Source organism: Spongiibacter tropicus DSM 19543, assembly GCF_000420325.1.
Classification (GTDB): Bacteria; Pseudomonadota; Gammaproteobacteria; order Pseudomonadales; family Spongiibacteraceae; genus Spongiibacter; species Spongiibacter tropicus.
In genome coordinates, this window is record NZ_ATUS01000001.1 from 487,476 (window position 1) to 545,146 (window position 57,671).

Consider the following 57,671-nt stretch of genomic DNA (forward strand, 5'->3'; position numbering starts at 1 on the left):
CACAATTGATGGGTACAAACGGTCCCTGCGCGCGCTCAGACATACGATGAATTGCCCGAGCAACCAGCTCCTTGCCCGCTCCGGAAGGGCCGGTAATCATTACCGTAACGGGCTTGCCCGCGAGCTGCGCCACGGTATTTCTCAGTTGTCGCATGAGCGGACTGATGGCCACCAGTCCATCGCGGTGATCGCCCGTCTGAGGCCCGTTTTCGTTCAGCAGGCTCTGCAACCGAGATAAGCCCTCCAACAGTGAGGGGTACTCCGGTGCCACTACCGTGCCCACACAACGGGGCAACAGCGACGCCAACTCGGGCTCGGCAAGTCCTGGCAAGCTGGCATCCAGCAAAGACTCGCCGCCCTCCGCCAGCAACACCGCATCGGCGTCGCCCCGTTCAACCAGCATCAAGCCCGGCAGACCGATAGCCTCCAGCAACTGCCGGTAATACGCCTGTCGAGCTGGAGACGCTGCGATAAATAGCTGAACAGCACAATGGGCCATAGGAATGATCGGTGAGCACAATGAAGCCGTCATTTTATTGACTCACCAAGGGAAAAACAGCCCCAACCGGCAACAAACCGTCATTTTAACGACACTTCACACTCAGGGCGTCAGCGTCTCCAGCCAGCATTCAAGTTCCGTCGCGGGCATCGGCCGGGCAAAATAGAAGCCTTGCATCTGGTCACAGCCCAGCGACTGCAGGGCCTGCCAGTCCGCAATGTCTTCAACCCCTTCGGCCACAACGTCCATCTTCAACGTGTGAGCCAACTGCGTCACGGCGCCGACAACGGCCGCCTTCTCGGTCTCCTGACTGATCTGCCGAACAAAGCTGCGATCGAGTTTGACCGCAGTTATCGGGAAACGCAGCAGGTAACTGAGGGAACAGTAGCCTGTCCCGAAATCGTCCAGGGAAATCCCCAGACCCAGGGCCCGCAGTGCTCCCAGGGCATCCCCCGCCAGCTGGCTGTCGATCAATACGCCTTCGGTGATCTCAAGCTCAATGCGCGAGGGCTCCACCCCGCTGCGCCGCAGTTGGTCCGCGCAGTGGTCGACAAACCCCGGCGTTCGCAATTGCCTGGCCGATACATTCACTGACAGCTTGCATTGCGCAAGGGGCCCTTGCTTCCAGGCGACCAGTTGCTGACAGGCCTGCTCGAACACCCAGTCGCCAATTTCGACAATCTGACCGCTTTCCTCTGCCAGAGGGATAAAGGTTGCCGGCGGCACCATCCCCATCTCGGGACTGTTCCAGCGCAGCAGGGCCTCCAGCGCCAGAAGACGACGGCCGTCCGCCGACACGCGAGGCTGGTAGAACAGCGAAAACTCGCGCCGCATCAGTGCCTGTTTCATACCATCGAGATACTGCAGACTCTGACTCAAGCGCGGCATCATATCCGGCAGATAATAGCGGCTGCAGCATCGCCCGGCGGCTTTGGCCTCGTGCAATGCCAGATCCGCCTGTTGAATCAGCTCCCGAGCAGTGTCTCCCGACCGGGAAACACTGATACCGATACTGGCCGCGAGATATATGGCTTGTCCATTGTGCAGAAACGGCTCGTTAAACAGTGCCAGCAGTTCATCAGCCATCGCATCGACGGTTTCCCTGCAGACCGACTCCTCCTCTGCTACACGGAAAAACAGACCGAACGAGTCCGCGGCCAGGCGACCCAGGCCTTTTTTCCTGCACCCGGCCCCCTCAAAATAGCCCGCCGCGAGGCTATCGAGCATATCGTCGGTAGGCGTACCGCAGGCCTTAAAGTGCTCACACAATCTCGCCGCCAACAAACGCAGCAGTTCATCGCCAGCGTCATGGCCAAGGACATTATTTATGCGACTGAAGTGGTCAATATCGAAGTAGAAAAAGGCGACCTTGCTGCTGCCGCCTTCGGTTTCAGCAAGCAGCTCATCAACACAGCGTTCGAGCAGCACCCGATTCCGCAAGCCGGTCAGCGGATCGTAATAGGCCATCCGCGTGACCTCACGCTGGTTCTGGTAGCGTTCGGAAACATCGACGCAAAGCCCGTTGATCTGCAATAGCGGGCCATCACTGCGCGTCAGCTGCATTTCCACCCAGCGCCACTGACCATCGTCATGATGCCAGCGATAATGACAGAACGATTCCTGACCATCGCTTATCGCCTGACGAAAACTGTTGGTAATGCGTTTCAAATCCGCAGCAGGTACGCGCGCCGATAGCGATCGGGTCAGACTGATGGGGTCGAGCTGACTGTGTTCCAGCCCCTCCAGGCCAAACACTTCCCCGTTAAACATGCGAAAGCGCTTGTTCTCCAGGTCGTAATGCCAGTGAGCGATCTTGAGCATCCGGCGCGCCTGGTCCTGCACAACCTGCGCATCGCGCATCACTGCCAAATGCCGACGGTCCTCGACCAGGCGCCGCAAACCGTGCAGCAGCGAGGCGAGATGAAAACAGGGTAGCAGCAGATCAGCCCCGGCCTGACTCAGCGTTTCGAGCTCACTCCCGGCACCCTCGCCCTCCGCCAGAATAACCAGCAGCGGCAGGTCGCGCTCTTGAGCGCTGCGGCACAGTGACTGCTTCTCGGCAAGGGAAAATTCCGCAGCAATGACCACCGCATCGCAAGCCGGTGTGTCCTCGCTGCTATCGAGCGCCGTCGCCACGTGCACCGACATATCTGGCGGAAGATCTGTTGCGCACAGCGGTATGTCACTACCGGCTGGTGCAATCCACCACAGCACTATCGCGGATCGTTTATCAGGGTTCCAAAAATCAGGAGGCATTACCACTTGCTCCATGCACCCACTTACCCAGGCTACATCTTGTATGTGAGTTTTTTGTTATCACGCAAGTCACGTTACACAGGCGCGCCGCAAAATCATAGCGCGACGGCAAAAAGAAAAGAAGCCAAACTGCCGCTTCGCGATAAGGCATCAAGGGCTTGCCCACCCGAGAGCCATGCTGCAAAATCGCAGCGTTTCAGCTATTTCCCAACAGGATCAACCATGTCAGACAGCCAACCGGTGTACTACCTCACCTGGGATGAATTGCACCGGGACACCCGCAACCTCGCCCGAAACCTAACAGACAAATCATGGCGCGGCATTATCAGCATTGCCCGCGGCGGTCTGGTACCCGGCGCCATCCTGGCAAGAGAACTTAATCTGCGTGTGGTGGATACTCTCTGCATCGCCAGTTACGACCACGACCAGCAGGGTGATATCCAGATTCTCAAATCCGTGGACGGCGACGGCGACGGCTACCTGCTTGTCGATGATCTGGTCGATACTGGCGGCACCGCCAAAATCGCCCGACAGTTATTGCCCAAAGCCACGTTTGTCACCATCTACGCCAAACCGCAAGCCCGTGATCTGGCGGAGCATTACAGCCGGGAATTCGCCCAGGAAACCTGGATTCACTTTCCCTGGGATATCGAGCATTGCTACAGCGAGCCTCTGGTGCGCTGAGCCTTTGCCCTGTCAGGCCGTACAAAGTAAACTCTCGGCCTCGCAATTTCTGCCCCGGTGGCACAGCTGGATAGCGCGGCCCCCTCCTAAGGGGCAGGTCACAGGTTCGAATCCTGTCCGGGGCACCACTTCTCCTTCATTCACATCCGCAGTTCGTTGACGCCTGCAGCCAATCACGCATGCTCTCCGCCTCTTCCCGATAGGTTCTCCGCTCGGCCCTATCCAGGGCACAAAACCGCAAGGCATTCATCAGATAGCGATCCAGCCGCCCCGGCAACAGTGACGCGCCCGGCGTACAACAGATGTGATGCCAGTGCAGCAGTTGCCGGGCAGCATCCCAATGAAGCAGCTCTCCATTGGGATTGAGGGTATAGGCCAAAATGGCAGAATCAGGCAGTACCGGCCCACAGTCTACCGAGCGGGCAACAACAACAGCCGTCGCCGCATCCGGGTACCCGAGGGAGACTAACTGACGGTAATAACGCGGCTGCCCAAGACCGAGATCAAACGTTGCCCAGCAGAGCTGATGCTGCTCGACCCCATCACCGGGCACTATCGAAACGGCTTCGCTCTGCCCACCCAAGAACGCCGGATACCAGGGTAACGCTGGCTGCGACGCCGTGTGGTAAAACAGCTCGGCCAGCCGAGTGAGCGTCCCCTCATGCTGCCCGCTGATAGCGATATGCGTGTGATACACATGGCTCTTCAGGCCACTCAGCCACTGCCGCTCAGTCCTGCAGCGGTCAATTTCCCGATGTCGTTGTTGCATGGCTTGCGCCATCGTGTGCATGGCCCTGAACGACTGCGGCGCCTCGGCTACAGCCTCATCCAGAGAGCATTCCCAAGCGTCCATTCTTTCAGGGCCACTGATAGGCCACTTCCACTCCGTAGTGGCGCGGAGGCAGCGGCGCTTTCGTTGTTGTACCGAGATTGTCTCCCAGTGCAACACCGCCGCCAAAGTAGACGTCATCCTTGAGGTTGTTCACATACGCGCTGATTCGCCACTGCTCATCGGGCAACCAGTTCACACGAGCGTTGTAAAGCTCCTGCCCACCCAGTGTGGCGCCTTCATAAAGACTGGCCATGGCATCCAGCCCCACAAAGATCTCGGAGCGATAGGAATAGTGCAGACGCGGAATGATCAGCCCCACCGGTGTCATAAACTGGTATTGAATAGCGATTGAACGCGTGTGCTCTGGCACCACGGCAAAAGGCTCGTCGCTGCGATCGAATTGTGAGCCATCGGCAAGAAACACCGTGTAGTCACGATAATAGGCGTCGGTGTACCCCGCGTTGGCATCGATCCGCAGCGCATCCAGTACCAGCGTCGCCTCCAGCTCCGCCCCCTGAACGATCGCCGCACCGGCATTGTCGAGAAACAGGATCACATCCGTCGGTCCACCCGGCCCCGTTTCCGCCTGCTGAACCTGAATCTGGTCGTAGTCCATGCGGTATACCGCGCCATTCAGCCGCAGGCGCGAACCCAGTGCATCGATCTTGAAACCGAGTTCCGTGTTATTGACGATCTCAGGCTCAAAGGCATTCAAGCGCCGTCCGCGCAGGCCGATCCCCCCGGATTTATAGCCTTCGCTGACGGTTGCATAGGCCATAAAGCTGTCGATAGCCAGCGCGTCCATCCAGGCGCCCCGGCCAAAATACGTCAACGTCGCCGCCGGAGACAGTTGCTCAAAAGCCAACGACGTTTCATTAATCTCCGGGTCAAGAAACGGGATCGGCTGCGCAAAGTCGATGCCATCGAAGACCACTCGCGGCACCGGCGCGTAGATACCTCCCTGTGCGTGAATCAGCCCTTCGCGCATACCAAAAGCCGCAAAATCAGGGTTGTAGAGAACAATCTCCCGCTGCTTGTCATCTTCGGTGTAGCGCAGGCCCAGCGTCAGTTGCCATGACTCGGTAAAATCGTAACTCCCCTGTATAAACACCGCCCGAGTTTCATTTTCGATATTGCTCAGATTGACCGACGCCGACAGCAGCGGAAACACCAGATTGTCAGTCAAGTCGCCAATCGGCCCCAGGTCCGGAAATAAGCCGCCGGGCAACAGGCTGCCCGCCAGAAAAGTCGGCGGAATACCCAGGACGCCGTTGGCGCCGATAATCTGCGGATAGGGAAAGCCCTTGATGCTCTCCGTGGAGTAAAAGGCACCGAAGGTCAGATCGAGCTTATTGTCGAAAAACCGGCCATTGGCCTTCAACTCCTGACTGAGTTGATAGCGCGCCTCATCACCGGGATCAATGCCGGAAGCGCGCAGTGCCTTGGTCGCATATTTTTCACCGTTGTGTACCAGACTGAAGTCGCTGGCATCCACATCTTCCTGCTTACCCAGATCATATTGACGGCTGTAGGCCGTTATCGATTCAACATCCAGGCTCTCGCCGCGCCAGCGCCAGGTCATTGCGTGCAGTTCAGAGGTCTGCTTGTAAAAACTGGCCTCGGCATTAATGGCCACCTTACGCTGCTCGGCGAGATCTTCCTGCGCCGCGCAGCGCTGAGCGTAGTTATCACTGGCACCGGGAATGAAGAAGGTGGCAGCCGCCGCATCGGGGTTAATGACCTCGCAATTACTGCCCTGCCCCTTTTCATCCTGATGACTCCAAAACGAAAACCAGTCCAGCGTTAGGTGATCAGAAATATCCCACAGAAAGCGCCCCGCAATCGCCTGCCGATCCTCATCGGCAAACACGCTGTTGTCCGCGATATTTTCAAAATAGCCATCGAGTCGACGCACGGAGGCACTGAGGCGAAGCGCCATATTGCGTCCCTCAACAGGGATATTCACGCTGGCTTTGAGATCTTCCCGCCCGTAATTACCCACGGTAACGGTGGTCGCCCCTTCCCAGGCATCAAAGGACGGGGCCTTTGTGGTGACCAACATCGCGCCACCGGTATTGTTTTTGCCAAACAGCGTGCCCTGTGGGCCGCGCAATACCTGAATGCTGGCCACATCCACCGCGTCGAGGAGCTGGGAATCCTGTCGAGCAATAAAAATACCGTTCAGGTATTGCCCTACGCCGGGGTCCAGCTCCGGCGTCGAGGCACGCTGGCCAATGCCACGCACAAAGATCGCCTGACTTTTCGTGGCGGTAGGCGCCACCTGCAAGTTCGGCACAATATTCTTGATATCCGCCAGGGTACTGATCCCCGAGCGCTCCAAGTCACTGCTACCCAATGCCGATACCGACACCGGCGTATCCTGCAGGCTTTCCTCCCTGCGCCGCGCCGTGACCACCACTTCTTCAAGTTGTGCCATGACCGGCGAAGAATACAGGGGTGCAACGGATAGTGAGCACCACGCTGCCGTCGATAATAGCGACGACAAAAACACAGCTCTTTTTGTCACTGAGGCCTCTCTTATTATTATTTATCACACACTCTCAATGACACACATTTACACGAACGCGAATTAACATCCAGCTCCGTACGTAACGGACCGATGAAAACCGACGGGGGTCTACATTGACATACTGCCTCAGAATGCCGGAACGAGCAGAAATGACAGACGAAAAAAACCCCGGCAGGACAAACACTGCCGGGGCTAATACGGAGAGATAATCGCGACGGGGCCGTAACGTCAGAGAGAGGGGGTAGACATCGCCCCGCCGCGACATGACTTAACAATAATCATTCTCATTTTTATTTGCAAGCAATTTGCAAAAAATATTTTCAAACTCAGGGCTCAATCTCGATCAACACCTCACCTGGCGTCACGCGGTCCCCTTTGGCGACGTGAATATCCATAACAGTACCGGCGATAGGTGCCTGTACCTCCGCTTCCATTTTCATGGCTTCGGTTACCAGCACCGCCTGCCCCGCCTTGACGACATCGCCCTGTGCGACCAGTACATCGACAATATTGCCCGGCATATTGGTAGTCACGTGGCCCGGCTTGCTGGCCTGCTTGCGACCACTGCCACCTTCAGCCTGGTATTCATTCAGCGCCTCGAACACCACCTCCTCAGGCATTCCGTCGAGGGTCATATAAAGATGCCGCTTGCCTTTACCCTTGATACCGACGCCGGTAATCGCGACCTGATAGCTTTCGCCGTGAACATCGATGACAAACTCCGTAGGCACACCACCCTCGCTGACGGGACGCGGTGTCTCGGCAGCAGATTCCAGCACCTCGGGTTGCAGCGTGCCATCAGCGCGCTGCTGCAGGAAGCCCCACCCCAGATCCGGAAACATGGCATAGGTCAGCACGTCTTCTTCACTGTCGGCCAGCCCAGCAATTTCACCGCGCAGCTTATCCATTTCATTGGGCAACAGGTCTGCGGGACGCACATCAATCACGTCCTCGGTTCCAATCGCCTTGGCGCGCAGCTCTTCATTAACCTGCCCCAATGCCGCCCCGTAGTGCCCCTGCAAATAGCGCTTCACCTCATTGGTGATGGTGGTGTAGGGCTTGTCGGCCAGAATATTCATCACCGCCTGAGTACCGACAATCTGGGAGGTCGGGGTGACCAGAGGCGGATAGCCCAGGTCTTTGCGCACACGGGGAATCTCGGCAAACACATCGTCGATACGATTCAGCGCGCCCTGCTCTTTCAACTGGTTCGCCAGATTCGACATCATGCCGCCGGGCACCTGATTAATCTGCACGCCGACATCTTCACGGGTGAATTCACTTTCAAACTGGTGGTATTTCTTGCGCACCACCCACAGTTTTTTGGCAATGCCCTGCAAGGCGGTCAGGTCCAGCCCCGTGTCATAAGGCGTACCTTTCAGCGCGGCCACCATGGTTTCCGTGGCGGGATGGCTGGTGCCATTGGCAAACGCGGAAATCGCCGTGTCGATCACATCCACACCGGCTTCCACGGCTTTGAGCTGGCAGAGACCGGCGAGACCGGACGTCATATGCGAGTGCAGCGCCAATGGCAGGTCGAACTCGGCTTTCAGCGCCTGCACCAGCTCCTCAGTAGCCGTGGGTGTCAGCAAGCCGGCCATATCCTTAATCGCGATGGAATCGATGCCCATGTTCACCATATCCCGCGCCTGCTGGACAAAGGTCTCAGTGCTGTGCACCGGGCTGGTGGTGTAGCAAATGGTGCCCTGGGCGTGCTTACCGGCCTTTTTCACTGCCGCGATGGCAGTTTCCAGATTCCGCACATCGTTCATGGCATCGAATATCCGAAAGATATCCATACCGTTGTCGGCAGACTTCTGTACAAAGGCCGACACCACATCGTCGGCATAGTGGCGGTAACCCAGCAGGTTCTGACCGCGCAGCAGCATTTGCAGCGGCGTGTTGGGCAAGGCCTCACGCAATTTACGCAGCCGCTCCCAGGGATCTTCCTTCAAAAAGCGCACGCAGGCGTCGAAGGTGGCGCCACCCCAGACTTCCAGCGACCAGTAGCCGACGGCATCCAGCTCGGCGCAGACCGGCAGCATGTCTTCGGTGCGAAGGCGCGTCGCGATCAGTGACTGATGGCCATCGCGCAATGCCACATCGGTGATTTTCACAGGCTTGGCAGAAGATGGTGAAGAAGAAGTCATGGTGCGTTCCTTTACTGTTTGCACGGGTATTCGCTGACGGCAGAAAAATTTAGAGTCCGGCATGGGCGGCTATGGCTGCCGCCACCGCCAGTGCCAGTTCTTCGGGCCGGGTTTTATCGGAGTAATGGGTCAGCTCCGGGTGGTTCTCGACAAAGCTGGTATCGAAATGCCCTGCCCGAAAATCCGGATGTTTCAGAATTTGCTGGTAGTACGGCGCGGTCGTTCGCACCCCCTGAACCCGCATATCGTTCAGGGCCCGGGCGCCGCGATTCAGGGTCTCTTCCCAGGTCAGCCCCCACACCACCAGTTTCAGACACATGGAGTCAAAATACGGCGGAATACTGTAGCCGGTGTAAATCGCCGTGTCGGTGCGCACACCGGGGCCACCGGGTGCGTAATACCGGCTGATTTTGCCGAAGCTGGGGAGAAAATCGTTTTTCGGATCCTCGGCATTTACCCGAAATTGCAGGGCGTAGCCGCGATAGCTGATGTCTTCCTGCCGATAACCCAGCGTGAGCCCGGAGGCAATGCGGATTTGCTCGCGCACAATATCCACACCGGTAATCTGCTCGGTAATCGTGTGTTCAACCTGCACACGGGTATTCATTTCCATGAAGTAAATCTGGTTGTCAGCCAGCAAAAACTCCACGGTCCCGGCATTTTCATAGCCCACGGCCTCGGCGGCGCGCACGGCCAGCTCACCAATATAACTGCGCTGTTCCGGAGTGAGCTGCGGTGACGGCGCGATCTCAATCAACTTTTGATTGCGGCGCTGAATCGAGCAGTCGCGCTCATAGAGGTGAATCACATTGCCGTGACTGTCGGCGAGAATCTGCGCCTCGATGTGACGCGGATTAACGATGCACTTTTCCAGAAAAACATCGGCGCGACCGAAGGCTTTGGTCGCCTCCGAGACCACACGGCCAAACTGCCGACGCAAGTCGTCTTCGCTGTCGCAGCGGCGAATACCTCGCCCACCACCGCCGGAGGTTGCCTTCAGCATGACGGGATAGCCGATCTGCGCCGCGACGTCGACAGCTTCGTCAACACCGGCCAGATTGTCTTCCGTCCCCGGTGTGACCGGCACGCCCGCCTCTTTCATCGCCCGGCGCGCTTCGGTTTTGTCCCCCATGCGACGAATCACTTCAGCGCTGGGCCCGATAAAGGTAATCCCTCGCTCGGCGCAGATTTCCGCCAACTCCGGATTCTCCGACAAAAAACCGTAACCGGGATGGAGGCCGTCACAGCCGGTCTCCACCGCCAGTGCCACCAGTTTTCGGGGATTGAGATAGCCTTCCAGTGGATCGCTGCCCACATTGTAGGCCTCGTCAGCACGCTTGACGTGCAGAGAGAAACGATCGGGCTCGGTGTAAATCGCCGCCGAGCGAATACCCATTTCGGCGCAGGCCCGAACGATACGCACCGCAATCTCACCGCGATTGGCAATGAGGATTTTTTTCAACATTCGCGCACTCCCTTCAACGCTGGCGGGCCGACCGAGGGTCGTCCAGCCCTTCACTGCTTCCTACCCTAAACAAAAGCTGACACAATAAAAAATTAATAATAGTTTGAGTATTTATAAGCAATTACTTATGAGCAACCCTCTCACCAACGTGGCACAGGGCATCGACCAATGAAACTCAGCTACCTGCACCGACTGACACTGCGCCAGGTCGATGTGTTTCTGGCCGTTTGCCGCCACCGCAGCTATTCCAAAGCCGCCAGCCAGCTCGCCCTGACGCAGCCCGCTGTCAGCAGCCAGATCCGCAGCCTGGAAGACCTGATCGGGCACGCCTTGTTCGATTACATTGGCAAACAGCTCTACCTCACCCCTGCCGGAGAACTGCTGGAACAGGCGGCCAGAGACATCAAGCAAAGACTGGTCCACCTGGAAATTGAATTGGCAGAAATGCACGGCCAGCTATCGGGCACACTGAACATTGCGATTGAAAGCAGCGCCGAATACCTGCTGCCCCGCTATATTCTGCCGTTCTGCCAAAAATACCGGGAAGCCGACATCGTGCTTCATGTAGAAAATCACCAGCGTCTGATGACCCGGCTCAAGAAAAACCTCGATGATCTCGCCATCATGACCCAGGTACCCGGCGACCGCAGTCTGAACTACACACCGTTTGCCGAACACCAGCTACTGGCCGTTGCCCGACCCGACCACCCACTGGCCAACAGCCAGCAACTGAGCCTGCTGGACTTGATGGAATACCGGCTGCTGCAACGGGAACCCGGTTCCGGTACACGCCAGATCTTTGAGAGTTTCTGTCGGGAAAACAGCCTGCTGATCCGGCACAGCCGCCAACTGGGCAGCCACCAGGCTATCCTCGCCGCACTGGAAATGCCCGGCGAAAACAGTGGCGAGTACGCCGTGCTGCCGCGACCGCTGGTCGACGAAAAAGTCCATACCGGCGCCCTGGTCAGGCTCCCGGTCAGCAGCTTTCCCATCCGACGCTCATGGTGCAGCGCCTACCCCAGAGGCAAGCATCTCAACCCGCTCGCCAGTGCGTTTCTGGACGCCCTGCATCTGCCAACCGCTGGTTTAGAGGGCACCGGGCAATAAGCCGTTTCGGGAACCCGGTGTGACCTCCCCGGTCTCAGCCTGCGAGGCCGGCGCCGTCATTCACCGACCGATGCGGCCATAACAGTATCGCCAACAGGAGACACTATGGGTCGCATCCCCCGGATCACACTGACCACTCTGCTACTCATCAGCGCCGCAACAAGCCTGGCTGCTGACTACCGTTTCAGCGACAGTCACCTACATATCGTTGATTTTTTCCAACAGGGTGAACCCCTCGATGCTCTGCTGGAACAAATGGATGCACACCATATTGAGCACGCCATGATCAGCGGCATTCCACTGATGAAAAAATGGCATGAGGACGAGCCCAAGCGCCCGCGCTATTACAGCGGCGACAACGGCGGTCTTTACTGGTATAGCGCGACAGATAACTACCTCATTGAGGCGCTGAGCGAACTTGAGGAAACGGATCGTCAGCGCCTGCATCCTTTTCTGGTGGGCTTTAACCCCACCGACAAAAATGCCGCTGAACAGATAGAAAAGTTACTGCGACTGTACCCCGGCATTTGGCAGGGCATTGGCGAGATCCTCACCCGTCACGACGATTTGACCGCTCTCACGCAAGACGAACCTGCCCGCGCCAACAGCGAGGCGATGCACCGCATCTACCGGCTCGCGGCACGCCATAATCTGCCAGTGCTGCTGCACTCGAACATCACATCCAAGCGTGAACGCAACCCGCTGTATCTGGAAGAATTGCAGGAAGCGCTGAGTGAACACCCCAAGGTGAAGATCATCTGGGCGCATGCGGGCACCAGTAAAACCCTGCATCGCTATCAGGGAAAAATGGATTTCTTGCTGCCGACGGTAAAAGCCCTGCTGGCCGAACACGATAATCTCTATATCGACCTGTCGTGGACGGTATTGCAGCCCTATCTGCTCGACGACAAGAAGCAGCCCGACCCGCAGTGGCTGGCATTGGTCAACGCCTATCCGACGCGATTTTTAATCGGCTCGGATGCGCTGGGCAGCTACGACAGCATCGGCGAAAAGCTTGAGGGCTTCACCCCGTTTCTGGATGCCCTGCCCCGCGATATCGCCGACGGACTGGCAGGAGAGAACTTTCTGAGCCTTCTCCCGGACCCAGTTCGACTGACAGACGACTAGCGATGCGCCGCTTGATCGGCCTCACCGAGATACAGATTGATACGGGAAAACTCCTCCGACTCCGACAAGTCGGGAATGGTCGTCGCATGCTGAAACTGGATATGCCGATAGCCCGGCACCGAAAAGTTCTTCACCCGAGAATCGGCCACCAACACGGTGTCTGCCCGCTGACGGAAACAATCCAGCAGCGGGAGGTTGGCGCGGTCATACAGTACATCCGCGACCAGAATCACATCGTAATGCCGCTCATCGGCAAAAAAATCAGCGCTGTACTCCAGCTCGACGGCATTCAGTTCGGCATTGAGATAGCTGGACAATATGGCGTCGGGGTCCAGATCACAGGCCACGACCGAGGCCGCTCCGGCTTTGGCCGCCGCAATGGCCGCGACCGCAGAACCACAACCAAAATCCACCACCGACTTACCTCGGACTAACTCGGGATGATCCAACAGATAGCGCGCCATGACCTGCCCGCTGCCCCAGCAAAAACACCAGTAGGCGGGGTAATTCATAATGCGCTGAATCTGCTCACTGTCCAGCAGGTGCTGCGGATAGCATTCATCCAGCAGCCAAAGCTGCAATTCCGGCGCCAACGGCAAGGTTTGCGCACTCAGATCGGCGCCGGGAATAAAGTCGCGCAGGCGCGACTGCAATTGCTCGAAACTGTTCACAATAGCTGTTTACAATACCTCTATCCGGCAAGGTCGTTTTCAGGCAGGAATCCCTACTATGTCAGACACTCCCGTTGATCCCGCCCTGTCAAAATGGCTGGAAACCCTCGACGAGGGCGACGAGCATTACCTGTATTGCCAACAGTGCGCGGCCGCCATCACCCGAGAAAATGCCAGACAGGAGATCAACGGTCAGCACCGCCACCGCTTCATCAATCCGGCGGCGGTAGTATACGAGGTCTGCTGCTTCGCGTCGGCCCCAGGTGTGGATATCAGTGGCGAGGCCACCCGTGAACACAGTTGGTTTCCCACACACAGCTGGCAGTACGCCCACTGTATTGACTGCGCCAGCCACCTGGGCTGGTATTTTGAGCGCGATGGTCAGCAGGCATTTTTCGCGCTGATTGATGCCCGCATCACCAGCCACTGAACGATCACAGGTAACACGTGCCCGAGTCCTCCGAATTTATCGTCCCGCCCTGCCATGACGCCGTCCGCCTGCTCTATGAAGACGAGCAGTTACTCGCCGTCGACAAGCCCGCCGGACTGCTGTCGGTGCCGGGTCGCCACCCCGCCAACCGCGATTGTCTGATTACGCGCCTGCAGCAGGATTACCCCAGCGCGCGCATTGTCCATCGTCTCGATATGGCCACATCAGGGCTGATGCTGATCGCCCTCAACCCCGATAGCCACCGAGCCTTGAGCCGCCTCTTTGAGCAACGGCAAATTCACAAGGAATACCACGCCGTAGTCGCCGGACAGGTCGCAGCCCACGAGGGCGTCATCGACCTGCCGCTCGCCTGTAACTGGCCGCGCCGCCCCCGGCAACACATCAACTTCGGGCACGGCAAACCTGCCCACACCCACTATCGGCGACTGGACACCAGCACCACCCAAAGTCGTCTGTTGCTCACCCCCTATACCGGGCGCTCTCATCAATTGCGCGTGCACTGCGCCAGCCTCGGCCACCCGATTTTGGGCTGTGAATTCTATGCAGACGCCAGCACGCGAGATGCCTCTCCCCGCTTGCTGCTGCACGCCTCGGCACTACAGCTTCTGCACCCCGTGAGCGGAGAAGCGCTGTCGTTGCACTGCGAGCCACCGTTTTAACCACTCTCGCTCAGAACATCGCCCAAGGCCATCACCTGCGTATCACAACAGTCAGCCATTGCCTGCAAGGCAAGCGCTGAACTAGACTGATTTCAGCAAGAGAGAGTCTGCCCGTGGTCAGTACTGAAACGCTCAATCAGGTCTCGCGCATTATTCTGCGCCCCAATTGCTCTGCCAGCTGGGAGAGCAACCGGCGTATTATTTTAGGTATTGGACTGGCCAATCTCATCGCCGCGTCGGGCATGCTGTCCATCGGCGCCTGGCTGGTACTGCCCTTTATGGGGCTGGAGCTTTTTCTGCTGTGGTATTTGCTGCGGCGGGTATTCGGTAAATTACAAATCCAGCAAGTCGTCAGTATTGAAGGTAACGCGCTTACCGTCGAGATGGGTTACTTCTGCGCTGAACGCCGCTGGCTGTGGCCCCTTGCTGACAGCCGCGTGCTCGTCACCCAGCACGACCCCCCCTGGACGCCGCTGGAAATCAGCCTCTGCCACCACGGCGAAGCCGTTCGTCTGGGCGCCTTCCTCAATAAAGAAGACTGTGAAAAACTGCTGGGCATCCTCCGCCAGCAAGGGCTGATGGTTCGCCAGTTCAGCGGCGAGGCGCTGCTGGAGGCCTGATCGCTTTGTCTAGGGATGAACGGTCAGCGACAACGGCGGCAAGCATTGCGCGCGTAACTGACAATGCGCCCGCAGCCGATAATGCCCCCGCTCCAGCGGCTGCATTCCCCCCAACGCCCCCGTCAGCAGCCACTGATCCGGGCGAATTTCCCAGCCCAGCGCTATCCGCTGATTGATGAGTGCCAACAGCGTTTGCCATTGGCCCTCCGCCAATGCCTCGGCGGGCGCTTCAATCACTGGCGCGCCGTCCTTCGTCAATTCAAGCTCAAGCCTGCCTATGTCAGCGGACAGCGGCACGCCTGCGGCGACAGCGAAGTAATGCGCAGCGACATTGCCGCGCACAATATTCAGGGCACTCAGCGGCGCAGGAATCCGGCTCAAATCCGGCAGTTCCAAGGCCAGCGCCACCCTCGACAGCTTGGATTTCAGCTCTGCCACCGAGGCCATCGGCTGGCGCTGCACGTCCCGCAGCTGAAAGGCCAACTCCATCTCGAGCATGCCCTTGCCGAAATCAGCCAGCGAGACCGCCCCACCGTCCAGCACGCCGCCTGAGGGCAAATTGCCAAACACCGCACGGTCACTGTGAAAACGCTGACGGGATAACAGACTCGTCAGCCCCGCCTTAAACCCGGCGGGCGATGCGACACCGGGAAGCGTTTGGGACAGGTTCTGATCAATATAGGCGCTCTGCCATTCGCGGTCTGTCGCCGCTTGCGCGAGCGGAGCGCTGAAAACCACCACAGAGAGCAGACTGACAATCAGGGAACGACACACGGGCTCACTACCTTATTCGATAAAAAAACGGGGCGTTTACTGTCCGGCCAGCTCACCGGGCAGCGCGGCCAGCGTACTCACGGTCAGCGTCGGCGCCAGCTCCCAGGGATCCAGCAGCGCCGATGGCTCACGCTTCAGCCACACCGCCTGCAAACCCGCGCTACGGGCGCCGATCACATCAAAGCTGTTGGCGGAAATCAACCAGGCCTGCTCCTGCTCGGCATTCGCAGAACGCAAAAAATGGGCGTATACCGCCGGATTGGGTTTGTAACTGCGCAGTGGCTCAGCGCTGACAATGCCGTCGAACAGTGCTTCAAGCCCGGCATGTTCCAACAACGTCTGCACCGCCGATGCGGCGCCGTTGGAGAAAGCGTACAGGCGGCAACCCGCATCACGGAGTTCAGTCAGCGCCTGGGGTACATCATCGAAAGCGGGCAGTCGCCCATAGGCGGTCATCAGCAGTTTTCGCCGCCCCGCCGTAAGCGCCTGCCCCATGCTTTCACAGCAGTAATCCAGTGCCTGCTCAGTGCAGCGGCTGAAATCCACATAGTTCTGCATCAGTCCCCGGCGAAAGCTGTACTCCAACTGTTTTTCCCGCCAGCGCGCCGCAAACAGCGGCGCCAAGTCGCCCATCAGCTCATACAGAGGCTGCGCAATCGCTCCGGTATCGATCAGCGTGCCGTAAACATCAAAGCCCAAGACCTTGTTCATCTGCCGCCTCCTGTGCCGCTACCTAGCGAAGTCTGGCAGCAATTCGGGTAAAATGCGCGCCGTTAACGCATCGAGGTAATCATGACCACGTCAGACAAGGCCCCGCAAGCCCCTTCGCCCAAAGTTGGATTTGTCAGCCTGGGCTGCCCCAAAGCCCTGGTGGACTCCGAGCGCATCCTCACGCAACTGCGTATGGAGGGCTACGAGGTGGTGCCCAGCTACGACGACGCCGACGTGGTGGTGGTCAACACCTGCGGCTTTATCGACAGCGCCAAGCAGGAATCGCTGGACGCCATCGGCGAGGCGATCAGCGAAAACGGCAAGGTCATCGTGACCGGCTGTATGGGCAAGGGCAACGATGCTGAGGTGATCAGGTCGGCCTTTCCCGAGGTATTGGGCGTCAGCGGACCAGCGGCCTATGACGAGGTAGTCAGCTCGGTCCACGAGTGGGCACCCCCGGTAGGCAAGCACGATCCCTTTGTCGATCTGGTGCCGCCGCAGGGCATCAAACTCACCCCGCGCCACTACGGTTACCTGAAAATTTCTGAAGGCTGCAACCACCGCTGCAGTTTCTGCATCATTCCCGCCATGCGTGGCGATCTGGTCAGCCGCCCGATCAGCGATGTGGTGGACGAAGCCAAGCGCATGGTGGCGGCCGGTACGCGCGAGCTGCTGATTATCTCGCAAGACACCAGCGCCTACGGGGTCGACACCAAATACAAGCTGGACTTTGTTGACGGTCGCGCACTGGAAACCCGCATGCAGGATCTGGCGGTCGCACTGGGCGAACTCGGCGTGTGGGTGCGCCTGCACTACGTGTATCCCTATCCCCATGTCGACAAGGTCATTCCGCTGATGGCCGAGGGCAAAATTCTGCCCTACCTCGACATTCCGTTTCAGCACGCCAGCCCGCGTATCCTCAAATTGATGAAGCGCCCCGGCAATCAGGAAAAAACCCTGGAGCGCATCAAGGCCTGGCGGGAAATCTGTCCCGATCTGGTTATTCGCTCCACCTTTATCGTCGGCTTCCCCGGTGAAACCGAGGAAGACTTTCAAATGCTGCTGGACTGGCTGGAAGAAGCCCAGCTCGACCGCGTCGGCTGCTTCCAGTATTCGCCGGTGGAAGGCGCTACCGCCAATGAGCTGCCCGATCCCGTGCCCGAGGACATCAAGCAGCAGCGCTGGGAACGCTTTATGGAAGTGCAGCAGCGCATCTCGGCGGCAAAACTCCAGCAGCGCATTGGTCAGCAACTGGAAGTGTTGATCGACAGCGTCGACGAAGAAGGCGCCATTGGCCGCTGCTACGCCGATGCGCCCGAAATCGATGGCAAGGTGTATCTGGACGGCATTACCGATCTGCAACCGGGCGATGCCTTGATTGCCACCATTGTTGATGCCGACGACTACGACCTCTGGGCCGTGCCCGTCGAGGAATAGACACGCGCTGTGAACCTGATTCTGCTCCGCCCCGACGACTATCTCGATCCGCAGCGGGTAAGCTTGAGCGATGCCCGCGCCGAGCAGATTCGTCAGGTGCATCGTGCCCAAGCCGGCGATTCGGTGCGCGTCGGCGACCTCGGCGGCCTGATGGGCAGCGCAATCATCGAACAGCTCGACGAGCATGCCGTTACCCTACGTGTAGCGCTCGACCGCCAGCCACCGGCCAAACTGCCCGTCACGCTGGTGCTCGCCCTGCCCCGCCCCAAAATGGCCCGGCGCATTTGCCGTACAATTGCCGAGCTCGGCGTACGCGAACTGATTCTGATCAACAGCTACCGGGTGGAAAAAAGCTACTGGTCCAGCCCGTTGCTGAGCGAGGACCGCATTCAGGACTATTTCATCGAAGGCTTGCAGCAATCGATGGACACCGTGTTGCCGACGTTGTGCATTGAAAAATACTTCAAACCCTTTGTGGAAGACCGCCTGCCCGCGCTGGCCAGCAACACGCGCGCACTGGTCGCCCACCCGCGCAGCGACGCGCCCTGCCCTCGCGATATCCGCGACGACAGCCTGCTCGCCATCGGTCCCGAAGGCGGCTTCATTCCCTACGAACTGGAAAAACTCGAAGAAGCTGGCTTACAAGCCGTCACCCTCGGCGAGCGGATTCTGAAAGTGGAAACGGCCGTGCCGGTGTTGTTGAGTCGATTGTTTTCCTGAAGAGCGCTTATTCCTCGCTGAGGTTTCGCCAGCCTTCAGGGTTTCACCAGTAATCCGCCGCCTGCCGCCATCAGCCCCACACCAACCACCGCACGTCCCTTTGCAGAAACGGATGATGAAAGCCGCGACTGTAGCTGAGGCGCCAGCGCCGCATAGGCCAGTTTGACGCCGCCAACACTCAATACGGTAATCAACAGAACCAACCCTATATCGGCGGCAACCAGCGTCTGCATATCCATAAACAGCGGCAGCAGGCTGGCGTAAAACACGATGGCCTTGATATCCGCCAGGGTTAACAGCAATCCCGCAAGGACACTGCCCGGCAGCGATGTCGAGCGGCTAACACGGCTGTTAATGGGACGATGACGACCGCGCCAGAACTGCCAGCCCAAAAAAATCAGATACAGCCCTGCCGCCACTTTGATGACCGCAAAAACCGCCCCCAACTGCTGAGCAAGGGCGGCCATGCCCAGCACGGCCATCAGCACAAACAGGCAGTCGGCCAGCACAATCCCTAACGTGGCTGCGGCACCCTGCCGAAAGCCGCCGCGCAGGCTGCACACCGTCACCAGCAGCACACTGCTGCTGGGCAGCGCCGCCAGCGCCAGCATGGCGAGGCTCAACGCCACAATACTGGCCAGACTCATGGCTAAACTCCTGTTAGCGCGAGGTGAATATCGGCAAGCTTACCTCAGATATTCACCTAATCCCCAGCACAGGGGAATAGCAACGCGATCCCACCGGCCACGCCTTGATCAGGAATCCCAGCGATAAATCAGATCCGCACCGTAGCTGCGCGGCTCTCCAAACATGACTGAGCGCCCGGCCTGCGGCAGGTTGTGCACATTGCTGATGCTGTACTCCTCGTCCAGCAGGTTCTTGCTCCATAACGCCAGATCAAGCACCCCGCCCATCAGTGGAATGTCGTACCAACCCAGTCGCGCATTCAACACTGCAAAGTCATCCATGCGGTCGGCGTCAAAGGTCGCAAATTCCCGTACACCGCCGCCATTGCGCTCATCAGTGAAGGCGTAAGTGGCATTCGCGACCACCTCTCCCCATTGCAGACTGCGCCACAGCGTCCACTCGGCCGCAGCGGTATAGGCGTGACGCGGTGCAGAATCAAACACAAAGCCGTCATCAAGCTCCCCCGACAAGGGGTTGCGGCTGGGCTCAATGCTGGCTGACAGGTAGGCGTAATTCAGGATCAGCAACAGTTGCTCAGACGCCAACCAGGTGGCATCCATCTCGAAGCCTTTCAGGGTCGATTCCCCGGCATTGGCCACAGTGGTGTCACTGGTGGTATTGGGCACGCTGAAGTTGAGTTGCTGGTCGACAAAGTCCTGCTGGAAGACGTCGGCATTGATTTGCAGGCGGTTGTCGAAGAAGCGCGACTTGATACCCAGCTCGTAGGCCGTCACTTTCTCTTCGTCAAAGCCATTGGCAAAGCGCTGCGCGCCCTCGGGGGTTACCTGCTCGCGGGTATTAAAGCCGCCGCTTTTGTACGCCTCACTGACCTTGAAATACAGATTGATATCATCGGCGGCCTCGTACTCAGCGATAAAGGCGAAGGAATCGTCCTTAAAGTCTTTGTCGCCGGAGACATCGTAGAAGTCATCGGACAGCTGTGTGCCAATATCGCCATCGTCGCGATCGGTATTATCCAGGTCGCCCGGCACAACAAGGAAGGTAATCTGCCTGCGCAGCGCATCAGCCTTGCGGTTGTCCTCCGAGTGTCGCGCCCCCAGAGTCAGGCTCAGCCGCTCGTCCAGAATCGGTGGGCGCCAGGTCAACTGTGCAAACACTGCCGCCGCCGTATTTTCAATATCGAAACGAGCCTGCGTCAGCACTTCGATGCGATTGCCGGTGGAGTTCTGCTCGGCCATGCTGCCCAGCGGTGCGGATAACAAATGGCCGATCTGACCGCGCCCCTGCTGCGCCCGCTCTTCAAAGTAGTACAGACCGGTAATGTAGCTCAGCTGGCCGCCAAACAGGTCGCCCGACAATTGCAGCTCATGGGAGAACTGCTCCTGATCCACCACCGGATGAACTTCACCGTATTGCACACTACGACCGATACAGGGACTGCAGACAGCCGAATCACCAGCGACTGCCGCCACAGGAAAACTGAATACTGGACTATTATCCAGCCGATAACCGTCAGTGCTTGCGCCGGTGGCAAGAATCGTCGGGGTTTTATCGTATAGCTCGCGCTCGGCATAGAGATATTTCAGGGTTGTCGTGTCATCAAGCTGCCAGGACAGGCTCAACTGGTGACCGGAGATACGGTTCTTCGCCTCTTCAAAGGGGGTCGCCGAAAAAATACGGTCAGGGCGGTTGCCCGAGGTATTGAAATCGAAGAACTGCCTCGCCCCGGCATTGATAAGGTTGGTAAAGAGAATTCCCTGATCCAGCCCCGGATTCGGGATCGGATCCGACGGACGGGTGTGTGAATACACCAGATTCGTATTCGTCACCTCGGCCCGGTCATAAGCGTAGTCCAGGCGGACCGTATCCGAAATATCCCAACCGATATCCAGTCGATACCCTTCGGTATCGGTGTCGCCAAAATCACCACCCTGCCCGGTATTCTCGATATACCCATCGACGCGCTTATTGAGATACGCCAGCTTGGCAGCCAAGCCCTCGACCACGGGGACATTGATCATTGTTTTACTACTGAACAGATCGCGATCACCGACCGTAAAAGCCTGTTTCAACTGCACCCTATCAACATCCGGCTGCCGCGTAATGAGATTGACCGCCCCCGCCGTCGAGTTGCGTCCGTACAGGGTGCCCTGTGGCCCCCGCAAAACTTCAATACGCGTTAAATCCGCCAGCTCTGTCGTCAGCGCAGCAGAGCGCGCGATATAGGCGCCGTCGACATATACCCCCACCGGAGGGTCCTGCGTAATCTGCGCGTCAATCAGGCCAATGCCGCGAATATAAATACGCAGCGTCGTGGTATTAATGGGGAACGGCTGAATGGTCATCGCCGGCACATTGTTGGCGAGATCGCCCACGTTGCCGATGCCCTCGCGCTCCAGTGCCTGTTCACCGAACGCATCCAGGGCGATCGGCGTATCCTGAAGGCTCTCCGTTTTCTTCTGCGCCGTTACCAGAACCTCCTCCAGTTGGCGAGGCTCCGCATATGCAGCGTAGTTTGTGCCGGCGGCGCCCAGCCACAGCCCGATCAGTAGTCGTTTCATAATCTCTGTCCGCAGTTTTATTGTTATTCATGAACGCCGATTAAGGCACTCGTCTTAACGATAGACTAAAACTCGAAGCCGAAACACATCATTTCAGACCAGACTAATAAACAAAATCGGCCACAAGTGAATTAACAGTGGACGCTTTAATATTGTGACGCCCCACTCAAAGGGCCAGCGCAGGTACCGGGCGACACCGAGTATTGCGCGAATCGAATTGCATGCCGCCCCCGTTCCTCACGCGGTTAACGCTTTGAGACCGGGGGAGCCATCGCCATGGACAAGCCGCTAAGATGATGCCTTTGCATATCGGAAAGGCCTGCCGGCAACAAAGCAAAAAGTCACTTTTCGCGGCATTTTTGGGATACGCTTGATGGTGAAAAAAAATGAATTCCGCACTCTGTTAACCCGCCGCTTTCTCTATTTAGAGAAGCACCTTGAACAGCCCTATCCAATATCGCTGATGCGCGGTTTTTAAGCCTAAATAGCCAAGAAAGCCGCGCTTCACGCTATTCGGCATACGGGGTATGAGGTTTTTTCCTACGAAGAATAACGCGGAAGTTCGGCTTTAGATCTAGATAAATTAGGTGTGGATCTGAGGGCTATCAGACGCCCCAGATAGCCACCAAATAGCGCCGCTCACTCGCCCCGCTGTTGCTCCCACTTAGGCGGCAACAGCAACACTTTCAGCCCTTCCCAAGGATTTTTCGCCGCAAAGGCATCTCGCCACATGGCCAGAAACTCGTGAAAGTTCAAGGTAATGATATTGCGGGAGTGGATTTGATCGACAATGCCGTAATCCACCGGGTTGTCGTCCTGTTCTTCGGTGTAGGTGCCGAACAGGCGGTCAAAAATAATCAGCACGCCGCCGTAGTTGCGGTCGATGTATTCGGGGTTGCGACCGTGATGCACGCGGTGCGCACTGGGGGTGTTAAACCAGAATTCCACCCAGGGGTGCAGCTTGCCCACGGCTTCGGTGTGCACAAAATACTGGTAGCACAGATTAAAGGCATAAAGACTGAACACTACCGCCGGGTGCACGCCCAGCAATACCATCGGCATAAAGAACAGCCACCAGCCGGTAAGCGAATACAGCAAGCTTTGGCGCATGGCGGTGGTCATATTCATGGTTTCGCTGGAGTGATGCACCACATGGGCACTCCAGAACCAGCGCATACGGTGGCTGGCGCGATGAAACCAGTAGTAACAAAACTCCATGGCGATGAATAAGGGCACGATCGTCCAGCCGTTGACCGGAATATCGAAGAAGCGGAACTGGTAAATAGCGGTAATGAGTGCGCCGGTCACCAGCAGGTGGATCAGGGTTTCCAGTATCTGGTAGCTGCCGCCCAAGCCGAGGTTGACCAGAATCTCCGGCCACTCAAACTGCTTCCACATACGGTGCGACGGTCCACGGCGCTTGCGCAGCCAAAGCTCGGCGGCGAAGGCCAGCAGAAACATTGGCGTGGCGGCAAACAGAATGACCTGCTTCCAGTCGATGTGCGGGCCGAGTATGCCCTGCAAGGTGTTGTTCAATTCACTGATCACGTTCACTCTCCCGCCGTCATCGTTATTGTTTTGCGCACCGCGGTCGACGCGACGCGGCTTTAAACAGCCAGGCAATTATGCTGTAGTAAGCGCCAACGAGATTTGACATTTTCGGACATCACGCCATGCCCTCCCCCCTGCGCGACGCCGTCGTTCCCAATACTTACGTGCACCTGCTCTACGAGCACTTGCAGGCGCAGGGACGCGATGCTGAAGCCTTGCTGGGCGAGGCCCCACCACCGTCGCAGGGCCGTTTCCCGGTATTGCGATGGCGGCAGCAGTTGCGCCGGGCGGCCAGCGCGTTGAATGATCCCCTCCTGGGCTTACACCTCGGTCAACGCATTACGCCAAGGCATTTTGGCGTATTGGGTCACGTGCTGCTGAGTTGCGGGAATCTGGCAGGCGCACTGGCGCGGTTAGAGCGCTACCAGCGCCTGATTTACGATGTGAATCCGATGCGGGTCGAGCTGCGCGACGCAAAAGTGATATTGAGCTGGGGCGCCGAGCGCGGTCGCCCCGGCTCGTTGGTTGATGAAACCGCCATCGCGGCGCTGATGCAGTTCTGCCGGGACATTACCGGCTTGCCCGACGCCTGCGCTGACAGCATTGCCTTTATCAATCCCGCGCCCGCCGCGCTTGGGCCCTATGAGCAGTGGTTCGGCTGCCCAGTGCAGTTCCGGTGTGATCGCACTGAGGTCATTTTTCATCAGCAGCTTTTGGAGGCGCCGCTTCGACAAGCTGACGCCGCGCTGTCCGCCGATCTCGACAAACAGGCAGCCTCTCTGCTCGGTCAATTGGAGCGGGGGGAAGAAGCGCCGCTGTCCGCACATATTCGCCAGATGATTGCCGCCCGGCTGCGCTATCAAACCGCTTCTGCCGAGCATTGCGCCACCGCACTGCATACCTCGCCGCGACATTTACACCGGCGACTGGCCATTGAGGGCAGTCGCTTTCGCGAGTTGTTGGCGCAGACCCGTCAGCAGTTGGCCGAACATTATCTGCACGACCCCCGCCTGCAACTGGAAGAAATTGCCGCCCTGCTAGGTTACGCCGAGCACAGCGCGTTCAGCCGGGCGTTCAAACACTGGACGGGAGAGTCTCCCCGCCAGTTCCGCGAACGTCTGGAGAACGCGCCGTCATGACTTCATCGGTCGGCCCAGCAGCCAACGGGGCAATGCCAGACCGAAGAAGATGCCCAACAGGCGCAGGCCGATAATGACCGCCATCCCGGCCAGCATGGATAGGGTTTCCGGCTGCCCCAAATGAAGCAGCAGTGTGAACAGCAGTCCCCCGCTGATCGCGGCGGTGGCGTAGATTTCCCGGTGGAATATCAGCGGAATATCGTTACACAGCACATCGCGCATGATGCCGCCTGCAACGCCGGTCATCAGTCCCATCAACACCGCAATCTCCGGGTCCATCCCCAGCCCCAGTGCTTTCTGTACCCCTGCCAGTGTGAAGAACGCCAGCCCAATGCCATCGAACACATCGAGCAGCTTCAACGGCAGGCGCACAAAACGCTGAACGACAAACGTGCTTATCGCCGCCATCATCCCCAGCCACAGGTAGCGACTATCGGCAATCCAGATGGGATCGACACCCAGAATGACATCTCTGAGCGTACCGCCGCCCAGACAGGTGATCAGTGCAATCACCAGCACCCCGAAGATATCCAGTCGCTTCTGGCAGGCCGTCAGCGTGCCCGAGGCAGCAAAGACCGCTATACCGAAGAAGTCGAGAAAGGCCGACAGGGATGCAATCATGGCACCGCCTCCATCACGCGAAATAAGGGCCATCACGGCCCGGCTGTTGTAGGCCCGCTAGTGTACTGCGGCAGACGAAAGATAGCAGCGGCACCGTTGCGTCCCGGCTTTTTTTAACGGCTTGCCCTGCCAATAAAACCCTGCTGTGCTAGGGTAATTCTATTGCTACGCAATATCGCTGAGGAGTCGTTATGAAGTCTACAGAATCGCTATTGTCTGAACTGCAGTGCGAAGGCAAGCACTATCGCTATTACGACCTCACCAAGCTCAATGATCCGCGCGTGGATCAGCTGCCCAAGTCACTGAAGATTCTGCTTGAGAACCAGCTCCGCCACTTTGACGGCGAGAACGTGGGACAGGAAATTATCGATGCCCTGCTCAACTGGGTTGATACGGGCACAGGCGGTGACGACATCAATTTCTCCCCCGCGCGGGTGTTAATGCAGGACTTTACCGGCGTACCCGCCATTGTCGATCTGGCCGCCATGCGCGATGCCGTCGCCAAGCGCGGCGGCGATGTCTCGGTGATCAACCCTCAGATTCCCGTCGACCTGGTTATCGACCACTCGGTGACCGTTGACCAGTTCGGCTCTCCTCAGGCTTTTCAGGAGAACGTCGCCAAGGAAATGGAGCGCAATGTCGAGCGCTACCGCTTTCTCAAGTGGGGACAATCGGCCTTCGACAACTTCAATGTGGTGCCGCCGGGCACCGGCATCTGCCATCAGGTCAATCTGGAGTACCTGGCGCAGGTGGTCTTTCAAGGTGAAGACGCGCAAGGGCCGCTGGCCTACCCCGACACGGTACTGGGCACCGACAGCCATACGCCGATGGTGAATGGCCTCGGCGTGCTGGGCTGGGGCGTGGGCGGTATTGAGGCGGAGGCCGCACTGCTGGGCCAACCCTATTCCATGATGTTGCCCGACGTCGTCGGTTTTGAAATGCAGGGTGCCCTCAACGAGGGTGTGACCGCGACCGATTTGGTACTGACCGTGGTGGAAATCCTGCGACGCGAGGGAGTGGTCGGCAAGTTCGTCGAATTCTTCGGTGATGGCCTCGCCGAGCTGAGCGTGGCCGACCGCGCCACCATTGCCAATATGGCGCCGGAATACGGCGCCACCTGCGGTTATTTCCCCGTGGATGAAGCCACGCTTGCCTACCTGAAACTCAGTGGTCGCAGCACCGATACCGTGGCGCTCACCGAAGCCTACTGCAAGGCGCAAGGCCTGTGGCGGCATCCCGGCGACGCGCCGCGTTTCTCTCAGACCATTCAGCTCGACCTCGGCAGCGTGGAACCCAGCCTTGCCGGGCCAAGCCGCCCGCAGGACCGGGTAGTACTGGGCCAGCTCGGCAAAACCATGGCCGACTACCTTGCCGAGAAAGGCAAAGACCGCGAAGAATTTTCTGCCATTCCCGATATGGGGGAAAAGCTGCACCACGGCGACGTAGTGATCGCGGCAATTACCAGTTGTACCAACACCTCCAACCCCGACGTGATGATCGCCGCCGGGCTGGTGGCCCGCCGCGCCCGCGAACGTGGCCTGCGGGTCAAGCCTTGGGTGAAGACCTCGCTGGCACCAGGCTCAAAGGTCGTCAGCCAGTATCTGGCGGACAGCGGTCTGCAGGAGGACCTGGATTCGCTGGGCTTTGATATTGTCGGCTACGGCTGTACCACCTGCATCGGCAACTCCGGGCCGCTGCCGGAGCCCATTTCCAAGGCCATTGACGACAAGGACATGCTGGTATCGGCGCTGCTGTCGGGCAACCGCAACTTTGACGGCCGCATCCACCCCCAGGTCAAGGCCAGTTGGCTTGCGTCGCCCCCGTTGGTCGTGGCCTTTGCATTGGCGGGCACGACGCTGATTGACCTGCAGAATGACCCTATCGGCAAAGACAAGCAGGGCAACAAGGTGTATCTGAAAGACCTGTGGCCCAGCAGCGACGACATTCAGGAAATTCGCAAAATCGTCAGTGGCAGCATGTACCGCGAGGCCTACAGCGATGTCTTCACCGGCACCGAGGAATGGCGCGAACTCGAAGTGGAGAAAAGCGACACCTACCAATGGCAGGACGACTCCACCTATATTCGTCTGCCGACCTTCTTTGAGAACCTAAAGGCGCCGGAAGACACACTGGACAGCGTGCACAATGCCCGCGTGATCGGCCTGTTCGGTGACAGCATTACCACCGACCATATTTCTCCGGCGGGTAAAATTGCCGACGATAGTCCTGCCAGCCATTACCTGCAGAGTCTTGGTGTGGCGCCGACCGACTTCAATTCCTACGGTTCCCGCCGTGGTAACCACGAAGTGATGCTGCGTGGCACCTTCGCCAATGTGCGACTGAATAACCGCATGGTAGGAAAGGAAGGGGGCTACACCCTTGGCCCCAATGGCACCGATATTCTCAGCATTTACGACGCCGCGATGAAATACCAGCAGCAGAACACGCCACTGGTAGTACTTGCCGGCAAACAGTACGGCACCGGCTCCAGCCGTGACTGGGCAGCCAAGGGCACGCTATTACTCGGTATTCGCGCGGTAATCGCCGAAAGCTTTGAGCGCATTCACCGCTCTAACCTGATCGGCATGGGTGTGTTGCCCATCGAGTTGGACCCCGAAGTCCGTATGACAATGCTGGAGCTGGACGGCAGCGAGGAAGTCGATATTGTTCCCTGCGATGACATACTGACGCCGAAACAGACCTTGCGCATTATCTTGTCCCGCCACGATGGCAGCCGCCACGAGGTACTGGGACGAAGCCGTATCGATACCCGACAGGAAGCCGAGTACTACCGTCACGGAGGCATCCTGCAATATGTACTGGCTCAGCTGCAGAAATAGCCCGATTATAAAATAGCCCTAAAGCGCGGTCGGCGGATTGACCGCTGCGCCGCCGCTGGCATACTCAGGGGAACAGGAGAGGGAGCACCCCACGATGAAAGTCCATTTAGAACTGGAAATCGAACCGGAAGAACTGCGCCGTCTGGTTGGCTTACCCGACATGCAGCCGATCTGGGATTCGGTACAGAAACGCGTTGCCGAAGGCGACAGCGAGATGATTCAGCAGGTGGCCAAAACCGCGTTTACGGAAGGTATGAAAACCCTCGACATGACCACCCGCTTACTGAAAACCCTCAGTGGTCTAGCGAGCCGCCGCGACAGCGAGGCCAAAACCAAGGCCAGCACAACAAGCGCGGCCAAAAGCAGTACGCGCAAAACAGCAACGAGTAAAAGCCGCGCCCGCAGCAGCAGTAGCCGCAGCAAAAGCAGTGAGTAAGCGCCGGGCCAGAACGCAATCAGCGAGACCATTATTATGAGCAACAAAACGCAACGGGGCGGCGCCAAGCTGACCGCCTCGGGCAAGCGGCTGCGCATGCGCACCGCGGAACGCAGTGATATTCCCGGTATTGTCGCGCTGTCAAAGCGTGTGTACCAGGGCACCGGCATCGATCCCTACTCCACGGCAGAACTGCGCGGTCAACTCAACCACTTTCCCGAAGGTAAATTTGTTGTCACGCTCGACGAAGACATCGTCGGCTACTGCGCCACCTTTCGGGTGAGCGGCGCCGTTTGCCTCAAGCCTCACACTTGGGAATCCATCACCGCCAACGGCTATGGCACTCGCCACGACCCCAATGGCGACTGGCTCTATGGAATGGAAGTCTGCGTCGATAAAAGTGTTCGCGGCTACCGTATCGGTCAGCGCCTGTATAACGCACGTAAAAAGCTCTGCGAGTCTCTGCACCTGAAAGGCATTGTGTTTGTTGGTCGCATGCCCGGCCTCAGCAAGCGCCTGCGCCGTTTTGGCACAGCCGAACATTACCTCGAGGCGGTACTCAACAAGCAAGTGCGCGATCCGGTACTGTCCTTCCAGATTGGCAACGGCTTTGAGGCGATCGGGGTGGTTGAGCACTACCTCGATACCGACCGGGACTCACTGGGCTACGGTGCCCATATGGTGTGGCACAACCCCAAGATCGATCGCGATGCCAAACCCGGCCACGACAAGCACTATGGCGGTCGCCAGCCCGACACGATTCGCGTGGGCACGGTGCAATATATGCAGCGTCGCGTGCAGTCCTTCTCCGAGTTCATGTCGCTGGTGGAATACTTTGTCGATGTGGTTGCCGACTACAAGGGCGACTTCGTGGTGTTTCCGGAGCTGATTACCCTGCAGCTGCTGTCGATTGAAGATCAGGAGCTGAACCCGCAGGAATCCATTGAAGCACTGACCAAGTACACTCCCCGCTACCGCGAGGCCATGCAGGATCTGGCGGTGCGCTACAACATCAATATCATCGGCGGCTCGCACCCTACGCGGGTTGCCAATGGCCGGGTGGAAAACATCTCCTACGTGTTCCATCGCGATGGCCGTATTGATGAGCAGCCCAAAATTCACCCCACGCCCAACGAGGTGTACTGGTGGAATATTGAAGGCGGCAGCAGCCTGAATGCCATCGATACCGACTGTGGGCCGATTGGCGTGCTGGTTTGCTACGACGCCGAATTCCCGGAGCTGTCGCGGCATCTGGTGAATCAGGGCGCACAGATTCTGTTCGTACCGTTCTGTACCGACGAGCGTCAGGGCTATATGCGCGTGCGCTATTGCTGTCAGGCAAGAGCCGTAGAGAACCAGATCTACGTGGTCATGTCAGGCAACGTCGGCAATCTGCCCAATGTCGCCAACATGGACATTCAATATGCCCAAAGCTGTATTCTGACGCCCTGCGATTTCTCCTTTGCCCGTGACGGCATTGCAGCCGATACCACGCCCAATGTCGAAACGGTCGCGATTGCCGACCTGCGGCCGGAGAGCCTGCACATCGCCCGCAACAGCGGCACGGTACAAAACCTGCGGGACCGTCGTCACGACTTGTATCAAATGAAATGGCGGGGCCAATAGGCCCCGCGGGAAGAAGGTTTTATGTCTACGCTACTCAGCATTCTGGCGCTGCTGTTTCTGGCACTGTTTGTACTCATCCCGCTGATTGAGCGATTCGCGCCCCGTGCCAGCCCGGAACAGCAGCAGCGTATCAGTCGCTGGATTCTGCCGCTGGTCGCGATCGGACTGGTCGCCGCACTGATTAAGCACCTAATGTCGTGAAACGCATCTCGGCAGCATTATCCTGGACCTGAGCCTGTTTGGCCCGCGCACGCTCCCAGAAACGCTCGTGGAAGTAGAAGGCCACCGTGTTGACAGCAGGCTCCACCAGCGCCATCAAGCCGCCAATGACAAAACTGCCCGTCAACAGGTACGCCACTGTGAACGCAACGGAAAAGTGCATAATGGCAAAGCTGATGGTCTTCTTCATGGCCGGGACCTCAATCAATAATGATTCTCACTTGCAGCCTATCTTAACAGCTACCCCCCTCCCCGCAATAAGATTGTTTGTATGCTTTTGATTGGTTTCAGCTATCAATCAGGCCCTCTCTCGCTATTTTTTAGTGGCACAACAGTTGCTTCGCCCCAGACAGATACCGGACGCCCTCTGCGAATAAGGACTCTGTCATGCGTTTTCCTCTCCCCCCCCTGCTCGCCTTACTGAGCCTGATAAGCCCCGCCGCCCTGGCCGATGACGCTCTGTCGCAGGACGCGGGCAATATGGTCTGGCTGGTGTGTGCCAGCGCGCTGGTGTTCTTAATGCAGGCGGGGTTTGCGCTGCTTGAATCGGGCATGTCTCGCAGCAAAAATGCCCTAAATGTGGTCATGAAAAACTACATGGATGTCTGTTTTGGTACGGTCGTGTTCTGGCTCATCGGCTACGGCCTGATGTTTGGCAGCAATCCCACCGGATGGCTGGGCACCGACCTGTTTGCACCCTCAGAAATGGACCCCATGGGTTACGGGGTGCTGCTGTTCCAAACAATGTTTGCCGCCACCGCCGTCACGATCGCCAGCGGCGCCATGGCTGAGCGTACCTGCTTCGATGGTTATCTGCTGGGCGCGCTGGTGGTCACGGCACTGATCTACCCGATCTTTGGCAGTTGGGTCTGGAACAGCGGTGGCTGGCTGGCGGAACGCGGGTTTATCGATTTTGCGGGTTCAACAGTGGTGCACTCCGTCGGTGCCTGGGTGGCGTTGGCAGGGATCATCGTGATTGGGCCCCGACTGGGCCGCTTCGGACGCGATGGCCGCCCCCGCGAAATTCGCGGACACAACCTCACTCTGGTCGCACTGGGCGGCTTTATTCTCTGGTTCGGCTGGTTTGGCTTCAATGGTGGCTCGACACTGGAAGCCTCAACCGATATCGGCCTGATCAACCTGAATACCCAGTTGGCCGCAGCTGCTGGTGCCACGGGCAGTATGTTGCTGGCGAGTCTGTTTCGCCGCCCCATTCTGCTGACCGAGACCGTCAACGGCAGCCTTGCCGGGCTGGTCGCCATCACGGCGGGTTGCGCGTCGATGACACCCACATTTGCCCTGCTCACCGGCTTGATTGGCGGCATTATCTGCACACTGGGCGGCCAGCTGCTGCTGCGACTGCAGTTGGATGACGTTGTCGGCGCGGTCAGCGTTCACGGCTTTGCCGGTGCCTGGGGCACCCTCGCGGCAGGTCTGTTCCTGAAAGACAATATGTTCGACGGCCAACAGGTGATGACGCAACTGGTTGGCATTGGCGCCTGTTTTATCTGGAGCTTCGGCACGGCGCTGATGATGTATTTCGCCATCGACAAATTGCTGGGGTTACGCGCTAACTCGCAGCATGAGCAACGCGGCCTGGATTTAAGCGAGCACGCAGAAATTGGCTACCCCGAATTCCCTTCGGGTCAACATGCCTACACCGCTGATCGCGCCGCTGACCTGGAGTGGAAACCATGAGTCAGGCGGCCATTCCCCTGCACCGACAGGCGATCGAAGACGGCCTGCGCGAGTTTCTCGACGACGCCTCGCTGCAGCAGGCCATGGACCACTGGCAACGCCAGTATGCAGACCAGCCGAGTACGGCTCTGCAGCGTTTCGTCAGTGACATTTACAGTGCATACGACATTTCCGCCAGCCGCGCGACGGTGCTGAGAAGCCTGCTGAAAGCCATCAATCTGAATGGAGATGCACTGCCCGGCGCCCCCAAATCGCGACGAACCGGCGCGCCCCTCAATCAGCGCTCAGAAGCGTTTTCACTGCTGATTGACGCGATCATGGTGCAACTGGAGGCCGAGGAACAGCGACGTCTGTTACTGGAGTATTTCGCGGCACTGCGCAAAAAACACCTGCCGCCGGGCCTGCTGATTACGCTGCAAAGCTGGCTGGCCAAACGCGATGCCAGCGCGGCACCCAATGCCGACAATGCGCAGCTGCGCTTTTTGCTGAATCAGTTATACATACTGCTCTGTGATCACCTGGGCCCGGTCAAAGCCGACCGCTGTCTGGCTCGAGCCGTTAACAATGTGAATCAGCAGTATCCGTTGATGGAGGAGTTGGTCAGCCAGTTTCTATAGCGTTCAGCGGCCGAGGTCCGCCAACGGGTGGCGGTCCCAGGGCGGAACAAACAGCGCATTGGTCTCCTCGTCCGGCACCTCGTCGACACAGCGGTAGCACCAATTGGGGCATTCATCGCGGTCCTTGAAGCGCGCCCGCACGCCTTCAGCAAATTCCGGGTCGCGAAGACGATTTGCCGCCAGTACCATTTCCAAGCGGAAAACATCGGCGAGTCCAAGGCCACGACTGTCGGCAAACTGCCTGACAATCAACTTCAAGGCGCTGGCCGCGCCGCGATTTGCGCCATCCAACGCCAATGCCAGCCAGTCATTGCGACGGGCATCGCGTTCAAGCGCCGCCTTTAAGGCCCTCACACAACGACGCTCGCAGTGCTTATCTATCCACGGTCGATGCGCCTTCAACGGCGCGTCTTGCAAGCTGACCCCCTGCTCCACTTCCCAGTCAGTGAGGCAATCGGTGAGCAGTTCGCTGTTTGCTTCCGGGTCCTCTTCCCAGGACAGCTCAAGCAGGCTGTTGAGCAAGCTCTCCTTGCTCTGGGAATCCCAGCAGTAATCCGCCAAGCCGGAATACAAGGCATCAGCCGGACCCAGTTCAACGCCTGTCAGGGCGGCAAACAGGCCGGTGTGCCCCGGCATCTGCCCGAGATACCAACTGGCGCCCGCGGTAGGGATGAGTCCAATACTGGCTTCGGAGACCGACAACTGACTGCGCTCAGTGACAATGCGGTGACTGGCACCGGCCATCAGCCCCAATCCGGCGCCGCGCACCCGACCGTCGGCCCAGCAGATCACCGGCTTGGGAAAGGTGTGGATGAGATAGGCTGCCATGTACTCGCAACGCAGCAGAGCCTCAGCCTCAATGGCCGCACCGCCGGGATTTGCCAGAGCCGATTCCAGCATCCGCAATACATCGGCGCCGCCGCAAAACCCGCGGTCACCGGCGCCGTCGATAAACACCGCCACCGCCTCAGCATCGTCGCGCAACACTATCAGTGTGTGCAGCAGACGCTCAGCCATTTCCGGGCCAATGGCATTCAGTTTCGCCGGGGCGTTGAGGGTCAGCCTGGCAAGATACCCGCCAGCAGGTAGCGCAAGGCGCTGCAAACAAAGGGAGTAATCAACCTGCATACGCTGGTCCACCACTGAAAACGATGCTGCCAGTATCGCCACTGCGACGGCCAGACTCAAGCAGTCACAGTCCGATGCCCGCTCACCGTACCAATCGGCACCTGCGGCAACTGCCGGCCCAGATTGACCCAACTGTCATTTTTTATTTCGTCGCACGGCCAATTTGTCACCGCAGTGCATTCGTTATGCTCCGCTTCCAATGTGGATATCCGCATCCCACTACTGACTTTCACTGCACGAGGCCGCCATGACGACTTACAAAGCCCCGGTACGCGATATCAATTTCGTTATCAATGAACTGCTGGACTACCAGAAGCACTACACTCAGGTTCCCGGCGGCGAAGAAGCCACACCGGATATGGTTGACGCCATCATCGGCGAAGCGGCCAAGTTTGCCGAGGAAGTCTTAGCCCCGCTGAACCAGCCCGGCGATGAGCATGGCTGCAAATGGGAAGACGGCAACGTCACCACCCCGCCCGGCTTTAAAGAAGCTTACGATTTGTGGGTTGAAGGCGGATGGCAGGGCCTGTCTCACCCTGCCGAGTACGGCGGCCAGGGTCTGCCAATGTCTATGGGCCTGATTAAATCGGAGCTGGTGGGCACGGCAAACTGGAGCTGGGGCATGTACCCCGGCCTCAGCCTCGGTGCCATGAACACACTGCTGGTACACGGTGATGAGCAGCAGAAAAATCTGTATCTGAGCAAACTATGCGAGGCCACCTGGACCGGCACCATGTGTTTGACCGAGCCTCACTGCGGCTCTGACCTCGGGCAGATGAAATCGCGCGCCGAACCCCAGCAAGATGGCAGCTACAAACTGAACGGCACGAAAATTTTCATCTCTGCCGGCGAACACGATATGGCCGAAAACATCGTGCATATCGTCTTGGCTCGTACACCCGGCGCCCCCGAAGGCACCAAAGGTATTTCGCTGTTTATCGTGCCCAAGTTCCTCTCCGATAACGAGGGCAATATCACTGAGCGCAACGGCGTCAACTGCGGCAACATCGAGAAAAAGATGGGCATTCACGGCAATGCCACCTGTGTGATCAACTTTGATGACGCCACCGGCTATATGCTCGGCAAGGAAAACGAAGGCCTGGCCGCCATGTTCACGTTTATGAATACCGCACGCATTGGTACGGCCATCCAGGGGCTGGCAGCGTCCGAGCTGGCTTACCAGAACGCCTGGCCCTACGCCATGGAGCGCTATTCCATGCGCGCGCTGTCTGGCTCGAAAAACCCCGACAAAGCCGGTGACGCGATCATTCACCACGGCGATGTTCGCCGTATGCTGCTGACCGCAAGGGCTTTCGCCGAGGGCGGCCGCGCGATGATTTACGATGCCGCGAAATATGCAGACATGATGGTCAGTGCCCCAACCGAAGAAGAGCGCGATGCCTATGAGAACGAACTCGGCTTCCTGACGCCCATTCTGAAAGCCTTCCTGACAGAAACCGGCCTTGAATCAGCCAGCAACGCCATGCAGGTCTTCGGCGGTCACGGCTTCATCAAAGAGCACGGCATGGAGCAGATTTACCGCGACGCAAGGATTGCGACGATGTATGAAGGCACTACTGGCATTCAGGCCATGGACCTGATCGGTCGCAAGGTCGTGCTGGACGGTTTCAAACTCTATGCCGGTTTCAGCAAGAAACTCTACAAGTTTGGTTTCAGCTCACTGCTCAAAGGCAAGCGTCGCCGCTACAGCGCCAAGCTGATCGGCTATACGCTGAACCTGAACTGGAAGACCGTTAAGATGCTCGCCCGCGCCTCGCGCAATCGCGACGCGGTATCAGCGGCTTCTTACGACTTCCTGATGTACAGCGGCTACCTGTCGATGGCGTATTACTGGGCGATGATGGCCGAAGTCGCAGCAGAAAAGCTGGACAGCGCCGACAGTGGTGACCGTGAGTTCTACCAGGCCAAGCTGGAAACAGCGGAGTTTTACTTCAGCCGCCTGTTGCCTCGCGCCAAAGCTCACGCCGCTGCGATGGACAGCAGCACTGACAGCGTAATGGGCATGGCACCGGAGCGCTTTACCCTGCGTTGATCTCTGACAGCCAGGCACAAAAAAAGGCGTCTGGAGTTTCTCCACGACGCCTTTTTTATTGCTCCGGCTGAGTGTCTTAGTAACTCAGCTGCGACACTTCAACCTTCCACTTCCCTTCCTTGTCACAGGGGTTTGCCACTTCTTCGGTCTGCCCTGGCTCCACATCAAAGGCCTGCACGCTCAGCGGCCGTATCGCATCTTCCCGGGTATAACTGAAGACACCGCTAACCCTGGCTGCGCAGTGGTTGACCACCAGAAAGCGGGTCGAGACCTTATCGCGCATGTAGTAAGCACAGCTCGAACGATTGGATGCGGAATCCAGTGTTTCAACCTTCCAGTCCAGACAGTCTTCCGGCTGCGCGGCAAACACCGCAGTGCTCCCAAGCACGCCGAAAACAAGACCTGCAGCAATCACCATGGTCTTCATATATCACCCGTTCAGTGCGTCAACACTCATGTTATTTGCGGGTTTGCAATGCGGCTCTCAAACCCAACATACCGTGTTTGCACCTTAGCGGAAGCGATATCACCCGACAGCAGGTATTTTCCCCCATGCGTACTGCCTAAGGCCCGTACATGCTCAAAAAAATACAATTAAAACAGCTTGTTAGCGACGCGGACAGTTAGGCAGTTTTGTGACGAAGTCATCAGACTCAAGACGGCAGGCCGCAAATCAGTCGACGCAGTATCTTCTCGTGCAGATTTTCAGGCGAGTCCAGCGCCAGGCGCTGCAGTATCTCCTGCTGCCGCCCCGACGCAGATGAACCACGCCACAGCAGCTGCACTTTTTCACGCCACGTCATGCGGGACAGCCTTATCAGCAACGCTCCCGCCTCCAACTCGAGATCGCTAAAGTCGCAACCTAATGGGAAACGAGGGCACAGTCCGGAGCGCTCCCCTTCAGCAATGCGATGCTGAATTTTTTCAGGGGTATTCTGTCGCCGGGCTTCGGGCAGACTGAAATCCGCAGGCAGCTTACCCCGCTGCTGCGCTTCTCGGATTAACGCTGGCTGAAAGCGGCTGTCGGCGATGCCGATCAATGCCGCCGCCACCTCGGCATCGCGCTTTGAACGCAAATCAGCGATGCCGTATTCCGTAATCACCATATCCCGCAAATGCCGGGGAACCGTGCAACTGCCATACTGACTGAGAATATTGGAAACGGCTTCACCGCTCTGCTGCCGACTGGCGCGGATCATCAACATCGAGCGCCCGGTTTGCAACTGATGCGCCATCGCCACAAAGTTATATTGCCCACCCACACCTGAAATGACCTGCCCGCTTTCCAGTGTATCGGAGGCCACCGCGCCATTCAGACTGACATTCAGGCCGGTATTGATGAAGCGGGCATCTCGGCGCTGCAGTCGATAGAGCCTGGGATTCAGGTCAAGTTGATTAATCTTGTTCACGCCGCACATGGCCAATTGCCGACGGCGCTCTTCCGGCATTTCCCGTAGGCGCTGGTAGAAGTCATCGGAGCCGAGGAAGAAACCGCCGTGCAGCACTTTGCCGTGACGCAGAGTCTCACCCAGACAATGCGCCGCGAGAAACGCCTGACTATCCGGGTTAGCCAAGTTAGCGGGGCAGCACTCTCCGCTCGCCGCCTGAATCTGTCCCTCGTGATAGTGACAGTCGTCCCGGAACAGACCGTGGTATTGCAAGACAGCGAAGTCTTTGCCCCGCAGCTCGCGTACACCTTCATCAGCAAGCGCGGCAAACAGCCCGGCATCCAACTTGTCGGGATCGCAACGACCGCTGTTTACCAACGCTTGCAGCGCCCAGAAATCGTATACACGACGGCGCAAAATACCCGCTTCGTAGAGGTGCAGAAAGCCTTCCACGAACATTTCAGTGGCACCATACAAGCCTTGCTCGAAGGGACTCAGGCCGCCGATCGACGCGGCCTCGGCTATGTCCAGCGGCCAGTTTGCGAGCATCTGGCGGTATTCACTGTTTCGCTGATCCCGCATCAGCAGCGACTGCACAATCGCGTCGCCCATGCTGCCAATTCCCAACTGCAGGGTGCCACCATCCTTCACCAGACTGCTGGCCAGCAGGCCAATGCTGTAATCGGCAGCCGGTATCGGCTGCAATCGCGGCATGGCAAACAGGCCGTGCTGGCGAGAGTCGGTGTCGAGCAGGTAATCCAGCTCGCCAATATCCAGCTCGGCATCATCAAACATGAAAGGAAGATCCGGGTGCACCACCCCGATCGTGATGAAGTCGCGCCCCTCATCGCGCAACCTTGCCAGCAGTTCGGCAGACATATCCGGGTTACAGCTTGCACTCAGGCGACCATCCGGGTGCCGAGCCAGTAACTGCATCACTACATTTGCGCCACGCGCCGCCACATCCCTTGCGGCGTGGGTGTAGTTGCTGCTGATGTAATCCTGCTGTGCTGCGGCATTGCCCGTGCGCGACCCCGCTTTGAAATAAAACTCGCTGACCGACACATTGTTCGGCAAGCGCTGCTGCCTGACTGCCGAGGCGTAAAGCGGCTCGCTGTAATGCGCAAATACACGGTCGAAAACCGGACTCAGCAGACGCCCGCGAACCGGGTCAGATTCAACGGGCCGCTCAAGTGTCAGGGCGGTTAGTATCTGCAGTGTCAGCGTCGGATCATCGCAGGCCTCCCGGTAGAAGGCGTCGACTAGACTTACCGGCTTACCCAGCCCCAGTGGCAGCGCCAGGCACAGATCATCGCCCAAGCGTTGACGCACCCGCGCCACACATTCTGCTTCGCTATCCAAGTGCTCTGCCACTTTCGCATTATTCCGCACAGCCAACTCCTGCAGGCAAAAGAAAGGGTAAGGAACGGTGACACCGACAGCGGTCCTGAGCAAGCCTGCCAGACCGCCCACGCATTACAACAAATGGGCCGGTGATCCGGTCACCGCTCAGTGCAGCTTCAGGCGCGGCCGCCACAGACGATTAAAACGCCCGGCAAGCAACAACATGCCTGTACGCAGCCAGCCATACAGCGCGACCTGATGCATACGGTATAAACTGATATACATCATGCGTGCCAGCCAGCCCTCGACAAATACCGAGCCGCTGCGCAGATTCCCCATCAGACTCCCCACCGCCGTGTAGTTGGAAAGCGAAACCAGGGAGCCGTGATCGCGGTAACGGAAATCCAGCAAGGGCTTGCCATCGATCAGGCGGCACAGATTCTTGGCCGTATGCTTGGCCATCTGCTGCGCCGACTGCGCTCGCGGAGGAATAAATTTATTCTCGCCCATTTCGCAGGCGCAGCAGTCGCCGATCACAAAGACCGAAGGGTCGTCACTGAGCAAGGTGGGCGCCACGTTAATCTGGTTAATGCGATTGTGACTGAGACCAAGGTCAGCCAGCATTTCCGGCGCTTTAATACCGGCCGCCCATACCAGAATATCGGCGTCGATACGCTGTTCATCAGCGGTGACAAAGCCCTTGTCATCGGCACTTTTCACCCGGGTGTCCAGGTGCACCGTCACGCCCATTTTTTCCAGCTCTTTCTTCACCGTGGCGGCCAGCTCCGGTTTCAGGGCTGGCAGCAGGCTGGGGCCCGCCTCAATCACGTCGACTTTCAGCCGACTTCTGTCGAGCTGTTCGTGACCGTAGAGTTTCAACAGGGCAACGGCGTGGTGAATTTCCGCCGCCAACTCCACCCCCGTCGCACCGCCGCCGACGATGGCAATCGACATCTGCTCAGCCAGATGATTGGCCCGAAGGCACAGGGCAAGAAAACGCTCATGAAAGCGGTCAGCCTGCTGGCGGCTATCCAGGAACATACAGTGATCACGAACACCGGGAGTGTTGAAATCGTTGCCGCGACTGCCGATGGCAATAACCACATAGTCATAGTCGAGCCGCCGCTCAGGCAGAACTTCCTCACCATCGGCATCTACGTGGGGAGCCAGAATGACCTGCTGCTTCTCGCGATCCAGGCCCTGCATTCGGCCCAGCTCAAAATGGTAGTGATTGCGGCGCGCGTGGGCGCGGTAATCCACTGCGTCAAGATCAGCGTCGATGGCACCCGTTGCAACCTCGTGAAATCGCGGCTTCCAGATGTGGCTGGCACAGCTGTCCACCAGGGTAATTTCGGCCTTTTTGCGGCGACCCAGTCGCTTGCCCAGCGCACTGGCCAGTGGCAAACCACCGGCACCCCCGCCAACAATCACGATTCGTTGAGTCATGGTTTCGCTCCTATTTTTGAAAAAATTCGCGGACACCACACACTCGGAAGCGAGGAGAAAGAGACAAGTGGCGGTGGCTCCCCACACCTGAAGGGGAGCGATCTGGAACTATGATAGCAGGCGCCTGTGCCCCACTGGCGGCCCGTCAGGGGCCGTTGAGGATGACGCGGGTTCCCAGCTGAATCTCCCTCAGGAAGCTACACAGGGAAATGATCAGGCAGAGCATCGCCATGATGAACAGACCAGCGACCAGATAAGCCCCCTTCCACTCTGCGAGTGCGCTCATAAACAGCGTGGCAATCACGGTGCAGACTAACAGTGCGCTGATGGTGCTGAAACCGATCGCGCGGTTAACGATACGGGCGCGCTGGGAAAGCACGCCCAGCTCATCGTGTACTGTTGCAGAACGCTCTTCACCGAGCATCTCTATACGCGCATGAAGATTGCGCGATCGATCAATGATCCGCGCAAGTCGATTGGTCAGTACGTTGAGCAAGGCACCAATGCCTGCAAGTAAAAATACCGGCGCAACGGCCTGTTGAATAGCGTGAGTAATGGTGACTACCGCGATGTCGGCTGCCATAGTTTCCGAATGCCCTTATTGTATCACTAACATGGTAAAGGAGCCGCTTTATTGCGCGACCTTTTATTGGCAGCACTGCGCAAGCACAGTGCTCAATGCCTTCCGCTGAAGCACGGCAAAATCCATCTGCGAAGCCCGATTCCAAAGTACCTATGCCAGCGGGAGCGCTGTTTTGCGCACCGGCGACTTCATCACAAAACTGGAGTGCACGCCACTAACACCTTCGATGCGCGTAATCCTCTCCAGCAGCAAGGCCTGAAAACCATCCATATCTTCCACAATCACCTTCAGCAGGTAGTCGGCATCCTGCCCGGTAATGAGGTGGCACTCCAGCACCTCAGGACACTCCGCCACCTTTTTTTCGAAGTTTTCGAAACGCTCCGGAGTATGACGGTCCATGCTGATGTGAATAAAGGCCATCAGCTTCATATTCAGCTCGCGCGCATTCAGTAGCGCGCGATACCCCTCAATCAACCCACTTTCTTCCAGACGGCGCACCCGCCGAAGACAGGGCGACGGCGACAAACCGATGCGCTCCGCCAGATCCTGATTCGTCAGGCGCGCATCGTGTTGCAGGGCATCCAGTATTGCGCGATCATAGCGATCGAGTTCCATAATATAGCCACCAAAAATATTTAACAGAAATAATATTCTAATAAAAAAGATTTTTTAGCAATTTTTTAAAACTTCACCCTGATTTTCACCCCAACTTCGCAAGCACCTGCCGACAACAATTCCTTAGACTATCTCCGTGCTTGAGAAACAGGGAGACACCCTTTCCAAGCCAGGCCGGAAGCGCAGGCACTACCCCGCCGCGACAACGCGCCCGGTTTCCTCAAGAGGGAAGCCAAGAAGCCAGACTCGCTACCCAGAGCCTGAATCGATCACAACAGATGATGAGGCCAAGCCTCACGACAGGAAAAACAATGAGCTTCGACCATAGCAAGTACCGCGCCACACCTCGTATTGACCTCAGCGACCGCCAGTGGCCCAACCGCGCCATTGAGCAGGCACCGGACTGGTGTTCGGTGGACCTGCGCGATGGCAACCAGGCGCTAGTGGAACCAATGACGGTTCAGCAAAAGCTGCGGATGTGGGATTTGCTGGTCAAGCTCGGCTTTAAAGAAATTGAGGTCGGATTTCCCTCCGCCTCACAACCCGATTACGATTTTGTACGGGCACTGATTGACGGTAATCGCATCCCCGAAGATGTGACGGTCCAGGTGCTGGTTCAAGCGCGGGAAGAATTGATCGCACGCAGCTTTGAAGCACTCAAGGGGGCCAAGCAGGCCATCGTGCACGTCTACAACTCTACCAGCCCGGTACAGCGCGAGCGCGTATTTGGTCTGGACAAGGACGGCATCACCGCCATCGCAGTGCAGGGCGCCAAGTGGGTGCGTGACTACGCAGCTCAGAACCCGGACACCGCCTGGTCATTCCAGTACTCACCGGAAAGCTTCAGCAGCACCGAAGTGGACTACGCCGTTGAGGTCTGCGACGCCGTGATTGAGCAATGGCGCGACACCGGCAACCCGCTGATTATTAATCTGCCCGCGACGGTTGAGTGTGCCATGCCCAATGTCTTTGCGGATCAGGTTGAGTACTTCTGTCGGCACAGCCGCTACCGCGACGACTACCGGGTGTCGATTCACACCCATAACGACCGCGGCTGTGGCGTAGCGGCGGCCGAAATGGCCATGCTGGCTGGCGCGGACCGTATTGAAGGCACGCTGCTCGGCAATGGTGAGCGCACCGGCAACATGGACATCGTGACCATGGCGATGAACCTTTACAGCCAGGGTGTCGATCCGCAGCTCGATCTGTCGGAAATGGACGAAATCATTTCCGTGGTAGAGCACTGCACAACGATCCCGCTGCACCCGCGTCACCCCTACGCTGGCGAGCTGGTGTTTACCGCCTTCTCGGGCAGCCATCAGGACGCCATCAAGAAGTGCCTGAGCAAACAGCGTGACGATGAACACTGGCAGGTGGCGTATCTGCCCATCGACCCGGCGGACCTGGGCCGTAACTATGAGGCGGTGATCCGTATCAACAGCCAATCCGGCAAAGGCGGTGTCGCCTGGGTATTGGAGAACGACTACGGCCTGAACATGCCGCGCTGGCTGCAGATTGATGCCAGCCGCAAAGTCCAGGCTCGCGCTGAAGAAACCGCTGGCGAGCTGACGCCATCGCAAATCTGGTCGGTATTTGAAGACGCCTACCTGCGTGCAGGCGGCCCGGATATTCAGGACTTTTCTCTGAGCCAGAGCAATAGCGAGCACGATGGCCAGGATCAGCTCAGCCTGCATTTTGCGTTGCACGGTCAGGCCGTGGCATTGCATGGCAGTGGCGACGGCGCTATCAGCGCGCTGCTTAATGGCTGGCGCCAGCACTTTGGTGACAATGTGGAAGTACTGGACTACAGCGAGCACGCGCTGAACACCGGCACCGCCTCACAGGCCGTAGCCTATGTGCTGCTGAGCATCAACAACCAGCGCCATGTGGGCGTTGCGATGCACCGCGACGTTGTCAGCGCCTCACTGCAGGCCGTGATCAATGCGGCAGCACAATCCCAAGCAACGGCGCAGCGCAAAGCCAGCTGAGCACCACCCAGCCCTAAAAAAGGCGGCCCTCATTGAGAGCCGCCTTTTTTGTTTCTCTGGCTGAGCCGCTTAATCCTTCAACAGGTCTCGCTGAGCATAGAGTTGCTGCCAGTGCTCGCCGTCTTTATTCACCACCTCGGTATCAAAGTAGTGCCGCACCCGCCGGCGGTCTCTCGGGTTATCTTTGAGCGCCGTGCCCAGCAGGAAGTGGATCAGGTCAGCGGGCAGCATTCGGCCTTCTCGGTAATAGAAGGCGTAGACCGCCATAGCATGCGCCACATTAACGGCTTCCGCCGTCGACATGACGGCCGCCGCAAGCCGATCGGTACTGCGACCGCTCAGTGTCTGGCCATTGCGCAACTCGTGGAAGACGATGACCAGCATCTCGATAATCATCGGATCCAGTGCCACGTCTACCCCGGAGTGCGTCAGCAATTTTGACGCCTCGCGATTCACCACATCCATTTCATCACTGATGTTGTTAATCGGCTCAATGGTCTCAAAGTTCATCCGCCGCTTCAGCGCGGCACTCATATCAAACAGGCCACGATCCAAGGAGTTGGACGTCGCGATGATATTAAATCCCTCCCGCGCATAGAGCGTGGCATCATCGCCACTCAGCTCGGGAATCTGCAACTGCCGCTCCGACAGCACCGACAGAATTGCGTCCTGCACTGCCTGCGGACAGCGCGCCAGTTCTTCAAAGCGCACCAGCTGCCCCGCTGCCATCCCACGAAAGATCGGGCCTGGAATCAGCGCGTCGCGCGTCGGCCCGTCGCGTTGCAGCAGCGCCTGATTCCAGTCATACAGCAACTGCCGGTAATGGGAAATCGCGCCGCCCTGAATGGTCAGCTTTGAGTGCCCGGATACCGCACAGGCCAACAACTCTGACAACCAGGACTTCGCGGTGCCCGGCTCACCGATCAACATGGCACCGCGACCGGTGGCCAATGAAATGATCACCCGGCTGAGCAATTCCCGCGGCGCCACAAATTTGCGGTCTATTCCCAACTCGTCATTGCCCAGAATGAAATGTTCAACGGCAAAGGGTGATAGCTGCCAGCCCGGCGGCACCGGACCGGGATCCCACTCGCGGAGCCTGTCCAGTTCTTCGCGAAACAATTCTTCGGCGGCGGGTCGTTGTACAGCCTTGTCAGCCATGATGTCTTATCTCCCTGTCAGGCCTGCCACTGCCCGCGTTTTTCCGGCGCCATGCGCTCTTCCGGCAAAATTCTTGGCAACTCGGTCAGCGGAATATTGCCCTGAATCACATGGTCGAGCGCGCTGTCGCGCATGGTCACTAAGCCGGAATCCAGCGCCTGAGCTCGCAGCTCACCCATGGGAATACGGCGGGAAATACTGTCGCGCAGCTCACCGTTCAGTTGCAGGTATTCAATGACCGCCACCCGTCCTTTAGTGCCGGTACCGTGGCACTGGTCACAGCCCTTGCCATAGAAGGTCTGAAAATGTCGCGGGGCGTCTTTGGGAAACAGCTCGTGGAGAATCTCCGGATCCGGCTCTGCAGGGGTTTTGCAATGCGGGCAAATGCGCTTGGCCAGCCGCTGGGCAATCACGGCCAACAGCTCGCTGGAAAGTGAGTTGGGGTGAACATTCAAATCGAAGAGGCGTTGCACCGCGTCAATCGCATCGTTGCAATGCAGGGTCGACAGGACGATATGCCCGGTCTGAGAGGCGCGAATCGCCTCCAGCGCCGTTTCGTGGTCACGAATCTCCCCCACCAGAATCACGTCCGGATCCTGCCGCACGAAGGATCGCATGGCATCGGCAAAACTGAAACCAATCTCCGGCCGCACGCGGGTTTGTTGAATATCGTCTATCGAGTATTCGATGGGGTCTTCAACGGTAATCACCTTGCGACTGGTGTCCTTCGCCAGCAATTGCAAACCGGCATTCAAAGTGGTGCTTTTGCCCGACCCGGTTGGCCCGACGACCAGTACCAGCCCCGCCGGGTTATTCAACAGTCGACGGTAGTGGGCGGCGATACTCGGCGCCATACCCAAACCATCGATACTGATCAGCGGCGAGTTCTGCGGCAGCAGACGAATCACCACATCCTCGCCATGCAACGATGGCTGCACCTGCACCCGCAGGTCAAAACGGTCGTTGCCTACCCGTACCTGTGAACGCCCGCCCTGCGGCAAACGCCGCTCGGCAATATTCATGTCGGCGCGCAGCTTTACCACATTCACCAGTCCGCGATACTCAGCCGCACTGATCTGGTAATGATGCAGGTCGCGGAGTTCACCATCCACCCGCAGGCGCACCCGCGCACGGTCGCGGTATTTTTCCAGATGAATATCGCTGGCCCGATCGGCTACCGCGTCCAACAGCAGCGCTTCATAAACAGCCACCATCCGCGCATCGGGTTCCTGAGTATCGAGCAACAGGTCTTTGTCTTCATCCGGCGATTTCACGTCGGTTTTGTCGGGTCTCAGCGGCGTTGATTTACCGCCGCGATTCAGCGAGCTCCACAAGCGTCGAAAGTCCACCGGCGTCACCAGTACTTTCTCGATATTCAGCTCCGGGAATACCAGCTGAATTTCCTGCATGGAGGTACCTGGGCTGGTGCAGGCCACCAGCAGACGGCTGCCATCGACACAGATGGGGATGGCCTGCAAATGATCGAGAAACGCCTTGGAAAATCGGGAAAACACCTTGGTGTCGATACGCGCCAGCAGCTCGTCAATATCGCCCAACTCCAAACCGTATTGCTTGGCCAGCGAGCGGTACAGTTTCAGTTCGTCCATGTGCTGCAACTTGCTGATTTCATCGACGATCAGGCTGTGATTCGCCTTGGCATGTTTGCGCGCCTGACTAAGCACCTCAGGTGTGACCAGGCCCAACTCCACAAAAATCTGGTCCTGGTCTTCAAAGAAGTCGATATAACCATGTTCTGTCCGGGCGATTTTATGGTTGCCACGGTTCTGGTATTTCACCAACACTTGCCTGGATGCATCGCCTGCCTCCAGACAAACAAACTGCCCGCCAACCGCCAACTGCTCCCAAAGGCTTTCCCGCTCGCCAATGCTCGGCGTCGAAACCAGTATGAGATCAAAGGGGCCGTCATCCGCCGCACCGGCGTCACCATCGCCAGTACGCAATTCGACATTGTTAAGCCCCAGTCCCTCCAGCTTTTCCCTGGCAACATCCGCCAACAAAGGGTTCTTTTCAATGGCGATAACCTGCCCGGCGAGTTGCGCCAGCACTGCGGTGACATATCCTACGCCAGCGCCCAGGTGCAACACGTTTGCACCATCGGGAAAATCGCAGATACTGAGGATGCGCTCCAGTACCGAGCTGGGTGGAATGCTTCGGCCAGCAACAAGATCCTGTTGCGGGTTGGCGATAAAATATTGACGATCAATCTCGCTGATCGCCGCTTCGTAATCATGACTTGCAGATGAAGGCGTCGACATATCCCGGTTTCTTTATTGGCGAAGCGTATAAATTCCACTAATAACAGAAACGCGCAGCCCCTGCCATTCAAACGCCGCCGATGTTTAGGGATACGCTGCAGTAAACCCCGCCGCAATAAAGCGGCGCAGCTCCGCAACCAGCGTCTCCAGTTCTTCGCCCGGCCCTGGGTCACTCAAATGGCTGGGGAAATTCACACACGCCAAGGTGTTCACCATTGTCTCCAGCGCAAAGCCATAGCGCAGGCGCAGCACCGACGGTGGCAGTGCGGGCAGTACCTTGGCGAAGGCCGCCATCAATTCAGCCACCGGTTCGCGAAACTCCGCTATCAGCGCGTAGTCGGCCATGTCCCCCTGCTCAGCGTACAGGCGAGCCACCACCCGCACATAGTCCCGCCCGCCTTCCGGGTCTTCGAGCAATATTTCGCTTAGCGGCGCCGTCAAGACCCCGACCAAAGCAGGCACATCCGGCGCCGACGATGCCATTGCGGCGTTCAGACGCTGTTGCTGTGATTCGCGCGAGCGCAGACGGCTGCGCAACACTGCATCAAGCAGCGCATTTTTGTTTTTGAAATGGTAGTGCACCGCTGCGGCACTGAGCCCTGCCGCTTCATTGATTTCCCGCAGCGACACCGACAGCCCCCGTCGAGCGAACAACGCCGTAGCGACGGCAACAATATGCTCCCGCGAGGATTTCTTCGCCATGTTCCACTCCCAGAGGACAGGCAACCATTACCTGCCCATATCGACACCCATACTTATCAAGTGATAAGTTAAGAGCAATCCACCAACAATAGCAATAATGAGGACACCGCATGCAGCCCCCATCCAGCTTTACTGCACCCATTCGCTCCGTTGACAGCGTAAAGCACTTCACCGCCACCACCGACGTTCTGATTTGCGGCTACGGTGGCGCCGGAGCCGCCGCCGCCCTAGAGGCAGCCCGTGCCGGCGCCCGCGTGACCGTTCTGGAGAGAGCCAGCGCAGGTGGCGGTTCCACGGCCATGTCGAGCTGTGAAATGTACCTGGGCGGCAGCGGCGGCACCGCACTGCAGCGCGAGCTCGGGCTGGAGGACAGCACCGAGAATATGCTCGCCTACTTACACGAAGCACTTGGCCCCTTCGGCGACGAGGAGAAAATTCGTTGCTACGCCGAGGGAGCCGCCGCCCACTTTGACTGGGTGGAGTCACTGGGCGTGAGCTACAAGCGGGCCGTCTTCACCGAACGCACGGTTGTCCCGCTGAGTGATGAGTCGCTGCTGTATACCGGCAATGAAAAATCTCACCCTTTCAACCGCGTAGCCCAGCCCGTTCCGAGGGGCCATGTACCCTCAAAAGAAGGTGACGAAGGCGGCAAGATTTTCATGGATGCCATTATGCAACGGGTTGCCGAAGCCGGGGTGACAGTGATGAACGACACCCGAGTAGTGGCCTTGCTGGCCAACGACCACGGCGCCATTTGCGGCGTGATCGCCAAGCAGAATAACCAGGAAATCGCGCTGCGCGCTGAACGCGGGGTTATTTTGACAACGGGTGGCTTTGTGATGAACGAGGCCATGACCCGACAATACCTGCCGGAGATACACCAGTATGCGGTGCCTTACGGTAATACCTACGACATGGGCGACGGCATTGTGCTGGGGCTGGCCGCAGGCGGACAGGCCATTAACATGGATCAGGCTTTTATGTCGTTTCCACTGTACCCGCCCGCCAAAATGACCTTCGGTATTTTGCTGAATCAACAGGGTCAGCGCTATATCAACGAGGATGCTTACCTTGCGCGACTGGCGTATTACTCCTGCCAGCAACCAGAGCAGAAGTTTTATCTGCTGGTGCAGGATGAAGATTACGAGCCCTCACATTACCTCGAGCGCGCTCCGATCATCGCCAGTGGCGACAGCATTGCCGAGCTGGCCGCCGAGGCACCTTTCCCAGCCGGGGTCCTTGAGCAGACGGTCAGCTATTTCAACGAGCACGCGGGCAATGGCCGAGATCCACTGTTCCATAAAACAGCAGAGTGGCTGAAGCCGTTGAGTAAACCGCCGTTTGCCCTGCTTGAGTACTCCGCCGATGCGATGAAGGCGATTATCATGCCCGGCACTACCGGGCCGTTGATTTTTACGCTCGGCGGCCTTCACACCAATGTCGATGGTGAGGTACTCAACATGAATAATCAGGCGATTCCCGGCCTCTTTGCCGCCGGGCGGGCGACGGCCGGCTTACCCCGCACCGCCAAAGGCTACGCCAGCGGAATGTCGGTGGGCGATGCGACTTTCTTTGGCCGTCGAGCCGGACGCCGCGCGGCGACTCAAGCCTGATTAACCGGCAGCAGGTAACTGCTGTCGAAATCCATCAATCAGGTAAGCCAAACTGATATCGATGGGCTCTTCACGCACCACCGCTTCCAGCACCGGCGCCACATACAGGCGCTGGCTGCTGGGGTCCTGAAGATAGGAATGGGTAACGGGCGACAGGGATTCCTCTGCGCTCTCGGCAGTCTCAACGTAGAGCGTCGCGCGCAGGCAGACCGCCCCCACCACCAGTTGAATCATCGCCATGTAGCAGCGCACGGCCTGATCGGCACTGAACCCGGCATCCTGCATTTTGCCAATCACCCGGTCCGTGACTTTCAGCGCATTGCTGCCCAGGGGCATGGTACCCAGCAGCGGCACCCACCGCATTTCGCCGCTCAGCGCGCGATACATATTGCGGGCTAATTGCTCCAGCCAGCCATCCCAGGCCAGCGATTCATCGGGCAGCACCTCCGCGCGCTCGATAAAGGTATCGAACGCCGCCGCCAACAGCGCATCTTTATTATTAAAATGCTTGTACATGGCCATAGCCGACACGCCCAACTGCGCAGCCACTTTGCGCATGGACAGCCGCTCCACCCCCACCTCGGCAATGACGCTCAGGGCAGCATCTACAAAGCGTTGCCGGTTAAGACTGACTGTCATTGCGTGATCCTGATTGGCGCAGGTACATCGGGGCAACTGCAGTAAAAAAATCGCCGTGCGGCGGGCACGTCTGTGCGGCTATTAAATCAGTCCGGACAGGTCTGCCGCAATGACGTCACTCATCGGGCCGCAAAGCGGATGGGCAAACATTGCAGCGTACGGGCAAACATCGAGGCCACAAACGGGGCTGGGCCATCCAACGACAGTTCTCGCGTTCGCAGCAGAAATTCACGCAGCACGATACGGATCTCCGTGCGCGCCAGCTCTCGGCCGATACAGGCGTGGATACCGTGCCCGAAGGTCAGGTGCTTTTTACCATTGTGGCGGTCAAGGCGAATCTCATCGGGCTGCTCAAACACGCGCTCATCGCGGTTGCCGGACGCCCACATCAGGAAGAGACGGCTGTCAGCGGGCAGCGTCTGTCCATGCAGGGTGACGGGCTCCTTCGTCCAGCGGAAGTGGCCCTGAAAAGCCGATTCAAGACGAAAGACTTCTTCGATAAACGCGGGCAACAAACCATCGATATCATCGCGAATTTGCGCTTGCAGGGCGGGATTTTCAATCAGCAGTTTGAGGGCATTGCCCATGCTGGTGGCGGAAGAATCGCTGCCCGCCAAGAGCAACTGCATAATCCCCGACACCGCGGTATTGGCATCCATGTGGCCCTCATTCACGCCGCGCACAAATACGCCGCTCAAATCATCGCGGGGGGCACGTCTGGCACGTATAAACTGCTGCCAGCAGTAGCGATAGAAAACCAGCATTTCGGCGCGGCTGCGCGCCAGTTCGCGGCGACTGGCAATACCACTCTGGGTGGCGATGCCGTGAACGCACCAGGTTTTGATTTTCTCATAATCCGCTTCCGGGAAGCCGAGCATGCGAATAATCAGCCGCATCGGTAATGCCCAGGCAAATTCGCGCATGAACTCCACGCGGCCGCTGGGCAGAAAACGCGCCATCAGTTCGCGGCAAAGCTGCTCCACCTCCGACTCCATCGCCTTGACGATCCGCGAGTTGAGCCCCTTGTGCGCGACTTTGCGTTCAGCGGTATGCACCGGCGGATCAGACAGCGCCAGTACGTCACCCGGCGCGATGCCCATGCGCTCCAGAGGAGCCAGTTTCTGCGCTTCACGAATCACACTGTGGCCGAGCTTCAGACCGGCAACAACACCCTGGTGGGTCGATGAAAACCGTTCCGTATCGCGACTGACAGCGACAATATCCTCGTAGCGGGAAATGCAGTAAATCCCGTTTTTCAACAGGTATACCGGATAGTCATCCCGAAGCATCCGGTAGAAGGCATAGGGGTTCTGAAAACAGCGATTCTGCAACGGCGCAAAATCTTCTGGGTGCCGTGGCACACTCAGCTTTGCAGCCACCTCCGTGTCCTCCTGAAGATCATCGGGCTCGCGGCGCGCTGACAATCGCAATAGCTGCTCAATACCGTGGGACATCGCCACACGACGGCTGTGGTAAACAAGATCTCGCATATCGGCCTCCCGACGTTTCGATGCTTGAGAACTTACGCCAACTGGTTTACATTGTAAACTCATTTGAATGACACTGTAATCTTCCAAGCTGCCAGCGGCCACCTGTACGGAGTTTCTTCGATGCCAGATAACGATCACCTAATCCGCCGCTTCATGCTGGCCTGGAGCGATCGAGACGTCGACCGCATCATGGCGTTTTTCAGCGCCGACGCGGAGTACTGCAATATTCCCCTGGGGCCGGCGCACAGAGGAAAGGCCGACATCCGCGCGTTTATTGACGGGTTTATCGCTGCCGCGACGCATATCGACTTTCAAATAAAACAGCAGCTCAGTGACGGAGAGCTGGTAATGAACGAGCGCGTGGACGTGCTGCATATCAGCGGCAGTGAAGTGAACTTGCCGGTAATGGGCGTCTTCAGGCTTCGCGAGGGGAAAATCTGCGAGTGGCGGGACTACTTCGACATGGCCGCCTTTTCGGCGGCCTGAATGTCGGCGTTACGGCAGCGTCATTGAATAAAACGTGCCGCCACATCGTCCATATACGCTTTTTTCTGCGCCAGAGAAGCGTCTGGGCCGATGCCAAACAGAAAGGGATAGGAAACCGTGGCCGTCACCCCCAATGCCGACATTTCAGTGACGGCATCAGGCGTCAGCGGCTCAGTGAGCGGTGCGATCACCTCGTAGCCCTCGGTGGGCAAACCCGCCTCACGACGTGCTTGCAATAGCGCAGGAACCTGAGTCCACAGCTCAGCCAAGGTATTCCCCGGTCCATACCAGCCGTCGCAGGAACGCACCGCGCGCCGCAGCGCCGCGCCCGAGTGCCCCCCGCCAATCAAGGGGACCGGCTTGCTCGGGTAGGGGCGAATATTCACGTCATCTAATTGAAAATGCTCACCGTGGAACGAGACCTCCTCGCCACGCCAAAGCGCTTGCATAATCGTCAACATTTCGTCCAGCCGACCACCACGGCGATGAAAGTCCACCCCAAACTGCTCGAACTCTTCCTGTAGCCAGCCCGCGCCAAAACCCAGCATAAATCGATTGTCACTGAGCACCGCCAGTGTCGCCATATTCTTGGCGGCCTCAATCGGGTGGCGCAGTGGCAGTACATAGATACCGGTGAGCATTTTCAGACGCTGGGTGACGGATGCCATCGCGGCAAAACTGATCAGTGGATCGGGAAACGCCATATCGGCATTTTGAATGGAGCGACCGTCTTCCGAGTAAAAATAATGGGAACGACTGTGCTTGGGATAATAGATATGCTCGGCGAGGATCACGCCCTCGAAGCCGAGCTTTTCGGCGTGGCGCGCTACCTCAACCAGATGTTCGGTTTCGCACCAGCTGATGACCTGCCAGAATTTCATGTACTGCCCTCCCTGTCACGGAGCCATCATTGTCGATGGCCCCGGCAGCAGCCGCTATCGGCTGAACGGAGGTCGCCTGAACAGACGAGGCGGGATTATTTGCGGAACTGGGAAAAGTCCGGGGCACGTTTTTCGAGAATCGCCATCACCGCTTCAATGTTCTCTGGCTTACCCGCCAGTTTTTCCATCCCCGCCTGCTCGGCATCCATCGCGGCGTGAATTGCCTTGCGATGAACGTCGCGCATCAGGCGCTTGGTTTCCACCAGCGAGCTGACCGGCCACTGGGCAATTTCCCGCGCCTTTGCCATCGCCTTGTCCAGCAACTCCTCATCGCTGAATACGCCGGTGGCAATACCAACGCTGAGTGCTTTGCCGGCATCTAACCACTCCGAGGTATACATCAGCTCCGCGGCACGGCGCGCGCCAATAACGGCCTGCAGTTGGTAGCTGCTGCCCCACTCCGGCACCAGACCCAAGGAGGTGAAAGGGAAGCGCATGCGCAGGGATTCACCTACGTAAACCACATCGGTATGCAGTAGCAGCGTTGCACCACCGCCGACAGCAACACCTTTTGCTGCTGACACCACGGGCTTATCAAAATTCACCAACTTCCGCGCGCAGGCATTAAAGGGGTGCTCGCCCTCTGACTCGCCAAAATCAGCAAGGTCCACACCGCTGGAGAAATCCTTGCCTGCACCGGTCACCACCACACACGCCACAGCGGGATTCTCACCGGCAGCCTCAATGGCATCGCCAAAGGCCTGCCACTGTTCATTACTGAAAGCGTTTTTGCGCTGGGGGCGGTTCAGCGTCAGCAGCAGAACCCCGTGGTCATCCAGCTCCTGCAGTACAGTTTCGCTCATTATTTTTCTCGCTAAATAAATTGGCCGTAGGCTTGCGGATTAATCGTAAAAACGGATGCACTCGCCCAGCGGAGCGCGCTGGGTGCGACAACGATTGGCGGGATCTTCGGCATCTTCGTAACCGAAGGAAATACCAAACAGCAGTTTGTTCTCTGACGGAATATCCAACACTTCACGCACCAGATCGGCATTGAAGCTCAGCGCAGTCTGGGGACAACTTGCCAAGCCCTCGGCGGTAAGGCTGAGCATCAGATTCTGGGCGAACATGCCGCAATCGGCGGCTTCTCGCAGCCCGAAGGGTTCCGGCAAAAAGATAAAAGCCACATGCGGCGCGCCGAAGAATTCAAAGTTACGCATGAACTGGGCATTGCGACCGACCTTGTCTTCCCGGGCAATACCCATTGCGGCGTAGAGGTCGGCGGCGGCCTGGTACTGCCGCTCCTTGTACACCCCGGCATACTTGCCGTCATAGGGAAAATCCATCGTCCACTGACCGGATGCGAAGGCGTCTGGGATACGCTGACGCAAGGTTTCCAGCTTATCACCGCTGACCACTGCACATTCCCAAGGCTGGGTATTACAGTTCGACGGCGCCGTTGAGGCGGTCTCAAAAACGCGATTGAGCAGGGTTTGCTCAACCGGCTTGGAGATAAAACCGCGAACAGATCGGCGCTGTCTGGCAATGTCGGCAAAAGCGGTAGAGGTCATGAAGTTCTCCTGAAGATCATTCTGATGCGGTTACGGCGCCGCTGCCCAGCAGCGATTCGCACTGCTGGGCACTGTAACCCAGCTCAGACAACAGGGCGAGGCTGTCTTTGCCCTCCACTACCGGCGGGTTCTGAATAGCCCCCGGGGTGCGCGAGAAGCGCGGCGCCACTGCGGTCTGCACACGTCCCTCGTCCGTCAGCAGATTGCGACGATGCTGATTGTGGGGATGGTTGGCGGCCTCGCGCATCGCTAGCACGGGAGCCGCGCAGGCATCACTGCCGTCGAAGATGCTCATCCACTCATCCAGTGTTTTCTCGCTCACCCGCTCGGCAATCCGCTCACGTTGCGCCGGCCACTCGGCCTTATTGAGCTGCACGCTGTAGTCCGTGCCGCCAAAGTCCAAGCCCAGCTTTTCGAGCAACTCCGCATAGAACTGCGGTTCAATTGCGCCGAAGGAAATATAGCGGCCATCTTTGCAAGCGTAGTTGCGGTAGAACGGCGCGCCGCCATCCAGAATATTCTGTTCGCGGGCATCGTCCCAAAAACCGACGTTCAACAAGCCGTGTACCGTGCTCAACAGCGACGCCGCACCGTCGCAAATCGCGGCGTCGATCACTTGCCCTTTGCCGGACTGGGTGCGCTCGTGCAGCGCCGCCAGAATGCCCATAATCAGAAACAGCGAGCCACCACCCAAGTCGCCAATGACGTTCAGCGGTGTAGGTGGCGGCTGATCCGCCTCCCCCATAGCCCCGAGCATGCCGGTGATGGCAATATAGTTAATGTCGTGACCGGCGGTTTTCGCCAGCGGACCGTCCTGCCCCCAACCGGTCATGCGACCGTAGATCAAGCCGGGGTTGCTCTCCAGACAATGATCCGGCCCCAGCCCCAGTTTCTCCATGACGCCGGGGCGGAAGCCCTCAACCAGAATATCAGCGCGATCAATCAGCTTCTTCGCCACAGTCAGACCGTCATCCGATTTCAGGTTGAGCACAATCGAGCGGCGACCACGCACCGTGGCATCACCGGCCTGGCCGCCCATACCGCTGACACCGCGTTCAATGCGAATCACTTCCGCACCGAGATCGGACAACAGCATGCAAGCATAGGGACCGGGGCCGATACCGGCCATCTCCACAACGCGCAAACCGCTTAGAGGACCAGACATAGCGTTTCTCCGTGGACGGGAACAGATGACGCGGACACCGGAACCCGGTGCCAACGCCTGGGAGGGGATCGGCGTTTATTCGCCGGTGAACTGCGCGGGGCGTTTTTCTTTGAAAGCACGCATGCCTTCTTTGGCATCCTTGGAGGCAAACACCGGGCCGGCCAGCTCGTCAGATTTGAGCATGGCTTCATCTTCTGACAGGTGCTCGGTGTGCTCACGCAGAGAGCGGGTTACCGCTTTCACCGCCAAGGGGCCATTGGCACAGATTTTCTCGGCAATTTTCTTGGCTTCGTTCAGGGTTTCGCCCTTGGGCACAATGCGGTTGATCAGACCAAAATCCAGTGCCTGCTGTGCCGTCACGTGCTCACCCAGCAACAGAATTTCAGCGGCGATGCAGTAGGGAATCTGTTTACGCAGACGAATGGTAGAACCCGACATGGGATACAGGCCGCGAGCCACCTCGGTAACACCAAAGATGGCATCTTCAGCCGCGACGCGGATGTCAGTGCCTTGCAGAATTTCTGTCCCACCGGCCAGCGCGTAGCCCTCAACGGCCAGAATCAGCGGCTTGCAGGGGCGGTTGTCGCGGAGCAGAGCCTGCCAGTGAATGTTTGGCACCTGACCCATCAGCTCCATGAATTCCTCGGTGCTGCGCTGCTCGCCATCGGCGCCTGCTTTCAGGTCCATACCGGCGCAGAAGGTGTCACCATTTGCGGTGAGGATGGCACAGCGCAAATCATCGTCTTCGTCCAGCAAACGCCAGGCTTTATACAGACCCAGCAGCATTTCCGGGCTGAAGGCATTCTTTGCCTCGGGGCGGTTCAGGGTCACGATCAGCACGTGGCCGTCTTTTTCAACGATACAGTTCTTAGTGCTGATAGGCAGTTCAGTCGCCATGGGATGCTCCATTTCTTGCTAATGGCCGTTTAATGAAATAACCGCTTATGACATAGCGGCGTTGCGAATATCGATGTTCTTAACTTGCCGTGTGTTGCTGGCAGACGGCTAGCAGCGCGACGCCGCTACTCCGCCATGACTACGAAAACGGGGCGGCATTGCCGCCCCGGAGAATCAGGAAACCTGTCCCTCACCACTCAGCGCAAAGGCTTTAGCCGTTTTGTAGTCAGGCTTGCCACTCGGCGCACGGGGAATTTCCGCAATCAGATGCACTTCACGAGGGACCTTGTAGCCCGCCACATGCTGACGGCAGTGCTCCTGAACATTCTTCAGGTCCAGCGCTACGCCATCACGCGCTTGGATAACCGCGCTCACACGGCTGCCCCAACGCTCGTCGGGCACACCGACGACGAGGGCATCAAAAATGCCGTCGTGAGCCTTCAGTGCATCTTCGACTTCTTCCGGGAAGATTTTCTCACCACCACTGTTGATACAGTTCGAGCCGCGACCGAACACCGTGATAGAGCCATCTTCTTCCAGTTTGGCCGCGTCACCGGTCAGCAACCAGGTTTTGCCATCCACTTCCACGAAGGTCTTGGCAGTTTTCTCAGGGTCGTTGTAATAGCCCATGGGAATGTAGCCAGCGCGAGCAAAAATACCGGTCTCACCCAGCTCTGCGTGACGACGCGGTTGGTCGTCTTCGTCAATGATCACGTCCATATAGTCTGTACGCGAAACATTGCCGAGGCCGGTCTGGTTCTTGCGGCTGCCGTTATCCATCCCCATCTGACCGCCCTCGGATGAACCGAAGGCATTGGTGACAAAACAGTTGGGGAAGTGTTTCTTAAACGCGTCCTGCTTGGCGTCAGAGAAAATCGCGCCACCGGAGCCTACGTTGAAGACAGCTGACAGATCCCAGCGGTCGGGATTGGCGTCCAGAGCGTCCAGCAGCGGAATCGCCATGGCATCACCGACAATCTGAATCGCGTTGACCTTCTCGTCAGCAACGATTTGCCATACCTGCTCACCGTCAAAAGAACGGTTATGGTTCAGGACCAGCTTGTTGCCCGCAAGCAATTGAATACAGGCGTACCACCATGATGCACCGTGCATCAGCGGCGCCAGCGCAATCCCGGTCAGCGGGTGCTCAGTGACGCGGCTGCTGATGTCTTCAGGCTTTTCACAGGGGCCGTCGGGAGAGAAGTGGCCGCCGCCACCCATCGCCGCAAAGAAAACATTTTTGTGCGGCCACATAACGCCCTTGGGCATACCCGTAGTGCCGCCGGTGTACAAGATGAAGTAGTCGTCGTCTGCTCGCTCACCGAAATCGCGACTGTCATCCTGCGTTTGCTGAGCCTCTTTGTAATCTACCGAGCCAATGGCGCCGAGATCAGCACCACTGCCATCATCAACCGATACAAAGACTTTCAGCTTTTTCGCCGCTTCGCGCACTTCAGCAATATGGGGTGCGAATTCACGGTGGTGAATACAGGCCACCATGTCGGCATTGTCGAAGATATAGAGCAGTTCGTCTTTAACGTAACGGTAGTTAACGTTGATGGGCACTGCGCGAACTTTGAAGCAGGCCAACATGG

Annotated in this window: 50 protein-coding genes and 1 tRNA gene (2 of these 51 cut by a window edge); 20 read left to right on the forward strand and 31 right to left on the reverse strand. The window is 58.1% G+C overall.

Annotated elements, in window-relative coordinates; all coding sequences use genetic code 11:
- Together G411_RS19030 and G411_RS0102370 are read right to left on the reverse strand one after the other, a co-directional pair.
- A protein-coding gene (locus G411_RS19030) for a sigma-54 interaction domain-containing protein (RefSeq protein WP_084495214.1) crosses the window boundary here: on the reverse strand, window positions 1–532 show its 5' portion. It extends 785 nt beyond the left edge of the window; the window shows 532 of its 1,317 coding nt (coding positions 1–532); its start codon is at window positions 530–532; its stop codon lies off the left edge, out of view.
- Window positions 533–601: 69 nt separating this feature from the next.
- Window positions 602–2,713, reverse strand: coding sequence for a putative bifunctional diguanylate cyclase/phosphodiesterase (locus G411_RS0102370; RefSeq protein ID WP_169530603.1), 2,112 nt, complete (start codon window positions 2,711–2,713; stop codon window positions 602–604).
- Between the two features lie 264 nt (window positions 2,714–2,977).
- On the opposite strand from G411_RS0102370, the gene gpt reads away from it, so the two are divergent.
- Window positions 2,978–3,439 (forward strand): xanthine phosphoribosyltransferase, encoded by a 462-nt coding sequence (gene gpt / locus G411_RS0102375; protein ID WP_022957570.1) that lies wholly within the window; start codon window positions 2,978–2,980, stop codon window positions 3,437–3,439.
- 51 nt (window positions 3,440–3,490) lie between these two features.
- A tRNA-Arg gene (locus G411_RS0102380) sits at window positions 3,491–3,567 on the forward strand.
- An 8-nt stretch (window positions 3,568–3,575) separates the two neighbouring features.
- On the opposite strand, the gene G411_RS0102385 is transcribed toward G411_RS0102380, so the two are convergent.
- The 4 genes from G411_RS0102385 to G411_RS0102400 form a co-directional block, all read right to left on the reverse strand.
- Window positions 3,576–4,292, reverse strand: a complete 717-nt coding sequence (locus tag G411_RS0102385) for a hypothetical protein (protein ID WP_022957571.1) — start codon at window positions 4,290–4,292, stop codon at window positions 3,576–3,578.
- Window positions 4,293–4,296: 4 nt separating this feature from the next.
- Window positions 4,297–6,798, reverse strand: a complete 2,502-nt coding sequence (locus G411_RS0102390) for a TonB-dependent receptor (protein ID WP_157581097.1) — start codon at window positions 6,796–6,798, stop codon at window positions 4,297–4,299.
- A 329-nt stretch (window positions 6,799–7,127) separates the two neighbouring features.
- The gene (gene oadA / locus G411_RS0102395; protein WP_022957573.1) at window positions 7,128–8,951 is read right to left on the reverse strand and encodes a sodium-extruding oxaloacetate decarboxylase subunit alpha; all 1,824 of its coding nucleotides are present in this window, start codon (window positions 8,949–8,951) and stop codon (window positions 7,128–7,130) included.
- Between the two features lie 49 nt (window positions 8,952–9,000).
- Window positions 9,001–10,416, reverse strand: a complete 1,416-nt coding sequence (locus tag G411_RS0102400) for an acetyl-CoA carboxylase biotin carboxylase subunit (protein WP_022957574.1) — start codon at window positions 10,414–10,416, stop codon at window positions 9,001–9,003.
- A gap of 168 nt (window positions 10,417–10,584) precedes the next feature.
- Here G411_RS0102400 and G411_RS19035 point away from each other — a divergent pair, with 168 nt between their 5' ends.
- The gene (locus tag G411_RS19035) at window positions 10,585–11,523 is read left to right on the forward strand and encodes a LysR family transcriptional regulator (RefSeq protein ID WP_022957575.1); all 939 of its coding nucleotides are present in this window, start codon (window positions 10,585–10,587) and stop codon (window positions 11,521–11,523) included.
- A 105-nt stretch (window positions 11,524–11,628) separates the two neighbouring features.
- On the forward strand, window positions 11,629–12,651 hold the full coding sequence (locus G411_RS0102410; protein WP_022957576.1) for an amidohydrolase family protein: 1,023 nt from the start codon (window positions 11,629–11,631) through the stop codon (window positions 12,649–12,651).
- Here the strand turns inward: G411_RS0102410 and G411_RS0102415 are convergent.
- Window positions 12,648–13,322, reverse strand: a complete 675-nt coding sequence (locus G411_RS0102415; RefSeq protein WP_022957577.1) for a 50S ribosomal protein L11 methyltransferase — start codon at window positions 13,320–13,322, stop codon at window positions 12,648–12,650. The genes G411_RS0102410 and G411_RS0102415 overlap by 4 nt on opposite strands.
- A gap of 58 nt (window positions 13,323–13,380) precedes the next feature.
- Here G411_RS0102415 and G411_RS19040 point away from each other — a divergent pair, with 58 nt between their 5' ends.
- The 3 genes from G411_RS19040 (at window position 13,381) to G411_RS0102430 (ending at window position 15,052) form a co-directional block, all read left to right on the forward strand.
- Window positions 13,381–13,752 carry a cereblon family protein gene (locus G411_RS19040; protein WP_022957578.1) on the forward strand — a complete coding sequence of 124 codons (372 nt, stop codon included), beginning with the start codon at window positions 13,381–13,383 and terminating at the stop codon, window positions 13,750–13,752.
- Between the two features lie 17 nt (window positions 13,753–13,769).
- Complete coding sequence (locus G411_RS0102425) at window positions 13,770–14,432, forward strand: RluA family pseudouridine synthase (protein ID WP_022957579.1); 663 nt, start codon at window positions 13,770–13,772, stop codon at window positions 14,430–14,432.
- 113 nt (window positions 14,433–14,545) lie between these two features.
- Window positions 14,546–15,052 carry a DUF2244 domain-containing protein gene (locus tag G411_RS0102430; RefSeq protein ID WP_022957580.1) on the forward strand — a complete coding sequence of 169 codons (507 nt, stop codon included), beginning with the start codon at window positions 14,546–14,548 and terminating at the stop codon, window positions 15,050–15,052.
- 9 nt (window positions 15,053–15,061) lie between these two features.
- Here the strand turns inward: G411_RS0102430 and G411_RS0102435 are convergent, their stop codons facing one another.
- Entirely contained in the window at window positions 15,062–15,826 is a 765-nt protein-coding gene (locus tag G411_RS0102435) for a hypothetical protein (RefSeq protein WP_022957581.1), read from the reverse strand.
- A 36-nt stretch (window positions 15,827–15,862) separates the two neighbouring features.
- Window positions 15,863–16,537 carry a haloacid dehalogenase type II gene (locus G411_RS0102440; RefSeq protein ID WP_022957582.1) on the reverse strand — a complete coding sequence of 225 codons (675 nt, stop codon included), beginning with the start codon at window positions 16,535–16,537 and terminating at the stop codon, window positions 15,863–15,865.
- 81 nt (window positions 16,538–16,618) lie between these two features.
- Here G411_RS0102440 and rimO point away from each other — a divergent pair, with 81 nt between their 5' ends.
- On the forward strand, window positions 16,619–17,974 hold the full coding sequence (gene rimO, locus G411_RS0102445; RefSeq protein WP_022957583.1) for a 30S ribosomal protein S12 methylthiotransferase RimO: 1,356 nt from the start codon (window positions 16,619–16,621) through the stop codon (window positions 17,972–17,974).
- A 9-nt stretch (window positions 17,975–17,983) separates the two neighbouring features.
- Window positions 17,984–18,694 (forward strand): 16S rRNA (uracil(1498)-N(3))-methyltransferase, encoded by a 711-nt coding sequence (locus tag G411_RS0102450; RefSeq protein ID WP_022957584.1) that lies wholly within the window; start codon window positions 17,984–17,986, stop codon window positions 18,692–18,694.
- A 35-nt stretch (window positions 18,695–18,729) separates the two neighbouring features.
- On the opposite strand, the gene G411_RS0102455 is transcribed toward G411_RS0102450, so the two are convergent.
- The 3 genes from G411_RS0102455 to G411_RS19050 all read right to left on the reverse strand — a co-directional run bounded on the left by G411_RS0102455 (window position 18,730) and on the right by G411_RS19050 (window position 23,451).
- Window positions 18,730–19,341 carry a LysE family translocator gene (locus G411_RS0102455; RefSeq protein WP_022957585.1) on the reverse strand — a complete coding sequence of 204 codons (612 nt, stop codon included), beginning with the start codon at window positions 19,339–19,341 and terminating at the stop codon, window positions 18,730–18,732.
- Between the two features lie 108 nt (window positions 19,342–19,449).
- Entirely contained in the window at window positions 19,450–21,903 is a 2,454-nt protein-coding gene (locus G411_RS19045; protein WP_022957586.1) for a TonB-dependent receptor, read from the reverse strand.
- 639 nt (window positions 21,904–22,542) lie between these two features.
- Window positions 22,543–23,451 carry a sterol desaturase family protein gene (locus G411_RS19050; protein ID WP_022957588.1) on the reverse strand — a complete coding sequence of 303 codons (909 nt, stop codon included), beginning with the start codon at window positions 23,449–23,451 and terminating at the stop codon, window positions 22,543–22,545.
- Between the two features lie 125 nt (window positions 23,452–23,576).
- On the opposite strand from G411_RS19050, the gene G411_RS0102475 reads away from it, so the two are divergent.
- On the forward strand, window positions 23,577–24,593 hold the full coding sequence (locus tag G411_RS0102475; RefSeq protein ID WP_022957589.1) for an AraC family transcriptional regulator: 1,017 nt from the start codon (window positions 23,577–23,579) through the stop codon (window positions 24,591–24,593).
- On the opposite strand, the gene G411_RS0102480 is transcribed toward G411_RS0102475, so the two are convergent.
- Window positions 24,588–25,214: a trimeric intracellular cation channel family protein gene (locus G411_RS0102480; protein ID WP_022957590.1), complete on the reverse strand. Its 627-nt coding sequence runs from the start codon at window positions 25,212–25,214 to the stop codon at window positions 24,588–24,590. The genes G411_RS0102475 and G411_RS0102480 overlap by 6 nt on opposite strands.
- A gap of 191 nt (window positions 25,215–25,405) precedes the next feature.
- On the opposite strand from G411_RS0102480, the gene acnA reads away from it, so the two are divergent.
- The 4 genes from acnA (at window position 25,406) to G411_RS0102500 (ending at window position 30,317) form a co-directional block, all read left to right on the forward strand.
- Window positions 25,406–28,054 carry an aconitate hydratase AcnA gene (gene acnA / locus G411_RS0102485; RefSeq protein WP_022957591.1) on the forward strand — a complete coding sequence of 883 codons (2,649 nt, stop codon included), beginning with the start codon at window positions 25,406–25,408 and terminating at the stop codon, window positions 28,052–28,054.
- 94 nt (window positions 28,055–28,148) lie between these two features.
- Window positions 28,149–28,490, forward strand: a complete 342-nt coding sequence (locus G411_RS19055; RefSeq protein ID WP_022957592.1) for a hypothetical protein — start codon at window positions 28,149–28,151, stop codon at window positions 28,488–28,490.
- A 36-nt stretch (window positions 28,491–28,526) separates the two neighbouring features.
- Window positions 28,527–30,116, forward strand: coding sequence for a carbon-nitrogen hydrolase family protein (locus tag G411_RS0102495; protein ID WP_022957593.1), 1,590 nt, complete (start codon window positions 28,527–28,529; stop codon window positions 30,114–30,116).
- 21 nt (window positions 30,117–30,137) lie between these two features.
- The gene (locus G411_RS0102500) at window positions 30,138–30,317 is read left to right on the forward strand and encodes a hypothetical protein (RefSeq protein WP_022957594.1); all 180 of its coding nucleotides are present in this window, start codon (window positions 30,138–30,140) and stop codon (window positions 30,315–30,317) included.
- Here G411_RS0102500 and G411_RS0102505 read toward each other — a convergent pair.
- Complete coding sequence (locus G411_RS0102505) at window positions 30,298–30,525, reverse strand: DUF2061 domain-containing protein (RefSeq protein ID WP_028968073.1); 228 nt, start codon at window positions 30,523–30,525, stop codon at window positions 30,298–30,300. The genes G411_RS0102500 and G411_RS0102505 overlap by 20 nt on opposite strands.
- 197 nt (window positions 30,526–30,722) lie before the next feature.
- Here G411_RS0102505 and G411_RS19060 point away from each other — a divergent pair, with 197 nt between their 5' ends.
- Both G411_RS19060 and G411_RS0102515 read left to right on the forward strand, forming a co-directional pair.
- On the forward strand, window positions 30,723–32,033 hold the full coding sequence (locus tag G411_RS19060) for an ammonium transporter (protein WP_022957596.1): 1,311 nt from the start codon (window positions 30,723–30,725) through the stop codon (window positions 32,031–32,033).
- Window positions 32,030–32,650 carry a hypothetical protein gene (locus tag G411_RS0102515; RefSeq protein WP_022957597.1) on the forward strand — a complete coding sequence of 207 codons (621 nt, stop codon included), beginning with the start codon at window positions 32,030–32,032 and terminating at the stop codon, window positions 32,648–32,650. The genes G411_RS19060 and G411_RS0102515 overlap by 4 nt, the downstream gene beginning before the upstream one ends.
- 3 nt (window positions 32,651–32,653) lie before the next feature.
- Here the strand turns inward: G411_RS0102515 and G411_RS0102520 are convergent, their stop codons facing one another.
- Window positions 32,654–33,838: an enoyl-CoA hydratase/isomerase family protein gene (locus tag G411_RS0102520; protein ID WP_157581098.1), complete on the reverse strand. Its 1,185-nt coding sequence runs from the start codon at window positions 33,836–33,838 to the stop codon at window positions 32,654–32,656.
- A 187-nt stretch (window positions 33,839–34,025) separates the two neighbouring features.
- On the opposite strand from G411_RS0102520, the gene G411_RS0102525 reads away from it, so the two are divergent.
- Window positions 34,026–35,831 carry an acyl-CoA dehydrogenase C-terminal domain-containing protein gene (locus G411_RS0102525; protein ID WP_022957599.1) on the forward strand — a complete coding sequence of 602 codons (1,806 nt, stop codon included), beginning with the start codon at window positions 34,026–34,028 and terminating at the stop codon, window positions 35,829–35,831.
- Window positions 35,832–35,907: 76 nt separating this feature from the next.
- Here G411_RS0102525 and G411_RS0102530 read toward each other — a convergent pair whose 3' ends face one another.
- The 5 genes from G411_RS0102530 to G411_RS0102550 all read right to left on the reverse strand — a co-directional run bounded on the left by G411_RS0102530 (window position 35,908) and on the right by G411_RS0102550 (window position 41,207).
- Window positions 35,908–36,258, reverse strand: a complete 351-nt coding sequence (locus tag G411_RS0102530) for a hypothetical protein (RefSeq protein WP_022957600.1) — start codon at window positions 36,256–36,258, stop codon at window positions 35,908–35,910.
- A 226-nt stretch (window positions 36,259–36,484) separates the two neighbouring features.
- A complete protein-coding gene (locus G411_RS0102535; RefSeq protein WP_022957601.1) occupies window positions 36,485–38,611 on the reverse strand; it encodes an acetyl-CoA hydrolase/transferase C-terminal domain-containing protein in 2,127 nt (708 codons plus the stop codon).
- A 117-nt stretch (window positions 38,612–38,728) separates the two neighbouring features.
- Entirely contained in the window at window positions 38,729–40,009 is a 1,281-nt protein-coding gene (locus tag G411_RS0102540) for an NAD(P)/FAD-dependent oxidoreductase (RefSeq protein ID WP_022957602.1), read from the reverse strand.
- A gap of 145 nt (window positions 40,010–40,154) precedes the next feature.
- Window positions 40,155–40,592, reverse strand: coding sequence for a DUF2721 domain-containing protein (locus G411_RS0102545; protein ID WP_022957603.1), 438 nt, complete (start codon window positions 40,590–40,592; stop codon window positions 40,155–40,157).
- Between the two features lie 150 nt (window positions 40,593–40,742).
- Window positions 40,743–41,207, reverse strand: coding sequence for an Lrp/AsnC family transcriptional regulator (locus G411_RS0102550; RefSeq protein WP_022957604.1), 465 nt, complete (start codon window positions 41,205–41,207; stop codon window positions 40,743–40,745).
- Between the two features lie 311 nt (window positions 41,208–41,518).
- Here G411_RS0102550 and leuA point away from each other — a divergent pair, with 311 nt between their 5' ends.
- Window positions 41,519–43,195: a 2-isopropylmalate synthase gene (gene leuA / locus G411_RS0102555; RefSeq protein ID WP_022957605.1), complete on the forward strand. Its 1,677-nt coding sequence runs from the start codon at window positions 41,519–41,521 to the stop codon at window positions 43,193–43,195.
- Between the two features lie 69 nt (window positions 43,196–43,264).
- Here the strand turns inward: leuA and G411_RS0102560 are convergent, their stop codons facing one another.
- The 3 genes from G411_RS0102560 to G411_RS0102570 form a co-directional block, all read right to left on the reverse strand.
- Entirely contained in the window at window positions 43,265–44,356 is a 1,092-nt protein-coding gene (locus tag G411_RS0102560; protein ID WP_022957606.1) for an ATP-binding protein, read from the reverse strand.
- Window positions 44,357–44,373: 17 nt separating this feature from the next.
- The gene (locus tag G411_RS0102565; protein ID WP_022957607.1) at window positions 44,374–46,632 is read right to left on the reverse strand and encodes an ATPase, T2SS/T4P/T4SS family; all 2,259 of its coding nucleotides are present in this window, start codon (window positions 46,630–46,632) and stop codon (window positions 44,374–44,376) included.
- A gap of 84 nt (window positions 46,633–46,716) precedes the next feature.
- Entirely contained in the window at window positions 46,717–47,334 is a 618-nt protein-coding gene (locus G411_RS0102570) for a TetR/AcrR family transcriptional regulator (protein ID WP_022957608.1), read from the reverse strand.
- A 110-nt stretch (window positions 47,335–47,444) separates the two neighbouring features.
- Here G411_RS0102570 and G411_RS0102575 point away from each other — a divergent pair, with 110 nt between their 5' ends.
- Complete coding sequence (locus tag G411_RS0102575; RefSeq protein ID WP_022957609.1) at window positions 47,445–48,947, forward strand: FAD-dependent oxidoreductase; 1,503 nt, start codon at window positions 47,445–47,447, stop codon at window positions 48,945–48,947.
- Here the strand turns inward: G411_RS0102575 and G411_RS0102580 are convergent, their stop codons facing one another.
- Together G411_RS0102580 and G411_RS21275 are read right to left on the reverse strand one after the other, a co-directional pair.
- Window positions 48,948–49,586: a TetR/AcrR family transcriptional regulator gene (locus tag G411_RS0102580; RefSeq protein ID WP_022957610.1), complete on the reverse strand. Its 639-nt coding sequence runs from the start codon at window positions 49,584–49,586 to the stop codon at window positions 48,948–48,950.
- 119 nt (window positions 49,587–49,705) lie between these two features.
- The gene (locus tag G411_RS21275; RefSeq protein WP_022957611.1) at window positions 49,706–51,076 is read right to left on the reverse strand and encodes a cytochrome P450; all 1,371 of its coding nucleotides are present in this window, start codon (window positions 51,074–51,076) and stop codon (window positions 49,706–49,708) included.
- Window positions 51,077–51,196: 120 nt separating this feature from the next.
- Between G411_RS21275 and G411_RS0102590 the strand changes: the two genes are divergently transcribed.
- Entirely contained in the window at window positions 51,197–51,562 is a 366-nt protein-coding gene (locus G411_RS0102590; protein WP_022957612.1) for a nuclear transport factor 2 family protein, read from the forward strand.
- Window positions 51,563–51,582: 20 nt separating this feature from the next.
- Here the strand turns inward: G411_RS0102590 and G411_RS0102595 are convergent, their stop codons facing one another.
- From G411_RS0102595 to G411_RS0102620, 6 genes are all read right to left on the reverse strand, one after another.
- Window positions 51,583–52,443: a TIGR03619 family F420-dependent LLM class oxidoreductase gene (locus tag G411_RS0102595; protein ID WP_022957613.1), complete on the reverse strand. Its 861-nt coding sequence runs from the start codon at window positions 52,441–52,443 to the stop codon at window positions 51,583–51,585.
- A gap of 95 nt (window positions 52,444–52,538) precedes the next feature.
- The gene (locus G411_RS0102600; protein WP_022957614.1) at window positions 52,539–53,306 is read right to left on the reverse strand and encodes an enoyl-CoA hydratase-related protein; all 768 of its coding nucleotides are present in this window, start codon (window positions 53,304–53,306) and stop codon (window positions 52,539–52,541) included.
- 39 nt (window positions 53,307–53,345) lie between these two features.
- Window positions 53,346–54,014 carry a nitroreductase gene (locus G411_RS0102605; protein ID WP_022957615.1) on the reverse strand — a complete coding sequence of 223 codons (669 nt, stop codon included), beginning with the start codon at window positions 54,012–54,014 and terminating at the stop codon, window positions 53,346–53,348.
- A 16-nt stretch (window positions 54,015–54,030) separates the two neighbouring features.
- Window positions 54,031–55,179: a CaiB/BaiF CoA transferase family protein gene (locus G411_RS0102610; RefSeq protein ID WP_022957616.1), complete on the reverse strand. Its 1,149-nt coding sequence runs from the start codon at window positions 55,177–55,179 to the stop codon at window positions 54,031–54,033.
- A gap of 75 nt (window positions 55,180–55,254) precedes the next feature.
- On the reverse strand, window positions 55,255–56,076 hold the full coding sequence (locus G411_RS0102615) for a crotonase/enoyl-CoA hydratase family protein (protein ID WP_022957617.1): 822 nt from the start codon (window positions 56,074–56,076) through the stop codon (window positions 55,255–55,257).
- A gap of 174 nt (window positions 56,077–56,250) precedes the next feature.
- Window positions 56,251–57,671: the 3' portion of an acyl-CoA synthetase gene (locus G411_RS0102620; RefSeq protein ID WP_022957618.1), read on the reverse strand. It continues 211 nt past the right edge of the window; the window shows 1,421 of its 1,632 coding nt (coding positions 212–1,632); the start codon falls outside the window, past its right edge; the stop codon is at window positions 56,251–56,253.

Bases quoted from the DNA above. Each gene is read 5' to 3' on its own strand.
- G411_RS0102525 (WP_022957599.1), top strand. From the start codon at position 34,026: ATGACGACTTACAAAGCCCCGGTACGCGATATCAATTTCGTTATCAAT.
- G411_RS0102560 (WP_022957606.1), bottom strand. From the start codon at position 44,356: ATGGCTGACAAGGCTGTACAACGACCCGCCGCCGAAGAATTGTTTCGC.
- G411_RS0102500 (WP_022957594.1), top strand. From the start codon at position 30,138: ATGTCTACGCTACTCAGCATTCTGGCGCTGCTGTTTCTGGCACTGTTT.
- G411_RS0102610 (WP_022957616.1), bottom strand. From the start codon at position 55,179: ATGTCTGGTCCTCTAAGCGGTTTGCGCGTTGTGGAGATGGCCGGTATC.
- G411_RS0102410 (WP_022957576.1), top strand. From the start codon at position 11,629: ATGGGTCGCATCCCCCGGATCACACTGACCACTCTGCTACTCATCAGC.
- G411_RS0102545 (WP_022957603.1), bottom strand. From the start codon at position 40,592: ATGGCAGCCGACATCGCGGTAGTCACCATTACTCACGCTATTCAACAG.
- G411_RS0102400 (WP_022957574.1), bottom strand. From the start codon at position 10,416: ATGTTGAAAAAAATCCTCATTGCCAATCGCGGTGAGATTGCGGTGCGT.
- oadA (WP_022957573.1), bottom strand. From the start codon at position 8,951: ATGACTTCTTCTTCACCATCTTCTGCCAAGCCTGTGAAAATCACCGAT.
- G411_RS0102615 (WP_022957617.1), bottom strand. From the start codon at position 56,076: ATGGCGACTGAACTGCCTATCAGCACTAAGAACTGTATCGTTGAAAAA.
- G411_RS0102515 (WP_022957597.1), top strand. From the start codon at position 32,030: ATGAGTCAGGCGGCCATTCCCCTGCACCGACAGGCGATCGAAGACGGC.
- leuA (WP_022957605.1), top strand. From the start codon at position 41,519: ATGAGCTTCGACCATAGCAAGTACCGCGCCACACCTCGTATTGACCTC.
- rimO (WP_022957583.1), top strand. From the start codon at position 16,619: ATGACCACGTCAGACAAGGCCCCGCAAGCCCCTTCGCCCAAAGTTGGA.
- acnA (WP_022957591.1), top strand. From the start codon at position 25,406: ATGAAGTCTACAGAATCGCTATTGTCTGAACTGCAGTGCGAAGGCAAG.
- G411_RS0102530 (WP_022957600.1), bottom strand. From the start codon at position 36,258: ATGAAGACCATGGTGATTGCTGCAGGTCTTGTTTTCGGCGTGCTTGGG.
- G411_RS0102495 (WP_022957593.1), top strand. From the start codon at position 28,527: ATGAGCAACAAAACGCAACGGGGCGGCGCCAAGCTGACCGCCTCGGGC.
- G411_RS0102440 (WP_022957582.1), bottom strand. From the start codon at position 16,537: ATGAACAAGGTCTTGGGCTTTGATGTTTACGGCACGCTGATCGATACC.
- G411_RS0102570 (WP_022957608.1), bottom strand. From the start codon at position 47,334: ATGGCGAAGAAATCCTCGCGGGAGCATATTGTTGCCGTCGCTACGGCG.
- G411_RS0102550 (WP_022957604.1), bottom strand. From the start codon at position 41,207: ATGGAACTCGATCGCTATGATCGCGCAATACTGGATGCCCTGCAACAC.
- G411_RS0102590 (WP_022957612.1), top strand. From the start codon at position 51,197: ATGCCAGATAACGATCACCTAATCCGCCGCTTCATGCTGGCCTGGAGC.
- G411_RS0102455 (WP_022957585.1), bottom strand. From the start codon at position 19,341: ATGAGTCTGGCCAGTATTGTGGCGTTGAGCCTCGCCATGCTGGCGCTG.
- gpt (WP_022957570.1), top strand. From the start codon at position 2,978: ATGTCAGACAGCCAACCGGTGTACTACCTCACCTGGGATGAATTGCAC.
- G411_RS21275 (WP_022957611.1), bottom strand. From the start codon at position 51,076: ATGCGAGATCTTGTTTACCACAGCCGTCGTGTGGCGATGTCCCACGGT.
- G411_RS19055 (WP_022957592.1), top strand. From the start codon at position 28,149: ATGAAAGTCCATTTAGAACTGGAAATCGAACCGGAAGAACTGCGCCGT.
- G411_RS19045 (WP_022957586.1), bottom strand. From the start codon at position 21,903: ATGAAACGACTACTGATCGGGCTGTGGCTGGGCGCCGCCGGCACAAAC.
- G411_RS0102475 (WP_022957589.1), top strand. From the start codon at position 23,577: ATGCCCTCCCCCCTGCGCGACGCCGTCGTTCCCAATACTTACGTGCAC.
- G411_RS0102600 (WP_022957614.1), bottom strand. From the start codon at position 53,306: ATGAGCGAAACTGTACTGCAGGAGCTGGATGACCACGGGGTTCTGCTG.
- G411_RS0102505 (WP_028968073.1), bottom strand. From the start codon at position 30,525: ATGAAGAAGACCATCAGCTTTGCCATTATGCACTTTTCCGTTGCGTTC.
- G411_RS0102480 (WP_022957590.1), bottom strand. From the start codon at position 25,214: ATGATTGCATCCCTGTCGGCCTTTCTCGACTTCTTCGGTATAGCGGTC.
- G411_RS0102575 (WP_022957609.1), top strand. From the start codon at position 47,445: ATGCAGCCCCCATCCAGCTTTACTGCACCCATTCGCTCCGTTGACAGC.
- G411_RS19035 (WP_022957575.1), top strand. From the start codon at position 10,585: ATGAAACTCAGCTACCTGCACCGACTGACACTGCGCCAGGTCGATGTG.
- G411_RS0102540 (WP_022957602.1), bottom strand. From the start codon at position 40,009: ATGACTCAACGAATCGTGATTGTTGGCGGGGGTGCCGGTGGTTTGCCA.
- G411_RS19060 (WP_022957596.1), top strand. From the start codon at position 30,723: ATGCGTTTTCCTCTCCCCCCCCTGCTCGCCTTACTGAGCCTGATAAGC.
- G411_RS19040 (WP_022957578.1), top strand. From the start codon at position 13,381: ATGTCAGACACTCCCGTTGATCCCGCCCTGTCAAAATGGCTGGAAACC.
- G411_RS0102565 (WP_022957607.1), bottom strand. From the start codon at position 46,632: ATGTCGACGCCTTCATCTGCAAGTCATGATTACGAAGCGGCGATCAGC.
- G411_RS0102595 (WP_022957613.1), bottom strand. From the start codon at position 52,443: ATGAAATTCTGGCAGGTCATCAGCTGGTGCGAAACCGAACATCTGGTT.
- G411_RS0102580 (WP_022957610.1), bottom strand. From the start codon at position 49,586: ATGACAGTCAGTCTTAACCGGCAACGCTTTGTAGATGCTGCCCTGAGC.
- G411_RS0102385 (WP_022957571.1), bottom strand. From the start codon at position 4,292: ATGGACGCTTGGGAATGCTCTCTGGATGAGGCTGTAGCCGAGGCGCCG.
- G411_RS0102605 (WP_022957615.1), bottom strand. From the start codon at position 54,014: ATGACCTCTACCGCTTTTGCCGACATTGCCAGACAGCGCCGATCTGTT.